Raw genomic sequence first — 56,899 nt, 5'->3', positions numbered from 1 at the left:
CGGGCGCGTCCACCGCGTACACGCCGGCCCCGCCCAGATAACGCCACTCGCCCCGCTCCAGGGCGTCCAACTGGGCGCCGGTGCCGGCGGCGGCCGCACCCGCGCCGTCCGCCCACCGCTGCCGCCAGGCCGCCAGCAGCGGCCGGCGCAGCGCCGCCGCCGCCGCGTAAAAGGCGGCCAGCGCCGTCGGCCCACCGGACCGCAGCGCCGCGAAGCCGGCCACCGCCAGATCCCGCCGACGGTACGCGCCCCGCACGTCCGCCTCCGGCGCTCCCCCGTCCGGCAGCGCCGCGGCCTCGGCGTACGCCTCGGGGTCGGCCAGCACCTCGGGCGGGAAGGTCAGGACCGCGTCGCCGGCCTCGGGCAGGCCGCTGTTCTGCATGAGCACCACGATGGACAGATCACCGCCGTTCACCAGGCGGTGCACGGTGCCCGGTTCGAACCACACCACCGTGCCCGCCCGCAGCGGGGTCTCCCGGAAGCCCTCGCCGCCGAGGGTCTGCACCGCGCCCTCGCCGCCGGTCACCACGTACCCCTCGGTGCAGCACAGGTGCACGTGCGGGGTGCCGCCGACCACGCCGTCCGGCGCCGCCGTGTCGTAGACGCGCAGCCGGGACACTCCGATGCCGCCGGGCAGTGCCGCGAAGCGTTCCGACATGGCCGGGCCTCCCTGCGGGAAAGGGCTTTCTCTGCGGTACGGTGACGCTAGCCGGCGCGGCGAAACGCCGTCAACAGACCGAGGGGGCGGGCCATGGCGACCTTGTCCGACGTGGCGCGGCGCGCGGGCGTCTCACCCGCCACGGCCTCGCGCGTCATCAACGGCAGCAGCAAACCGGTCACCGACGAGCTGCGCGAACGGGTGCTCGCGGCCGTCGCCGAGTTGCAGTACGTGCCGAACGCGCACGCCCAACTGCTGGCCCGCTCGCACCGCAGCGCGGTCGGCGTGATCGTGCACGACGTCTCCGACCCGTACTTCGCCGAGATCACCCGCGGCCTGCAACGCGTCGCCACCGACCAGGGCCGGCTGCTGATGATCTGCAACAGCTACCGCGACCCGGACCGCGAGCTGGAGTACGTGGAGCTGCTGCGCGGCCACCAGGTGGCTGCGCTGATCCTGGCCGGGTCCGGCTACCACGACGAGGCCTTCACCCGACAGCTCAACGAGAAGCTCGCCGCGTACGAGGCGACCGGCGGGCGGGTCGCGGTCATCGGCCGCCACGAGCACTCCGGCGACGCCGTCATGCCGGACAACCAGGCCGGCGGTCACCTCGCCGGCCGCGAACTCTGCGCGCTGGGCCACCGGGCGATCGGCGTGGTCGCCGGCCCGCGCATCCTCACCACCACCACCGACCGGCTGGCCGGGCTCCGGCAGGCCCTGGCCGAGCACGGCCTCGACCTGCCCGAGCGGCGCATCCGGTACGCCGAGTTTGACCGGGACGGCGGCGCGGAGGCCACCGCCCGGCTGCTCGACTCCGATCCGGAGCTGACCGCCATCGTGGCGCTCAACGACTCGATGGCCATCGGCGCCCTCGCCACCCTGCGGGCCCGCTCGCTCGCCGTACCGGGACGGATCTCCGTCGTCGGCTTCGACGACATGCCGATCGCCCGCGACGTCACACCCGCGTTGACCACGGTGCGGCTCCCCCTCGTCGACATGGGGGTCCGGGCCATGTCGCTGGTGCTCGGCGCGGCGGCGCCGACCCCCCGGGTCGAGGTGCTGCCCGCCGAACTGGTCCGCCGGGACACCGCCGGGCCGACGCCGGGTCGAGCACGCGCCACGACGATGCCGCGCGCCCGGCGCGCCGACGCCGCCTCCTGACGGGCCCGCAAAACCCGTTGTCCCCGCCGGCGCGTCCTGCGTAGCCTGCGCCCGTGTTGATCCGTACGTTCACCGACCAGGACTGGTCGCAGGTGTGGCCGATCATCGAGGACGTGATCCGGGCACAGGAGACCTTCGCCTACGACCCGGGGATGACCGCGCAGGAGGCGTACGCCCTCTGGGTGGAGGCCGCGCCCGGACGGACCGTCGTCGCGACCGACGGTGATCGGGTGCTGGGCAGCGCGAAGATGGGGGCCAACCGTCCCGGACCGGGCGCGCACGTCAGCACCGCCAGCTTCCTGGTGGCCGCCGACGCCCGGGGCCGGGGCGTCGGCACCGCGCTGTGCCGCGACGCTCTGACCTGGGCCCGCCTCGCGGGGTACGCCGGGATGCAGTTCAACGCCGTGGTGGAGACGAACCGGACGGCGGTCGAGCTGTACCTGCGGGAGGGCTTCGAGGTGGTCGGCACGGTGCCGGGCGCGTTCCGCCACCGAACCCTCGGGCGGGTCGGCCTGCACGTCATGTACCGGGAGTTCTGAGTCCCCCGCCGTGCGGTGCCTCAGCCGCCGGTCGTGCCGACGGCCGGCGCCGGCCCGAGTCCCGGTGCGGTGGACGCCGGTTCGGCGCCCGCGCGGCGGACCGGGGTGAACAGCCCGCCGACCGCCACCAGCAGGCAACCCGCTCCGGCGACGAGCGCCACCGCCGGTACGCCGTACCGGCTGGCCGTCCACGTCAGAATCACCGCGCCGGCCGGGCCGAGGGCGTAGTGCGTGCTCCAGAACGCCGAGGTGACCCGACCGAGCAGATGGTCGGGAGTGATCTCCTGGCGCAGTGACATCGAGCAGATTCCGCCGACGCTGAGACAGCACAGGTACACGGCGGTCAGGGCGGTGACCGTCGGCACGGTCGTCGCGACGCCGACGCCCGCCACCGCGAACCCGCAGATCGCGTGCGCGCCGATCCAGGTGGCGCCGAATCCGCGTCGCCGGCGCAGCGGAGCCACCAGCAGCGCCCCGGCGACCGTGCCCAGGGCCGCCAGGCCGAGTACGGTGCCGACCGTCCCCTCGGTGCCGCCGAGGTCGTGGGTCACGTGGTAGATCAGCACGTCGGTGAAGCCGTAGGTGAGGAAGATGAACACCGACAGCAGGACGGTCAGCGCGCGGAGCACGGGCTGGCGCCACAGGAACCGCGCGCCGGCCAGGAACTCGACCAGCGGGCGTTCCCGGGCCATCGGCGCGGTGTCGGCGGGCTGGGCGGTGCGCAACCGGATCAGCCGCAGGCCAACGGCCGAGAGGGCGAAGCTGGCGGCGTTGACGGCGATGGCGACCGCCGGGCCGAAGCGGGCCGACACCACACCGGCGAGCAGCGGCCCGAGGACGGCGGTCGCCGCGAACGTCGCCTGGAGCCGGCCGTTGGCCTCGGTGATCCGGTCGGCGTCGACGAGGTTGCGGACGGCGGTCACCGCGGCGACCTGGAACAGCATGCCGGCCGCCTCGCAGACCGGCAGCACGACGAAGAGCAGCCAGACGCGCGGGCCAGCGAGCCAGACCAGCGGCACGAGACCGTAGAGGACCAGCCGGACCAGGTCCGCGACGATCATCAGCCGACGCCTGTCGTACCTGTCGACCAGCACCCCGCCGAAGATGCCGGCGGCCACGGACGCCGCGCCCGCGACGGCGGTGAGCAGGCCCATCTGGGCCACCGATCCGGTCGCCTGCAACACCAGCAGCGGTACCGCGAGGTAGGCGAACGCGTCGCCGGCCGCGGAGAGCGACTGCGCGATCCAGTACGTGCCGAAGGCACGGTCCCGCCACAGCGGAGCCCGCGCGGGGCTGGCGGCTCGGCTCATCACGCCGAGGGTAGCGGCCCGCCTCGCGCCGCGCCGACCGTCACACCGGGCCGATGTTCACGAACCCGCCGGGACACCCATGCACCGAGACGGCCGTGGGAGGGACTCCCGCGGCCGTCTCGAGGCGTACCGATAAAGGTCAGCCCTGGCGCAGCGGCGCGAGCGCGGTGCTCCAGGCCACGACCTGGTCGAGGGTGGTGGTCAGCGCCGGCAGGTGCTGGTCGCCGGGCTTGAAGGTGCTGAAGTTCTCGAAGTCGGTGTAGAGCGAGAGCGCGACCTGCGAGCGCACGTCGGCCATCTGCAGCTCACCGGCGATCAGGCGCAGGTGCTCCACGGCCCGGGCGCCACCGAGGGAGCCGTAGCTGACGAACCCGACGGCCTTGTTGTTCCACTCGTTGTAGAGGAAGTCGATGGCGTTCTTCAGGGCGCCGGAGGTCGAGTGGTTGTACTCGGGCGTCACCATCACGAAGCCGTCGAACGACGCGATGGTCTCGGCCCAGCGCAGCGTGTGGGGCTGGCTGTACTGGCCCATCGCCGGCGGCATCGCCTCGTCGAGGTGCGGCAGCTTGTAGTCGAGCAGGTCGATCAGCTCGAACTGCGCGTCGGTGCGCTGCTGGGCGATCTCGTGGACCCAGCGGGCGACGGCTTCGCCGTTGCGCCCTGGGCGGGTGCTTCCGAGGATGATCCCGATCCTGGTCATGGCTGCGCCTTTCAGTAGTCCGAACCTGACCGCCGGAACGCTAGCCGCTCCTTGCTTCGTCAAGCAAATGACCGTGGTATGAGCACCCTCACACCCACAGTAAGCAATTGCTCAATCAAGCAACTATGCTTGCGGGATGGCCGATCCCCACCCCGAGGCGCCGCGACCCCTCGAACCCGACGAGGAGGCGCTGGTTCGCGCCCTGGGCCAGGTGATGTACGTGGTGCCACGCGCGATCGACGCCGACATGGTGGGCGACCGGCAGCTACCGCTGACCGAGTACACCGCCCTGATGAACCTCTCCGAGGCGCCGGAGCGGCGAATGCGGATGCACGAACTCGCTACGGCCTGTTACCTCTCGTTGAGCGGCATGACCCGGACGATCATCCGACTGGAGAGCCAGGGACTGGTCAAGCGGGAACGGTGCGAGGAGGACGCCCGCGGCTGGAACGCGGTGCTCACCGACGCGGGCTTCGCCCGCCTCCAGGAGTCCTGGCCCAGCCATCTCGCTGCCGTACGGCAGCGGTTCCTGCGCCACTTCGAAGGGCTCGACCTGGCCGAGCTGGCCCGCGCGTTCCGGCGCGCGGGAACGGCCGACTGAGGTTCAGGTCACCGGGTCACCGGTCGGCGGCGGCCCGGTCTGCTCAACCTGCTGGATGAGTTGCTTGAGGTGGGCGATCTCGTCGCGCAGGGCGGCCTGACCGGCAGCGGTGAGAGTCACCCAGGTACGCGGGCGCTTGCCCTCGTAGCCCTTCTCGATCTGGATCAGCTCGGCCTTCTCCAGGACGGTCAGGTGCTGCCCGAGATTGCCCGCGGTCAGCTGCAGGGTGGTGCGTAGGAAGCCGAACTCGACCTGGCGAGCCTGGTGCGCGATGGCCAGGATGCCCAGTCGGACGCGCTGGTGGACCACGTCGTCGAGGCCGTTGGTGGGATGGTCGGTCATCGCCTCGGAACCTCGGTGCTCGGCCGGAACAGGGCGAAGGCCGCGCTGCCGAGCAGCAGCAGCGCCGCAGCGAGGAGCAGGTGCGGCAGGAAGAACCACGGCGAGGTCGAGTGGATGACCTGGCCGCCCTGCACCATCACGATCACCAGGTAGACGAGGCTGTACGCAAGCAGCGCCCAGTTGCGTTCGACCCACGCGAGCACCATCAGCGCCAGCGCGATGACCGCGACGGGACTGGCCAGTCCGTTGACGAGCCACGTCGCCGGCCCGACCTCGATCTTGACCGGGTCGGTGGAGAAGGGGTCGGCGGGGACGGGGAGGAGCGGGTGGAACGTCAGCCAGATCGACACGGCGGCCATCAGCACGGCCAACGCGACGCCGACGACGACGTAGGGGCGGATCGGGGTGCCCACGCCACGGCGTCGGGACTGCCGTACGTAGAAGCCGGCGATCGCCACGTACGCGAGCACCAGCGCGACGGTCCAGTACCCGAGCTCCGCCGGATTGGGCGCCATGCAGACCGTGTGCCCCGGGCGGGATCGGCAGGTGTCGAACACATCGAGGTAGGGGGCGTACCGGTAGACGGGGATCGCGGCCAGGGTGACCACCGCGAGGACCAGCAGCGGAAACCAGGTGCCGCGCTGGGCGACCTGGACCTGGCGGGTCAGGTCGCGCACAGCGGCCAACAGCTCCCGAGGACCGTCCGCCTGCGGAGCGGATTCGTGTGTCATGAAGTTAGCTTTGCATTACAGACCTATCCGCGCAAGAGAGTTCGGCAAGATCTCGCGGGTCGGGCCGAGACAGCACGAGGGGCGTGTGTCGAAGCCCCCGATTCGGGGTTTCGACACACGCCCCGGCCAGGCCGAGCCTCGACGGTCTAGGCGTTGGCCACCAGCCGCCAGCGGTTGTCCGCGCTGCCGTTGTCCGAATCCTGCACCGCCTGCGCGCCCCGGGCGGTGGAGTTGTTCAGGATGCCGAGCAGCTTGCCGCTGTTGACGTTGCGGATCTTGTAGGTGCCGTCGCCGTTGTCGACGAGCGTCCACCGGTGGTCGGCGGTGCCGTTGTCCGACCACTGCAGGACGCGGGCGTTGTCGGCGGTGGACATGTTCTCCACACCGAGGACCTTGCCGCTGTTGACGTTGCGGAACCGGACGGCGTTGCCATCGGTGATCATGACCCAGTTGTGGTCGGCCGTGCCGCTGTCGTCCCACTGCAGGGCCAGCCCGCCGTCGGCGGTGGACATGTTCTGGATGCCGAGGACCATCCCGCTGCCCACGTTGACCAGCCGGTAACTGCCTCCGCCGCTGCTGCCGCTGGTGTTCCAGTACACCGTGTAGTTGAACCCGTGGGCGTCCTGGAACGGCCCGAGGTTGACGGTGGAGCCGTTCGCGGTGGCCGTGAACGCGAGCGAGCTGGTGCTGGTCCGGGCGACCGACGAGACCACGAGCGACGGCAGCGAGTTGAGCGTGGTGTTGCCGTAGTTGCCGCAGAGCACGCTCGGGCCGTACGTGACGGCGGCGACGCTGGGATTGTCGTTGGCCGCCCGCATGACGACCCGCATGGGCAGTCGTACGGTGATGGTGTCGCCGGCGGCCCAGGTGCGGGTGACGGTGGCGTAGCTGCCCGGCGTCGTGGTGACCGACTCGGCCACACCGTTGACGCTGATGGTCGCGCCGCTCGTCCACGCCGGGATGCGCACCCGGATGCTCCACGAGCCACTCATCGTGCCGGAGAGCGTGAGCGTGCTGGTGTCGCTCACCGGGTACGTGGTGCTCTGGGTGACCGTGATCCCCCGCTGCGACCAGTTCAGCTCGGACGGCACGAAGAGGTTCACCGTGAGCGTCGTGCCGCTGTAGAAGTAGACGGAGTCCATCAACTTCGTGTTGATCTCCAGGCCGGTGCCCTGGCAGCACCAGAACGAGTTGTAGTCGGTGCTCCAGGTGCCGCCACCCCACGCCGGGCCGACGCCCCGCCGCCCACCGGGCTTGAGCGGGGTGAAGTAGGTGATGTGGCCACGGCTGTCGGCCGGGTTCTGCGCGCCGAGCAGGTGGTTGATCATCGCGCGCTCGTAGAAGTCGAAGTAGTCGGTCCGGTTCGGATCGAGCAGCCACAGCTCCCGCGTCAGCTTGAGCATGTTGTAGGTGTTGCACTGCTCGCAGGTGTCGTTGCTCAGGTAACCGGCGATGGCGTTCGGCGCGCGGAAGTGCTCGGCCTGGCTGTTGCCGCCGATGACGTAGGAGTGCGCGCCCACGGTGATGTTCCACGCGTTGCTGGCGATGTCCCGGTAGCGGGTGGTCCCGGTGGCCTTGAACTCGCGGGCCGCGCCGATCCACTTGGGCACCTGCGTGTTGGCGTGCAGACCGTTGAGCTGGTCCTGGTTGCTGGCCAGGGGGTTGAACACCGAGGCGTGGTCGAACCGCTGGGCCGTGGTGAGCCACCGGCTGTCACCGGTCATCTGGTAGATGTCCGTCAGCACGTCGTTCATGCCGCCGAACTCGGTGCCGAGCATCGACTGCATCTGGCTGGAGCTGAGCCGGGACGTGCGGGTGTCGACCCAGCCGGCGAGGGCCAGCAGCACCGTACGGGCCTGGGTGTTGCCGGTGTAGCGCCAGACGTCGAGCAGGCCGGCGAGCGTCTTGTGGATGCAGTAGTACGGGACGTTTCCGTTGGACAGGGTCCGCGCCTCGAGCGCGGAGAAGTCCGACTCCGGGAAGCCGGAGAGGTAGCCCGCGCCGAACCCGGCCGCGCCGTTGTTCGCCTGGCACTTGGCCATCTCGGCGACCATGTAGTTCGCCTTGTCCCGGCAGGTGGTGTCGCCCAGCACCGCGTAGGCATAGGACCACGCGGTCAGGAAGTGCCCCTGCATGTGCGTACGGAACGGGAAGTTCGGCGCGTCCCACCCACCGTTGGTGGCGGCGCCGTTGGTGGACAGCCGGTGGTTGGCGCGGAAGTTGTAGAGCATCCGGTCAACGTCGACGAAGCGCAGGTAGTTCAGGGTGCGGTTCTGGTTGTCCAGCCAACGGCCGCTGGTCAGTCGCACCTGACCGGGGTCGAAGGCGTAGGCCGCGACGCCGATGTCCGCGCGCGCTGGCGGGACCACCGCGGCGGCGGCGGGGCCGGCGCCCAGCGTCGCGGCGCCGGTCGCGGAGACCACGGCGGTGGCGCCGGCGGCCTGCAGAACGCGGCGTCGGCTGAGGGGCAGGGACGACATGGGACCTCCAAATGAGCGCTACCGGCGATGGGACGGCAACCGGGCGGGACGGGCTCGGCGGGATGCAGGGGTCCGAACGTTAGCGTTCACATCCGTGTTCGGCATGTTACGGCCGGACTACGCACAAATTCAAGGTTCTAACTATTACGGCTCCCTGTGCACCACGCCTGAGCTGGCAGATCAGGAGCGGCGACACGGGTGCGGTAGGGGTCTTCACCTCGTGTTATCGATAACACCGGTGGATCTCTGCTCGGTGCGGCCACCGTCGGCGCGCACCGAAACGGGGTGCGCGGCGACCGGTGCCGCTGGTGGAATCTCGGAATGAAGCACGATCTTGTACGTCCACCGAAGGCACGCCCGGGTGACCGGATCGCGGTCCTGTCGCCGTCCTTCGCCGCCGCCGGCGCCTTTCCCGAGATCCACGAGCAGGCCATGCGCCGGCTCGCCGACGTGACCGGCCTCGTCCCGGTCGAGTACCCCACCACCCGCACGGTCGGCGCGAGCGCACAGGCCCGCGCGGCGGACGTCAACGCCGCCTTCGCCGATCCTCGGGTACGCGCGATCCTGGCCGTCGTCGGCGGCGACGACCAGATCACCGTCGTCCCCCACCTGGACGCCGACCTGGCCCGCGCCGACCCGAAGCCGTTCCTGGGCACCAGCGACAACACCAACCTGCACCAGTGGCTCTGGGGGCTCGGCATCGCGAGCTTCTACGGCGGGTCGTCCCAGGTGCACCTCGGCCCCGGTCCCGCCGTGGACGACATCCACGCCCGCTCGCTGCGCGCCGCGCTGCTCACCGGCGAGCGGTTGGAGATCACCGACCCGGGCGAGTCCGAGGATGTCGGGGTTCCCTGGGACGATCCGCGGGCGTTGCAGTCGTTCGGGGAACGCGAGCCGGCCGAGCCGTGGACCTGGCACGGGCCGCGCCGCACCGTCACCGGCCCCACCTGGGGTGGCTGCCTGGAGGTCCTGCAGTGGCTCCTCACGGCGGGGCGTTTCCCGTTCGGACCGGAGGTGCTGCGCGGCGGCGTGCTGATCATCGAGACGTCGGAGGAGCTGCTCCCCGCGCGCGAGGTCGGTTGGATCGTCCGCTCGCTGGGGGAACGCGGTCTCCTGGCCGCCGCCGACGCGGTCCTGGTCGCCCGTCCCCCGGTCTCCGACCTGGACCGCCGGCCCGACGCGCAGGAGCGGGCACGGCTACGCGAGCAGCAGCGCGACACGGTCGTGGACCAGATACACCGCTACAACCCCGAGGCGGTGGTCTGCGTCGGCGTGCCGTTCGGCCACACCAGACCGCAGTGGATCCTCCCGCACGGCGGCCCGGTGACCGTCGACGGTGCGCAACGCCGGATCTACGCCGACTACCGGTAGGCGAAGGGTCAGCCGATCCGGAGACCGTCACGTACGGGTACGACGCGTGGTTGCCGTGCCCGGCGGGGAATGATCACTTGATGCTGACCAGTTCCAGGAGGGGCCGGACAACTGGTCAGCATCAAGTGATCGCGATGAAGACGGAGTGGCGTCAGCGGGCCGGGGCGTGGGCGGCCAGTGGATTGGTGAGGGTGCCGACGAACTGCAGGGCGGCCGACGGATCGGCCAGGTCGATCATCTGCTGGTTGTCGCGCAGCTGAAGGCGGTTGAGGCAGGACAGCGCGAACTCGGGAGCGAACAGGTCGTAGTGGCGGACCCGCTCGGCCAGGTGCGGCACCCGCGCGAAGTAGTCGGCGGCGCAGGCCGCGACCGTGCCCCAGAAGGCGTCCTCGGTGAGCACCCCGGCCTCGACGAGGACGGCGTTTAGGTGGCGCAGGAAGCAGTCGACCACGTCGGTGAAGATGGTCAGCAACTTGGTGTCGTCGGGCACCTCGACCCGGATGCGCTCCACCTCGGCCGGCAGCTCGACGTCGGCGCTCAACACCGCGATCTCCTCGGCGATGTCCTTGAAGATCACCCGCTGGACGGTGTGCCGCTCGTCGAGGACCAGGATCACGTTCTCGCCGTGCGGCATGAAGGCCAGGTCGTGGGCGTAGAAGCTGTGCAGCAGCGGGGTCAGGTAGGCGTCCAGGTAGCGGCGTAGCCACACCTCGGGCGCGAGGCCGGACCGGTCGATCAGCGCCGCCGCCAGCGAGCCGCCGCCGTCGTCGACGTGCAGCAGCGCGGCCATCGTGGACAGTCGCTCCCCCGGGGCCAGACCCGGCACCGGGCTCTCCCGCCACAGGGCGGCGAGCATCTTGCGGTACGGGGAGGTCCGTTCGGTGGCCGCCTCGTACTGCCGGTGGCGGTAGCCGACCGCCGCCCGTTCCCGGATGACCGTCAGGCCCGTGCCGGCCAACACCTCGTCGGCGGCGATCAGATCGGCCAGCCAGTCGTTGATGGCCGGCGTGGCGGCCATGTACGCAGCCGACAGCCCGCGCATGAAGCCCATGTTCAGCACCGACAGCGCCGTCTTGACGTAGTGCCGGCCCGGATCGGTGACGTTGAAGAAGGTACGGATGGACTGCTGCGCGAGGTACGAGTCGGGGCCGGGGCCGAGGTGCACGAGCCGGCGTTCGGCCAACTCCCCCGCGAACGTCACCGCCAGCTTGTTCCACCACTGCCAGGGGTGCGCCGGAATGAGGTGGTAGTCGGCGAGGTCGAGCCCGAGGTCAGCCATCGTGGCGGCGAACCGCGCCCGGGTCGCAGCGTCCAACTCGCCGGAGATGAGCGCGTCGTAGTCGAGGTCGGCGGCGCTGCTGAACGTCGAGTGGTCCCGGTGCGCGGCCAGCCACTCCAGGCGTACCGGCGTGCCGGCTTCCGGGGCGTAGCGGTGGTACTCGTCGACGCCGAAGCCGAGCCGGCCGTTGTTGGCCACGAAGCAGGGGTGACCCTCGGTCATGGACGTCTCGATGGTCTGGAAGTCCGCGCCGGCCAGCTCGGCGGCGCCCGGCGCACCCTGGGCCAGCTTGTACGCCGTACCGGCCAGGGTGGAGGTGATCTCTTCCAGGTAGACGGGCAGCACCCGAGCGGAGAGCCCGAGAGTGCCGCGCAGCTCGACGATCAGGTCCACCGCGTCGGGTGGCAGCGACGTGCCGTCGCGGTGCCGGGTGATGCTGTCCGCGTCGATCTGCCAGTGGGCCAGGGCGAGCACCCGGGCGGCGAACCGGTAGGTGACGGACTCGTCGTCGCTGCGGACCTCGTACCACTGCCGGTCGTCGGGGCCCGGCACGGGCGTCGGGGTGAGCAGCCGCTCGTGGGTGAACTCGGCGAGCGCCTTGCGGACCAGCATCCGATTGGCCCGCGCCCAGCGCTGCGGGGTGAGGTGCGCGACCGGGTCGCCCGGGGTGGCCGGGCCGGTGACGGTCGGCGAGGTGGGGACGGCGGTGGTGGTCACGCCGGGGCTCCTTCTGCTGGGGTGGCGGTAGCCCGCTCGGTGGCGGCCTGGAACTGGGCGCGGGTGCAGACGCTGAGCAGCGCCTCTTTCTCCGGCTTGGTGATCGGGCCGACGACCTCGAACCCGACGGCGGCGTTCAGCGCGTGCACGGCCGTGTTGCGCACGTCCGGCTCGACCACCACGCGCACGGTCGCCGGGTCGGCGAAGAGCCAGGCCAGGACGGTACGGATCACCGCGCGGGTGAAGCCGTGCACCGGCGTGCCGGCGGGTGCGCACAGGAAGTGCATCCCCACGTCGCCGGGTTGGTGGTCGTACCGGCCGACCAGCTCCACGTGCGCCGGGTCGTAGCGTTCGGCCAGGAACGCCGGGCTCCCCCGCCACAGGCCCAGGTACGCGTCGTGGTGCGGGTGGGCGGCGATGCGCCGGTACTCCTCGACGACCTGGGCCTCGTCGGTGTCCTGCATCAACCAGAACGCCGACTTCGGGTGGGTCACCCAGCCGTGCAGGACCCCGGCGTCGCCCTCTGGGTCGAGGCGACGCAGGGCGAAGTTCCCGAGCCGCTCGTCGGCGCGGCTGAAGACCACGCTCACGACACCACCCCGAACTCCTGGAAGGTGATGCTCTTCTCGATCGGGTAGTGCTCGCGGCCGAGCAGCTCGCGGATGATCCAGGAGTTGCGGTACGCGCCCATGCCCAGGTCGGGTGAGGTGATGCTGTGCGTGTGGGTGCCCGCGTTCTGCAGGAAGATGCCCCGCCCGTCGTGGTCGATGCTGTAGTTGCGGGCCACGTCGAAGCGGCCGTGCGCGTCCCAGCGGATGCGCTCGCGCACCGGTTCGAGGAACGTCGGCACCCGGTAGTGGTAGCCGGTGGCCAGGACCAGACCCTCGGTCCGCAGGGTGAAGTCCCGCTCCTGCTCCACGTGCCGCAATCCGAGCGTGTACTCCCCGTCGTGGTGGGTGGCGTCGACCAGCTCGGTGTTGGTGATCAGCCGGGTGTTCACCGGACCGGCGACGCTGTGCGCGTAGAGCAGGTCGAAGATGTCGTTGATCAGGTCGGCGTTGATTCCCTTGAACAGCCCCTTCTGCGCCGATTCCAGCCGGTAGCGGGTCTCCTCGGGCAGCGCGTGGAAGTAGTCCACGTAGTCCGGTGAGGTCATCTCCAACGTCAGCTTGGTGTATTCGAGGGGGAAGAACCGCGGCGAGCGGGTGACCCAGTTGAGCTGGTAGCCGTACCGGCCGATGTCGCCGAGGAGGTCGTGGTAGATCTCGGCGGCGCTCTGCCCGCTGCCCACCACGGTGATGCTGCGCCTGGTCCGCAGCGCGTCCCGATGCTCCAGGTAGCGCGAGTTGTGCGCGGCGTCCCCGGGCAGCCCGGCGACGGCGGCCGGCAGGTGCGGCGGCGTGCCGGTGCCGAGCACCAGGTGCCGCGCCCGGTACTCGACGCTCTCGGACCCGCCGGTGGTGGCCCGCACCACGTACCGCCCGTCGGCGCTGTCGTACTCCACGGTGGTCACCGTCTGACCGAAGCGCAGGTTCGGCAGTTTCGCCGCCGCCCACCGGCAGTACGCGTCGTACTCGCTGCGCAGCGGGTAGAAGCTCTCCCGGATGTAGAACGGGTAGAGCCGGCCGATCTCCTTGAGGTAGTTGAGGAACGAGTACGGGGAGGTCGGATCGGCGAGGCTGACCAGGTCGGCGATGAACGGGGTCTGCAACCGGGCCGACTCCAGCAGCATGCCGGGGTGCCAGGCGAGGCTGGGTCGAGCCTCCAGGAACACCCCGTCCAGCTCGTCGATCGGCGCGGTGAGACAGGCCAGGCCCAGGTTGTACGGGCCCAGCCCGATGGCGACGAAGTCGTGGGTGGACATCTTCTTCTCCAGGCAGGGTTCGGGGTCAGCCGACGGGGCAGGTCAGGTCGGCGGCGACGGTGTCGCGCACGTACCGCCCGGCGTGGCCGGCGATCAGTTCGAGCACGTGGCCGACGTCGTCGACGGTCGTGGCCGGGTTCAGCAGCGTGAACTTGAGAAAGTGCCGGCCGTCCACCCGGGTGCCGGCGACCACGGCGAGGCCGGAGGCGGCCAGCGCCTCCCGGGCGTACAGGTTGGCGGCGTCGGCCAGCTCCCGGCCCGGACCGGTGGGCAGGTAACGGAAGACCACGGTGCTCAACTGCGAGCGGGTCACCACCTCGAAGCGGGGGTCCTCGCTGACGAGCTGCCAGGCGTCGGCCGCCGCGTCGACCACCTCGTCGAAGAGTTCGCCGAGCGCGTCCGGGCCCATCACCCGCAGGGTCAGCCACAGCTTCAGCGCGTCGAAGCGGCGGGTGGTCTGCAGGCTCTTGTCGACCTGGTTCGGAATCCGCTGCTCCACCATGCGCGCCGGGTTGAGGTAGTCGGCGTGGTAGGTGACGTGCCCCAGCGCCCGCCGGTCCCGGACCAGCAGCGCGCTGGAGCTGACCGGCTGGAAGAACGACTTGTGGTAGTCGACGGTCACCGAGTCGGCCCGTTCGATGCCGTCGAGCAGGTGCCGGCGCGTCGGCGAGACGAGCAGACCGCAGCCGTACGCGGCGTCGATGTGCAGCCAGACGCCGGTCTCCGCGCAGACCTCCGCCAGGTCCGCGAGCGGGTCGATGGAGCCGAAGTCGGTGGTGCCGGCGGTCCCGACGACGGCCATCGGGACCAGTCCGGCCGCCCGGCACCGGGCGATCTCCTCGCGGACGGCGGCGGGCCGGACGCGTCGCCGCGCGTCGGTGGGCACCGCGATCACCCCGTCCGGGGCGAGGCCGAGGAGCTTGGCGGACTTCTGGACGCTGAAGTGCCCGGCGACCGAGGTGAGCACGCGCAGGCGGGGCAGCAGGTCCAGGCGTGCCGCCGGGGTGGTCGCGGCGAGGCACGCCTCCTCCCGGGCCAGCAGCAGCGCCTGGAGGTTGGACTGGCTGCCTCCGCTGGTGAACACTCCGTCGGCGTCCGGACCGAGACCGATCCGGGCGGCGGTCCAGTCGATCAACCGTCGCTCGATGAGCGTCGCGCCGGCGCTCTGGTCCCAGGTGTCCAGGGAGGAGTTGACCGCGCTGAGCACCGCCTCGCCGAGCAGCGCCGGGATGACCACCGGGCAGTTGAGGTGGGCCAGGTAGCGCGGGTGGTGGAACCAGACGGCGTCGCGCAGGTAGACGTCCTCCAGCTCGTCCAGCGCCGCGCCGGCGTCGCCCAGGGGCCGGTCCAGGTCGACGCTGTCGACGAGGGGCGCCAGCTCGCCCGGAGCGATTCCGGTGGTGGGCCGGTCCACCGTGGCGACCCGCCGGGCGACCCGGTCGACGCCGTCGGCGATCGCGCGCCGGTACTGCTCGACCGACCCGTCGTGCAACAGGTGGGCGCGGGCCCCGGCGGGCGCTGTGGCCGGTGGTAGAGCGGCCGGTGCGCTGCGCGGGTCGGTCTCGCCGGGGTACGTCGGCACGGTCACGGGATGTCCTTCCACGTTCTGACGATGGGCAGCCGGAACCCTCCCCCGACGCGTGCGCGCGCCGGGGGCCGTGCTGCGTTCTGGTGGGACTGCTGGTCAGGCGGTGGCGCCGGCCAGCGCCTCGGCGCGCAGGTCCTCCTCGGAGAGCCCGCGCCGCCAGTAGCCGGCGAAGGTCACCCGTCGACGGTCGAAGCCGCGCTCGCCGACCAGGTGCCGCCGCAGCGCCCGTACCACGCCGGACTCGCCGGCGATCCAGGCGTACGGCGCGACGGCCGGAAGTCGGGTGGCGCGCAGCGCGCTGACCAGCAGATCGCTGCCGGGTGCGGTGCTGCCGCGCACGATCCAGCGGATCTCGGCGTCGGCGTCGGTGGGCAGCTCGGTGATGTCCGCCGCGTCCGGGACCTCGATCCAGGCGCGGACCCGGGTGCCGGCGGGCAGCCACGCCAGGATCCCGGCGGTGGCCGGCAGCGCGGTCTCGTCGGCGGCCAGCACCACGAGGTCGGTGTCGTCCGGTGGCCGGAAGCAGACGCTGCGGTTGTCGTACACCGCCGGGCCGAGCAGCAGCACCCGGTCACCGGCCACCGCCAGGCTGGCCCACCGCGAGGCGGGACCGGTGCCGCCGTGGCCGACGAAGTCGATGTCCACCTCGCCGACCGCCGGGCGGTGCTCCCGGATGGTGTACGAACGCATGACCGCGCGGACGTCCGGCGGGAGGGCCCGCCAGGCGCCGAACCAGTCCTCGCCGCGCTCGACCGGGACGACCGGGGCGTCCTGACCCGGGTGCGGCAGGAACAGCGAGACGCTCTGGTCCCGGCCGCCGCCGGCGAAGTCGACCAGCTCCGCGCCGCCGAAGGTGACCCGGATCAGCGAGGCCCCCACCTGACGGGCCCGCACGACGTGCGCGGCGAAGAAGCGGTACTGCAGGGCGACGGGTGCGACGGTGCTCGTACTCATGGCGTCAGCCGACCTTCTTCGCGTTCCGGATGGCGGTGGCGAGGTTCTCCAGCAGCGGCGCTGAGCCGGCGTACGAGAAGCGGGGGACCGCGTCCCACGGCGTCACCTGGTTGGCCCGCACGGCGGGCAGCTGTGTCCAGGTCGGCTTGGCGACGAGGTCCTTGGGCTGCAACGCGGTGCTGCGGTTGTCGAGCAGAATCAGGTCGGCGGGGAACTTGCCGGCGTTCTCCCAGCTCAGCGCCTCGAAGTAGTCGCCGGCTTCGAGCTTGGTCGGCACCACGATGTCGACGCCCAGCTCGGCGAAGTACATGAGGTCGGTGCTGACCTTGGGGTTGGAGACGTAGAACAGGTCGGGGCTGCCCGAGCAGGCCATCACCCGGATGCCCGGGTTGGCCTTGACCGCCTGGCGGACGGCGTCGGCGGCGGCGTCGAAGCGGGCCTTCGCGTCGGTGACCTTCTTGGCGGACAGGTCGGCGCCGAGCGACTCTGCCAACGCGGCGTACCGCTCCATCGGCTTGGTCATCGGCACCCGCGCGGTGGTGATCGCCACGCTCGGCGCGAGCGGGAGGATCTTGTCCTTGCTCTCGTCCGGCACGTACCAGAGGGCGTCGGGGTCGTACATGTGCGTGACCAGCAGCTCGGGGCGCAGGGCCGCGTACTTCTCCAGGCTGAACTCGCCCCAGGTGTTGCCCAGGATCTCCACGGCCTCGACGTTCAGGTCACCGGCCTGGGGGTCCTTCGTGCCGTCGGCGCGCTTGGTCTCGCCGAACACGCCGACGACCTGCTTGTCGAGACCGAAATCGACCAGGGCCGCCGCCACGCCGGTAAAGGCCACCACACGCGCCGGACGGGCCGCCACCTCGACCTTCTTGGCGCGGTCGTCGGTGAACGACCAGGGGCCGGCGGTGTTGTCGCTGCCCGCAGGCTTGGCGGAATCGTCCTTGCCGCAGCCGGCGAGCAGCGCGGCCAGCGTGGCGGCGCCGCCAGCGGCCAGCAGGCCACGACGGGAGAGGCGACGGGCGGACAGTGCATCGGGCATGGTGTCGTCTTTCGATCAAAGGATGGCCGGGGTCGACCGGGACAGCGGGGTTAGGTTAGCCTAACCTCGCTTGTTGTCAACAGCGGTTCGCCGTGTCGCCACACCCCGGAGCCCACACTGGACGCCACACCCACCGTCACCAGCCCGACACCATCAGTGCCGGACGTGTCGACGGCCCCCGCACCGAAGCGACGCCGGGCGACCCGCGCCGCCGGCCTGCTCGCCGCCGTGGCACTGCTCGGCGTGATCCTGGTGCTCAGCATCGCGGTCGGCGCGAAGTCGCTGCCGCTCGCCGACGTCTGGTCCGGGCTGCTGCACCGCGACGCCACCGAGTACGCCGTGGTGCACCGGATGCGCCTGCCCCGCACCCTGCTCGGACTGCTCGCCGGCACGGCGCTCGGCGTGGCCGGCGCCGTGATGCAGGCGCTCACCCGCAACCCCCTCGCCGACCCAGGGCTGCTCGGCATCAACGCCGGAGCGTCCGCCGCCGTGGCCACCGCCGCCGCTTTCCTGGGCGTCACGGCGATCGGCGGGTACGTCTGGTTCGCGCTGCTCGGCGCGGCCCTGGTCACCGCGCTGGTCTACGCCGTCGGCGGCGGGCGGGGCGCCACCCCGGCCCGGCTCGCGCTGGCCGGCGCGGCGCTCAACGCCACCCTCTACTCGTTCGTGAGCGCGGTCATGCTGCTGGACACCGCCTCGCTGGACCGGCTGCGGTTCTGGACGGTCGGCTCGCTGGCCAGCGCCGATGCCGCGACGGTGGCCCGGGTGACGCCGTTCATCCTGGTCGGCCTGCTGGTCGCCCTCGGGGCTGCCCGTCCGCTGAACGCCCTCGCGCTCGGCGACGACGCGGCCCGGGCGCTGGGCGCCCGACCGGCCGTGATCCGGGCCGCCGTGATCGTCGCGGTCACCCTGCTCTGCGGCGCGGCGACCGCCGCCTGCGGTCCCATCGTCTTCGTCGGCCTGCTCGTGCCGCACCTGGTACGCGCGCTGACCGGGCCCGACCTGCGCTGGCTGCTGCCGTACTGCGCGGTGCTCGCGCCGGTCCTGCTGCTCGGCGCCGACGTGCTGGGCCGGGTGCTCGGCCGCCCCGGTGAACTCCAGGTCGGCATGGTCACCGCCGTGCTGGGCGGCCCGCTGTTCCTCTGGCTGGTCAGCCGCTCACGGCTGGTAGCCCCGTGAGCGCGGTCATTCGTACCCCCGGTGGGTTGTCGGTGCGGTTCCGCCCCCGCGCCCTGGCGGTCGGTCTCGGCGCGACGCTGCTCGCCGCCGGGCTCTCGCTGGTCGCGATGGGCAGCGGCGACTACCCGATGGGCCCGACCGACGTGCTGCGCGCCCTGACCGGCGGCGGCAGCGTGGCGGAGCAGTTCATCGTGACCGAGCTGCGCCTGCCCCGGTTGGTCACGGCCCTGCTGGTCGGCGCCGCGCTGGCGCTGGGCGGCACGCTGTTCCAGTCGCTGGTCCGCAACCCGCTGGGCAGCCCGGACATCCTGGGCTTCACCCAGGGCGCGTCGACCGGCGCGCTGGTGGTGGTCGTCCTGGGCGGCGGCAGCCTGGCGCTGGCCGGGGCGGCGGTCGGCGGCGGGCTCGCCACCGGCCTGCTGATCTACGCGCTCGCGTGGCGGCGGGGCGTGCACGGCTACCGCCTCGTCCTGGTCGGCATCGGCGTCGCGGCGATCCTCACCGGCGTGAACGGCTACCTGCTGACCCGGGCCCCGCTGATGGACGCCGCCCGCGCGGTGCTGTGGCTCACCGGCAGCCTGGACGGGCGGGGTTGGGCCAACGCCGGGCCGCTGTTGGCCGTCACCGCCGTGCTCACGCCGCTGGTGCTCGTCGGTTGCGCGCCGGCGCTGCGGATGATGGAACTGGGCGACGACACGGCCAGCGCGCTCGGCGTGCCGGTACGCCGGACGCGCCTGATGCTGCTCACCGCGGCGGTGCTGCTCGTGTCGTTCGCGGCGGCGGCGGCCGGCCCGGTGTCGTTCGTGGCGCTCGTCGCGCCGCACGTCGCCAAGCGGCTGACCCGCGCGCCCGGGCCGAACCTGCTGCCCTCGATGGCGGTCGGCGCGGCCCTGCTGGTCGGCGCCGACCTGGTGGCCCAGCGGGCGTTCGCCGGGCATCAGCTTCCGGTCGGCGTGGTGACCGGCGTGCTCGGCGGCGGCTACCTGGTCTGGCTGCTGGCCGTCGAACGCCGGGCGGGCCGGCTGTGACCAACTGTGAACAAGGAGCACCCATGACCTCCCGTCTTGGCGGCAGCGCGCTGACCCTCGCCTACGACCGGCGCACCATCTCCGAGAACCTCACCGTGGCGGTGCCCGACGGGTCGTTCACGGTGATCATCGGGCCGAACGCGTGCGGCAAGTCGACGCTGCTGCGCGCGCTGTCGCGGATGCTGCGCCCGAGCGCGGGCACGGTGCTGCTGGACGGTCGGGACATCCACGACCAGCCCGCCCGCAAGGTCGCCCGGACCCTCGGCCTGCTGCCACAGACGTCGATCGCGCCGGACGGGATCGGCGTCGCCGAACTGGTCGCCCGGGGGCGCTACCCGCACCAGGGGCTGCTGCGGCAGTGGTCGCGTGAGGACGAGCGGATCGTCGACGAGTCGATGGCCGCGACCGGGGTCGCCGACCTCGCCGACCGGCCGGTGGACGAGCTGTCCGGCGGCCAACGGCAGCGCGTCTGGATCGCGATGGCGCTGGCGCAGCAGACGCCGCTGCTGCTGCTCGACGAGCCGACGACCTACCTCGACATCGCCCACCAGATCGACATCCTGGACCTGTGCGCCCGGCTGCATGAGGAGCAGGGCCGTACGCTGGTCGCGGTGCTACACGACCTCAACCACGCCGCCCGGTACGCCACCCACCTCATCGCCATGCGCGACGGTCGGGTGGTGGCCGCCGGAGACCCGCGCGAGGTGGTGACCGCCGACCTGGTGGCCGAGGTGTTCGGGCTGCCCTGCCGGGTGATCGACGACCCGGAGACCGGCACCCCGCTGGTCGTACCGGCCGCCCGCCGACGCACGGCCGAACCGGCATGACGGCACGACGGTTCCGCGACCCGTGGGGCGTGCCGCACGTCCGCGCCGACGACCCGCTCGCTCTCGCGGCGGCGCAGGGTCGGGTGACCGCGTACGACCGGGCGTGGCAGATCGAGGTCGAGCGGCACCGGTCGCAGGGCACCAGCGCCGCCTTCCTCGGCGTCGACGCGCTCGGCTGGGACCGGTTCGCCCGGCAGGTCCGGCTGGACGACACCGCCCGCCGTTGTCACGCCAACCTGGACGCGTCGACCGCCGAGTGGGTGGGCGCGTACGTGACCGGGGTGAACGTCGGCCTCGCCGCCGGGGCGGCCCGCGCGCCGGAGTTCGCCGCCGTCGGGCTCGCCCCGGGCCGGTGGGAGCCGTGGACGCCGCTCGCGGTGTGGCTGGGGCATCACATCCTGTTCGCCGGGTTCCCGGGCAAGCTCTGGCGCGAGCACGTCGCGCGGTGTCTCGGCCCGGCGGCGGCCGAGGCGTTCGCCACCGACGGGCCGGCCGTCGCCGGCAGCAACGGATGGTTGCTCGCCGGTTCCCGCACGGCCAGCGGCGCGCCGCTGCTGGCCGGCGACCCGCACCGGATCCTCGAGGACCCGGGCGTCTACCAGCAGATCCGGCTGGCCTGCCCGGAGTACGACGTGGTCGGCCTGGCCGTGCCCGGCGTGCCGGGCATCGCACACTTCGGCCACGCCGGCCCGGTGGCGTGGGCGATCACCAACGCGATGGCCGACTACCAGGACGTCTACGTCGAACGGCTGCGCCGGCACGACACTGGTGTACGGGCGCTCGGCCCGGACGGCTGGCGGGAGGCGTCCGTCCACGTGGAGACGATCGAGGTGGCCGGAGCGGACCCGGTCGAGGTGGAGCTGGTGGAGACCGACCGGGGCCCGGTGATCGCCGGCGGGCCGGACGACGACACGGCGCTGAGCCTGCGCTATCCGCCCCGGGTCACCGGCGAGCTGGGCTTCGCGGCGATACCGGAGCTGCTGCGGGCCCGTAGCGTGTCCGACGTGGACACCGCCCTGCGGCACTGGGTGGAGCCGGTCAACGTGGTGCAGGCGGCCGACACCGCCGGTGGCCTGCTGCACCGGGTCGCCGGTGCGGTACCCGTGCGGCACCCGGACAACGGCCGCCGGCCGGTCCCGGCGTGGGAGGCGGCGTACGCCTGGCAGGGCTGGTACGCGCCGATGCCTCGGGCCGAGGTGGCCGACCGGGCGGTGATGGCCAACGAACGCGGGCTGTCCGCGCCGCTCGGCGTCGAGTTCGCCGCACCGCACCGCGCGCGCCGGATCGCCGACCTGCTCGACGCCGGCCGAGACGTCACCGCCGCAGACATGACGGCGATCCACACCGACACGTACCTCGGTTCCGCCGGGGCGCTGCTGGGGGTGCTCGACGCTCTGACCGGGCTCGGTCCGGCCGCCGCCGCCCTGCGCGATCGGCTGCTGCGCTGGGACCGGCGGATGCACGCCGACAGCGTCGACGCGGCCGACTTCGCTCTCCTGCGCGCCGCCGTCGTACGCCGGATCGCCGACCACCCGGCGCTGGCCGCGCTGGCCGAGCCGCCCGCGTACCCCGAGGTGTTCGCGCCCTGGTTGACGCTGAGGGCGCGGGTCGGTTACGCGCTGGAGCATTTGCTCGACGCGGCCCCGCTGCCCGGCGTGGACGTCGCGGCGGTGGTGCGCGCGGCGGCTGAGGAGGTCGCGGCCGCGACGGACGGTACGGTGCGCTGGGGTGACCTGCACCGGCTGACGGCCTGGCGGGCGCTGCCCGACCCGGACGCCGCGCCCGGCCCCCGCCTCGACGGCGACCACGACTGCGTGCTGGCCACGTCGAGCGTGCCCGGGGTCACCCACGGATGCTTCCGGGGGCCGGCCGCGCGGTACGTCTGGGACCTGGCCCGGCGCCAGGACAGCCGGTGGGTGGTCCCGTCCGGCGTCAGCGGAGTGCCGGGCGACGAGCACCACCACGACCAGCGGTCCGCGTGGCTGGCCGGTGAGCTGCTGCCGGTGACGACCGACTGGGACCGCCTCACCGAGGAGCCGGATGAGCACTGACCGACAGCACCACCGACGCGACGTCCCCGGATTCGGTGTGGTCACCATCCGGCCGGTACGCCCCGACGACGACGCCGACCTGCTGCACGGTTGGGTCACGATGGACCGGGCCCGGTTCTGGGGGATGCGCGACGCCAGCCGCGAGCGGGTGCGGGAGATCTACGCGTACCTGGATTCGCTGACCACCCACCACGCGTACCTGGTGCACCGCGACGGCGTGCCGGCGGCGCTGGCGCAGACGTACGAGCCCGGGGCCGACCCGGTCGGCGACTGCTACGAGGTACGTCCCGGCGACGTGGGCGTCCACCTGCTCATCGGGCCCCCGGTGAGCGCCGAGCCCGGTTTCACCGGCGCGCTGTTCGGGACGATCCTGAACTTCGTTTTCGCCGACCCGGGGCGGCTGCGGGTCGTCATGGAGCCGGACGTGCGCAACGACCGGATGCTCCGGCGGCTGCGGCGCAGCGGGTTCCGCGTCGGCCCGGTGATCGAGCTGCCGGAGAAGCAGGCGCGGCTGCACTTCCTCGACCGACCCGAGCGCGTCGGCCTCGCCGACGGCCGAGCCCACGACGACGCCGGCTGAGCCCACCACGGCGACGGCCGCCGGTCGGGATGCGTGCCCACCCCGACCGGCGGCCGGTCCGGCACTACCGCAGGCCGAACGCCCGCGTGATGCTCTGGCTCACGGTGTTGCCGGCCGTGTCCCGTGCGGTCGTCCGCAGGCTCACGAAACTGGCCTTCGCCGGCGCGTCGAGCGCGGCGCTCCAGCCGTCACCGTGCCGGGTGAGACGCGGCTTCTGCCACGTCCTGCCGTCGTCGTAGGACACCTCGACGGTGACCGGACCCACCGTCGCCGAGACGCCGGCCAGGTGGGAAGCGACCACGGTGAGCGGCGCCCGCCGGGACGCCGTGCCGTCGCGGTCGATGGCCACCTGGTAGTCGAGCTGGATCATCGGCAGCACCTCGGCCGACTCCGCGCCGGTGGCCGCCGAGCTGAAGCCCCACTCGGTGCGGGTCTGCCGGGAGTACGGGTTGGTCCAGGCCGCCCGGTCGTTCTCCACCACCAGGCGGTACGGCAGCCGCTGCGCAGACAGGCCGCCCACCTGGAGGTACTCGGCGTTACCCCAGTTCAGCTCCTTGTCCCCCTGGTAGAGGGTGGTCCGGTTGACCATGTCGAAGTTGGCGTACGCCTCACCGACGTGCCCGCCGCCGTCGCCCCACCCGGGCGCGGGCAGGTAGACGGTGTCCAGGTAGCGCACGGGAACGTAGCTCCCACCCATGCGGGGGCGCTGGATGGGCCCGAACCAGGTGACCGTGCTCGGCTTGTTCGCCGCGTAGGTGGCCACCGCCATCGGGTGCTGCCCGGTCTCCCCGGGGATGAACGCGTCGTCGAGCCAGCGCTGGTCGGCGCTCACCCAGTCGGTGCGTCGGCCCTGCGCCGGTGCGATCTCCTGGTTGCCGGACGCGAAGCCCTTCCAGATGTCGTTGCGGAACTCCAGCGCCCGGCCCTGCCGGTAGTTGCGGAACTCCACGTCCACCCGGGCCAGTTGCCGCTTCGTGAACCGGTAGGTCGGGTCGACCGGCACCGCGCCGCTCCAGTGGTGGACCACGTCGTACAGGTAGGTCGTCTCCGGGTGCGACTCGACGGTCAGCCGCACCGGGCCGCGCTCCAACGCCGCGACGAGTTGGTCACCCTCGTCGGCGGTGAGGGTCGCCACGGTCAGCGGGGCCGGGATCTCCGGGCTCCACAACGACTCGTCCCACGGCTGGAGCCGGCCGACGCCGTCGTTGACCACCAGCAGCAACTTCGCCCCGGCCGCCGCGGCGGCCTGCGCCTGGGTGGCGACGTCCACGGTGTCACTGCGCCGGACCACCACCGCCCGGTCCCGGACCGGCCGCTTCGCCAGCCCGGCCGCCGACGCGTCGGCGACGTAGACCGCGTCGAGCTGGCGCCGACCCGCCGGCAACGCCGGGGTCGAGCGCTTCACCAGCAGATCGTCGTACGACCGGCCGCCGGCCGCCACGGTCAGCGCCGGCTGTTCCAGCCGCCACCGCGCGCCGAACTCGAACTCGCCGTCGGTGACCGCCCGGCCCGTCGGCAACGCCCACATGCTGTCGTACGAGTCGTCGGGCAGCACCTGACTCTCGGTGAGGCTGTTGCCGGTGGACCGGTGGATGTCCATCCGCAGCGAGGTGGCGGTGGCCTCCTGCGGCACCTCGGCCCGCACCTGCCGGGCCTTGCGCGCGTCGAGGACGACGGTGCGGTCGGCGCTCAGGTCGACGTCGACGAAGCTGAGCATCGCCATGCCCTTGGAGCGCGGCCCGTGCACACCGCGCACGTCGGCGGTGATCCAACCGGACCAGCTCGCCACCGGCAGCCGCAGCGTCGCGGTGCCGCTCTCGGGCAGGTCGACGGCGGTGAACAGGCCATCGGTGGTGAGCAGGACCTTGCCGGCGAGCGGCTTGCCGTCCCGGCCCTTCGCGACCAGCGTCAGGTTCTGCCGCTGACCCTCCCGGCTCGCCCCGATCAGGGTGCGACCGCGGACCGTACCGGCGGCGTCGGTGGCGATGATCATGCCGCTGACCTGCTTCTCGACCGGAAGCTTGTCGTACGCGGCGGTGAGGGTGACGGTGGCGGTGCCGTTCGCGGGCACGGTCACCGTGTCGGCGGCGAGGGCGAAGAGACCGGCCGGGGCGCTCGGCGCGTCGAGGGCGAGCTTCAGGGTGACCGGCGCGGCGCCGACGTTGGTGTAGGTGACCGTCCGGTCGACCGTCGCACCCGGCTGCTGCGGCCAGGCCTGGAAGCCGGAGTAGGCGCTCGGGGTGGCGAAGACGGTGGCGTGTACGGCGGCGACCGCGTCCACCCGCCCGGCACCGGCCTGGTACGGGGTGTAGTCCGGGGTGGCCTTGACGGTGCTGACCAGCGCCTCCTTGATGCGCTGCCCGGTCCAGTCGGGGTGCGCGGCGGCGACCAGCGCGGCCGTGCCGGCCACGTGCGGAGTCGCCATCGAGGTGCCGCTCATCAGCGTGTAGTCCCCGGAGCCGCCGCGCACCAGGTGCGAGCGCGCGGCCAGGATGTCCACGCCGGGTGCGGTGATCTCGGGTTTGAGGCCACCGTCGCCGGCGCGCGGGCCCTGGCTGGAGAAGTCGGCGAGGTGGTCGGTCGAGTCGACGGCGCCCACGGTGAGCGCGGAGTTCGCCGCGCCGGGGCTGCCGATGCTCGCCGGGCCGCTGTTGCCGGCGGCGACCACGAAGAGCGCGCCGGTCTCGGCGCTGAGCCGGTCGACGGCCTGGCTCAGCGGGTCGCTGCCGTCGGTGGACTCACCACCCAGGCTCATGCTGATGATCCGGGCCTTCTGCTCCCGGGCCGCCCACTCCATGCCGGCGATGATCCACGAGTCCTGCCCGCCGCCCTCGCTGTTGAGCACCTTGCCGACGTGCAGCCGCGCGCCGGGGGCGACACCCCGCTCGACGCCCCCGGACGCGGCGCCGGTGCCGGCGATCGTCGAGGCGGTGTGCGTGCCGTGTCCCTGGTAGTCGAGGATGTCGGGCTCGTCCGGCACGAAACTGCTGGACGCGGCGATCTGGCCGGCGAGGTCCGGGTGCTCGGCGTCCGCCCCCGTGTCGAGGACGGCGACGTCCACACCGGCGGCGGTGTTGCCCTCGGCCCACAGCTTCGGCGCGCCGATCTGCGCGGTCGACTCGGCGAGGTCTCCCCGGACCCGGCCGTCCAGCCAGACCTTGGCGATGCCGCTCGCGAGCGTCGGGGTTCCGCCGGTCCGGCGGGCCGGGTCGGCGGTCAGCGCGCCCCAGAACTTCTCGGCGCTCTCGCGCGGGCGGGTCAGCGCCGCGCCCCGCACGCTGTCCAGGGGCCGCACCAGCTCGGAGCCGTCCACAGTGGGGCGGGTACGGGCGCGGGCCGCGGCGTCGGTCAGGGTGACGATCAGCGGCAGCGCGTTCGTGTGCGCGTCGTCGTACCCGTCGGCGATCAGATCCGTGACGTTGAACAGCCGCTTGTCGACCAGGCCGCTCGTGACGTACGGCAGCGCGGCGTCCGGGTAGACGTAGGTGTCGCCGTCCAGCACGGTGCGGTGGAAGGTCGGCGTGCTGCCGTCGGGCCGGCGAACGGCCGTGACGGTGCTGCCGTCGGCCGCCGTGGTGACCGTGACGAGGTCCCCGGTGATCAGGGTGACGGTGGACGCCCGACCCGGGGCCGCGGGCGGTTGGCCGGTCGGGCGGGTGGGATTGCCGGGCGGGGCGGCGGACGCCCCCGTGCCGGGTGGGGTGAACCCGGCGGTCAGAGCGAGGGCGGTACCGAGGGCGATCAGCCCGGATCGGCGACGCCTGGGAGACAGAGCCACGATGACCTCTTTGTGTCGAGGAGCGGTACGCAGCACAGCATCAAGGCAACGCCCCGCTGTCCCACCCCGCCGACCCCCGGCGCGTTCACGCCATGGCACAAACCCGCCACCCCCCCACCCCACCCGCCCCCCGCCCCCGCTCCCGCCCCGCTCCCGCCCCGCTCCCGCCCCCGCTCCCGTCGATCAAGGAGTTGTGGTGCCCGATGTCGAGTGAAAGGCGGCTTTCGCGCCCCCACCACAAGTCCATGATCGACGGCGCAGACCGGCGGGCGGGGCGGGGGCGGGGCGGGTCAGGCTTGGGTGGTTAGTTTGGCTAGGTGGTCTAGCTGGGTGGGGTCGGTTAGGGCTGAGCCGACTGCTACCACGCGTACGCCGGCGTCCAGGAACGCGGCGGCGTTTGTGGCGTCCAGGCCGCCTGTCGCGACGAAGCGGAGCTGCGGGAAGGGGCCGGCGATGGCCTTGAACCAGGCTGGGCCGAGGGAGATGGCGGGGAACGCCTTGAGCCAGGTGAGGCCGTGCCGCAGCGCCGCCTGCGCCTCGGTGGGGGTGGCCACGCCGGGCAGGTGCGGCAGACCGCGCGCGGCGGCGGCGTCGGCCACCGCGAGGTCCAGGCCGGGCGCGACGGTGAACGCGGCGCCCGCGTCGGCGGCGGCCGCGACCGTCTCGTCGTCGAGCACCGTGCCGGCCCCGACGATCCGGCCCCGCGCCGCGCCCGCCTTGATGGCGGCGCGCAGGGCGGGCACCGCGTCGGCGGTGGCGACCGGCACCTCCACCACCTCGATGCCGAGGTCCCAGGCGCGCTCGGCGAGCCGGACCGTCTCGGCGACCGGCAGGCCGCGCAGGATCGCCATCACCCGGGCGCCGCCGAAGAGGTGCGCGAAGTCCGTTGTGGTCATGGTCCACTCCATCCGAGGTCGCGGGAGATCTGCTGGGTGGTGGCCAGCAGTCGGGGTAGTAGGGCGCGCAGGTCGGCGAGGGTGGCCACCACCGTCGGCGCGGTCACCGACACCGCGGCCGTGACCGCGCCGTCGGCCTGTCGGACCGGTGCCGCCACACAGTTGATCAGCGGCTCGAACTCGCCGTCGTCGGCGGCCCAGCCCTGCGCGGCGACGGCCGCCAGCTCCGTGCGCAGCTCCGCCGGGTCGCAGATGGTGCCCGGGGTGTACGCCGGCAGCGTGCCGCCGTCGACCAGCTGGGACACCCGGGACGTCGGACCGTACGCGAGCACCACCTTGCCCACCCCGCTGGCGTGCAGCGGCGCGGTGCGGCCGATCCGGGAGTACATGCGGACCTGACCCCGGGCCTCGATCTTGTCGACGTAGACGAGGTCGTCGTCGACCACCTGCGCGAGGTGGATGGTGTGCCCGCAGTCGCGGCCCAGCGCCGCCAGGTGGGGGCGGGCCACCGCGCGGACGTCCAGCGAGTCCAGGGCCTGCTGGGCGAGGTCGATCAGCCGCAGACCCACCGTCCAGCCGCCGTCGGCGCGGCGCGCGAAGCCACCCGCCTCGAGCGACTGCAGCAGGCGCAGCGCGGTGGACTTGTGCACGCCCAGGTGGGTGGCCACGCCGCCGAGCTGCGCCGGCTCGCGGGCCAGGAGTTCGAGCGCGCGCATCGCCCGGTCGACGCCCTCGGACACCCCTCAGCCCTCTGCTCGGGCGGCGGTCAGGTCGGGTGGCGACCAGGGACCGTCGATCAGCCGTTCGAACCACGACCAGGGCGGCAGCGGCGCGTCGTCACCGGTGCTGCCCAGCGCCTGCGCGGCGACGAGGTGACCGAGGCGCAGCCGTCGCGTCGGGTCGAGGTCGCGCAGCAGTCCGGCCAGGTAGCCGGCGGCGAAGGCGTCACCCGCGCCCACCGGTTCCACCACCGACACGCGGGGGGCCGGGACGACGACCGGCTCGGCGTCGCGGAACAGGACGGTGGCACAGACCGCACCGTCCTTGACGACCACCGCCTGGGGGCCGGGCAGCAGTCGGCGTACGGCGGCCGGATCGCTCGTGCCCCAGAGGGCGTACGCCTCGTCCTGCCCGACGAAGACCAGGTCGCTGCGGTCGGCGAGGTCGCGCAGCACGGGCGCGGCCCGTTCGGCGGGCCAGAGCCGGGCCCGGTGGTTGACGTCGAAGCTGACCAGCGCGCCCGGTAGTGGCCGGTCGGTCACCGCGCGCTCGACCAGCGCCCGGCAGGAGGCCGAGAGCGCCGGGGTGATCCCGGACAGGTGCAGCACCCGTGCGCCGGCCAGCCGTGGGTCGGCCAGCGCGTCGCCGTCCATTCGGGACGCGGCCGAGCCGGCCCGGTAGTAGTGCACGGCGGTGGCCGTGGGGCCGGGGTCCTTGGCGTAGAGGCCGGTGGGTGCGGCCGGGTCCACCGCCACCAGGTCGACGTCGACACCGGTGTCGGCGACGTGCCGCACGACGAGCCGGCCGAAGGGGTCGTCGCCGACCCGGCCCACCCAGGTCGCCCGGTGGCCGAGCCGGGCCAGGTAGCCGGCCACGTTGGACTCCGCGCCGCCGACCGAGACGGTGACGCGTTCGGCGCGCTCCAGCGGCTCGCCCGCGGGCGGGCACAGCATCACCATGGTCTCGCCCACCGTGACCACCTCGGCCGGCGGCGGGCCGGTCGAGGTGGCCGTGCGGTCGGGTCGGGGCTCGCTCGGCATCGCGGCGCACGTCCTCGGGGAGGGGTCCGGGGTCCCGCCGAGCCTAGGCGCATTGTGCCACGTGAGCAACCCGTTGCGCTGAGCGCAACAGCGATCAGGGCAGGGTCAGTCCGTACGCCGCCAGCACCTCCGCGATGGGCTGGTAGTAGGTCGTTCCACCGGACGTGCAGTTGCCGCTGCCCCCGGACAGGATGCCGATGATGGTGCCGGTGGACGCCACGTACAGCGGCCCGCCGCTGTCCCCCGGCTCGGCGCAGATGTTGGTGCGGATCAGGCCGTAGACCACGCCGGTGGCGTAGTTGACGGTCTGGTTGAGCCCGGTGACCGTGCCGCAGCGCACGCCGGTGGTAACGCCGCTGCGGCACACCGCCTGACCCACGTACGCGGTGCCGGGTCCGTTGATGGTCAGCAGCCCGGGATAGGTGTAGACGGCGCTCGGATGCGCGATCCGGCCCGTGTAGCGGATCAGCCCGTAGTCGTTGCCCGGGTAGCTGGTGCCGGTGCGGGTGCCCAGGACGGTGGTCTGCGCGCTGTCGGCGTACCAGGTGCTGACGGTCCCGGTGCAGTGCCCGGCGGTAACCACGTAGTAGGTACTGCCACTGCGCACGTTCGCGCCCAGCGAGCAACGACTACCGCCACCGTAGATGCCCTGGCCGGCGGCGATCAGGGTGCGCAGCGTGCCGGGCTCCCGGCGCAGCAGCGCGCCGGCGCGATCGGCCACCGCCCGCAGCCTCGCCAGGTCGGCGGGCGTCACCGTGTCGTCGACGGTGACGGTCATCCGGCCGGTGGCCGGGTCGGCGCCCCAGGCGACGCCCGGCGTGCGTACCCCGGACAGGGCGCCGGCCGCGTCGGGCGCGGCATGAGCGGGGAGGGCGGCCTGTGCCGCGCCCGGCGCGACGAGCAGCAGGGCGGTCAGGACGAGGGCGACGAGCGGCGAACGACGCATCCGAACCTCCGACGGAGATCGAGATCTATGGATGCCGACAAGCGTCACCCGGGGGGCCCGCCGTGGCAACCTCCGGTCGCCCTCTTCCCCGCTCAGCGGGAATCGCCGAACCGGGGACGCGCCGCGCCCCCGCCGCCGATAATCCTCGAAGACACGGCGGGAGGCCGGGCATGACCACCGGAGGCACCGCGGCGCTGGTACGCCGGCCGGACGGGTCGACCCGGGCGACGCTGCTCGAACTGCTCTTCGACGTGGTCTTCGTGGCCGCGCTCGCGCAGACCTCGACGCTGCTCGCCGACGAGCATTCCTGGCGCCGCAGCACGGCGGTGGCGCTGATGCTGACCGCGATCTGGTGGACGTGGTCGGTCACCACGACCACCACCGAGTTCTACGATCCGCAGCAGCGCCCGATCCAGCTCATCCTCATGGTGGCCATGGTCGGGTCGGTCGGGATGGCGGCGGCGCTGCCGATGATCACCAGAGGGCAGGCCACGGTATTCGCGCTCGCCTACGTCGGCACCCACGTGGTGCGCGGCATTGTCCTGGTCAGCACGTTGTACCGGCAGCGGCACCGAGCGGCCATGGCGCGAGCCACCCGGTTCCTGTTCTGGTTCCTGGTCTCCGGTGTCCTCTGGATCATCGGCGTGCTGGTCGACTCGGGGCGGTTGTGGATCTGGACCACCGCGATCGCGATCGACGTGCTCGCCGCGGCGGCGCGCTACCCCACCCCGTGGCTCGGCCGGGTGCCTCTCGACCAGTACGACCGGACCACCGCGCACCTGGGCGAGCGGTACCAGCAGTTCGTCATCCTGGCCCTCGGCGACATCATCCTGATACCCACCCTGGAGCTCAGCCGCAGCGAATTCGACCGCCTCCGGATCGCTGCCCTGCTCTGCGCGTTCGCCATCATGCTGCTGCTCTGGCAGATCTACGTGTTTCGCGCCGGCGAGTTGCTCGAGACCGCGGCGGCCTCCGCGCCCGGCCGGTCCACCCGGATCGCCCCGTACACCCACCTGGTGCTGCTGGGCGGCGTGACCATCACGGCGGCCTCCGTCGACCTGGTCGTCAACCGTCCGAGCGGCACGACCCCGGCCTGGTGGCTGATGCTGATCATCGGCGGGCCGCTGGTGTTCGTGCTCGGCCGGGCGCTGTTCACCTACCTGCTGTCCACCCGCGTGCCGTGGCGGCGGGTGGCGACGCAACTGCTCCCGTTACTGGTGCTGCCCTGGGCCGGCGGTTGGCCACCGGTGCTGGTCACCGCGATCGTGGCGCTCGCACTGGCCGGGCACGTCCTGATCCCCGGCTCCGGCGACCGGGAGACCACGCGCGGACTCCGACCGCGCGGGCCCGCCGGGTGACCCAGCGCGGTCAGCCGAGGTGGCGCCCGACCCACTCGGCGAGATCGCGGGCGCAGGCGTCCACCGACTCCCGCCAGGTCCGGGCCGCGCCCTCCCCCGCCTCGTCACTGACCTGCTTGACCAGCCGACACGGCACCCCGGCCTGCGCGGCGGCCCAGGCCACCGCGTACCCCTCCATGTCCACCAGGTCGGCGCGCTGCGCCAGCCGGTCCCGCGCGTCGTCGTCGGCCACGAAGGTGTCACCGGTGGCCAGCACCGCGCCCTCGGCGGCCAGCGCGAGCGGCGCGCCGTAGGTCTGACCGGTGAGGGTACGCAGCAGAGCCGTGTCCAGGTCGTGCTGGAGCACGGTGGCGACCTCGTGGATACCCGTCCACCCGGGGCGCAGCGCGCCGGCCGTACCCAGGTTGAGCAGCAGGCTGGGACGCGGGCCGGCCGCCAGCACCGCCGCGACCGCGCTGGCGGCGTTGACCTTGCCCATGCCGGTGAGCAGCACCGGCAGCTCGGCCGGCAGGTAGCGGGCCTCCTCCCCCACGGCGAGCACCACCAGCGGACGATCGGCGCGGACCGTACCCCGAAGATTCACCGGAGCATCCTACGGGCCGCCCGCCACGGATCCGTCGCGCACTCCACCGGCATCTGTCCGGCCGGCGGTCAGTCTTCGGCGAACCGGTACAGCACGAAGTCCTTGTCTGCGCCGCACGCGATCGCCCGCGTGTTCCACGAGCAGGACGCGCTGCGCACGTCGACGAGCTGGCCCAACTCGTCGACGTCGCCCGACTCGGCCCACACGCCGGCCACGCTCCGGTTGTCCGCCACCGTGCTGGTCGGCTCGGCGAAGACGAGCAGGTTGCCGGCGTCCAGTCGGGCCGCCACGCCGGGGCGGTCGGCCAGCAACGCCTTGCCGGCCGTGTCGAAGAGGGTGACCGTCGCCTTCGGGTACTCCCGTTGGGTGAGCACCTGCTCGCCGACCGGCACCAGGCCGGTCGCGCCCGGCGCCGACCAGGAGATCGCCGACTTCCCCTCGGTCGCCGCCACCACCTCGGTGTGCTCGACGTCGCTGTTGCGTACCTGCACCAGACAGGCCCGCCGCTCGCCGCAGGCCACCAGCGCCTTCGGCCGGTACTCCGCGTTCTCGGCCCGGTAGACGACCACCGGCGCCGCGTCGGAACCCAGGTCGTACGCCAGCACCTGGTACCCGCCGTCGGTGGGGGCCACGAAGAGGCGGTCCTCGTGCGCCACCACCAGGTCGTCGAGGTCGGCCACGTTGCCCCACTCGCGCAGCACCGAGCCGGAGGACATGTCGACTAGCCGCGCCGAGCGGTCCGCCCCGATCTGCACGAGTCGTCGCCCCTTGCCGGTCCACGGGTCGCGGGCAGCGCCGCCGAGGAAGGCCGGCCCGCCCGCCGCCGCGTCGGTGCCCACCGGCTCGACGACGGTACGCGCCCCGCCGTACTGGTCACGCGGGTTGGGCCTGCTCCACTTGTCGGTGCCGTCGCCCAGCTTCAGGCCGACCAGCCGCCCGGCGGCCCGGTCCACCAGCACGGCGGTGTCGTCGGAGAAGTAGACGTCGTCGTCGCCGCGGACCGCCCGGTGCCAGCGCTGGGCGCCGGACCGGGCGTCCAGGACGGCCAGTTCGCGCGGAGTGCTGTCGCCCGGCGCGTCCGCGAGGACGGCAACCGCCCCCGGCACGGCGACGAGGCCGGTCCAGTCGTCGGCGGTGACGCCGGTCTGCCTGCGCCACAGCTCGTCGCCGGTGCCGGTGTCGACGGCGACCACCTCCAGCCGGTCGTCCGGCAGCGGGTACCCGAGATAGGCCCGGTCGCCGAGCACCGCGGTCCACATGCCGCTGGGCCGCTCGGCGCCGGCCGATGGCCTCGACAGCTCGCGCAGCGGCCCGAACTCCAGGTCCGGATAGCGGTCCCGCAGCAGGTAGAGCGTCGCCGCGGTGGCCACCCCGGCCAGGGCGAGCACGGCCCCGAGCACCACCCACCGGGCCCGCCGCCAAGTCGTACCGCCGCTCGGGATGGGCGGGGTGGGCGTCGGGGTGGCTCCCGCCCCGCCGACCAGGGTGCCCGCGACGCCCGGCGGCGCCGGCTGCCAACCCGAGCCGCCCGCCCCGGCTGATCCGCTCGGCCTGGCCGACGCCGGCCCGGGTTGCGACGGCACGGTCGGCGCGTTCTCCGCCGCAGCCGGCACGCCCGGCGGACCGGCCGGGGCCGGCACGGTCGACGCCGCAGCCGGCGCGGGCGGCCCGGCCGGCGAAGCCTGCGGGACGGCCTGCGGTCCCGCGTGCGCCGGCAGGGCTCGGCGCAGCGGAAGGTCCGTCAGCGCGCCCTCGGCCACCGGCAGCTCCGGCTGGTCCAGCACCGTCGGGGCCACGCCCAGCTCGGCGTGCAGCATTCGTGCCACCAGCGGAATCCGCGAGGAGCCGCCCACCAGGAACAGCCCGGCGAGCTGGTCGGGGCGCAGGCCGGCCGCGGCGATCACCTCCCGGGCGCGCTCCACGGCACGACGCAACAGCGGCGCCGCCACCCGCTCGACGTCGTCGCGCGTCAACCGCACCGCCTCGGCCACCCCGGGCACCGCGACCGGCGCCACAGCGGAACGGGACAGCGTCTCCTTCGCGCCGCGTACCTCGTCCCACAGTCGGACCTGGTCGCGGCGCTGCGCCGGGTCTGACGGGCGGACCAGGCGCGCCCACCGTCGGGCGTGCCGCTCGCCCAGCAGCTCGCCGACCCGCTGCACCAGCGCCGCGTCCAGGTCGAGGCCGCCCAGGTCGGGCAGACCGCCGTCGGCGACCACCAGGAACCCGGAGTCACCCCACGGGTCGGCGCCCTCGTTGCGCAACACCGCGACGTCGAGCGTCCCGCCACCGAAGTCGAACACCGCGATCGCGCCACCGACCGGCACCGGCCGGTGCAGGACCTGGGTGTAGTAGCGGGCAGCGGCCACCGGCTCACGCAGCAGACGTGTGCCCGGTGGCGTCGGCCCGGCGAGCGTGTGCTCGGCGGCCTGCGGCCATCCGGCCCGCAACAGCGCGTCGGCGAGCACCTGCCGCCGTGACTCGTCCCAGGCCGCCGGGCAGGTGAGCACGGCCGGAGGCAGGAAGCCGACCGCACCCACCGCGGCCCGCGCGACCGCCGCCAGCACCGCGGCGAGCAACTCCGCCGGCGGGTACGACCGGTCACCGAGCAGCACGGTCGGCTCGTCCACCCGACGCTTCGGGTTCGCCTCGAACCGGGCCGGATCGGCCTGCGCCAGCCGCCGGGCGTCCCAGCCGACGTGCAACGTGCCGTCCGGGTCGGCGTACACGGCCGACGGGCTGACCGGCTGACCGTCCATCAGCACCGGCCGGGTCCGACCGTCCGGCCAGCGCAGCACGGCCACCGTGTTGGACGTACCGAGGTCGACGCCGAGGGCGAAACCCTCGTGCTGGCCTGCCATCTGCCCGATACCTCCGCCGCGACGAGGGAACTCAGCCCCGCATCGTACGCAGCCCACTGCGCACCCCAGGCCTCGCCGTCACCAGGCGGACCGGCCAGTCGGTGCGTCGGGACGATTGGGGTACGGAACGTAAGGAGACCACAAGGTCTGCGAAATCGCCGGCCGCATCGGTGCTGGCTAGGCTGGCCGCGGGGAGGTGACCGGTGGCGCAGCGGGTGCTCGTGGTCGACGACGACCGGACGGTCAGCGACGTGGTCTGCCGCTACCTGGAACACGCCGGGTACGAGGTGAGTCACGTCGCGGACGGGCTGGCCGCCCTGGAGGCCGTCCAGGACCGGCCGCCGCACCTGGTCGTGCTGGACCTGATGCTTCCCGGGCTGGACGGGTTGCAGGTGTGCCGGCGCCTACGGGAGCGGCCGGACGGCGTACCCATCATCATGCTGACGGCGCGCGGCGACGAGGCGGACCGGGTGCTCGGGCTGCAACTCGGCGCCGACGACTACCTGAGTAAGCCCTTCTCGCCGCGGGAGCTGGTGCTGCGGGTCGGTTCGGTGCTGCGCCGGGCCGGTGAGCCGGCCGCGCCGGCGGCCGAACTGCTGGCCGACGCGGGGCTGGAGGTGGCCACTGGGCCACGGATCGCCCGCCTGCACGGCCGCGAGCTGGCCCTGACGCTGCGCGAGTTCGATCTGCTGGCGCACCTGATGCGACACCCGACACGGGCGTTCAAGCGCACCGAGCTGCTGGAACGCGTGTGGGGGTGGAACTTCGGCGACCAGTCCACGGTGACGGTGCACGTCCGCCGGTTGCGGGAGAAGATCGAGGACGACCCGGCCGAGCCACGACGCATCGTCACGGTCTGGGGCGTCGGCTACCGCTACGAGCCGGCCGATGCGTGACCTGGCGCTGATCTTCGGGGCGGCGCTCGCGGCCGCGCTCGGCGTGGGTCTGCTGGGCGCGCTGACCCTGCGACTGCTGCGGCACCGGTCGATCACCGTGCACGTGTGCGTCCTGCTCACCATCGCCGTGGTCGCCGTGGTGGCCGGCGTGGTGGTGGTCGCCCAGGCGATGTTCCTGTCCCCGCACGACCTCCAGGTCGTCCTGCTCACGGTCGCCGCGGCGGCGGTGGTGAGCCTCGGCGTGGGCTGGTACTTCGGGCGTCGACTGGCCGTGGCGGCGGTCTGGGCGGCCCAGGCCCGGGAGCGGGAACGGCGGGTCGAGAAGGGCCGCCGGGACCTGGTCGCCTGGGTGTCGCACGACCTGCGGACGCCGCTGGCCGGCCTGCGGGCGATGGCCGAGGCGCTGGAGGACCGGGTGGTCGACGACCCGGCGACGGTCGCCGAGTATCACCGGCGGATCCGTGTGCAGACCGATCGGATGACCCGACTCGTCGACGACCTGTTCGAGCTGTCCCGGATCAACGCCGGCGCGCTGCGACTGACCCTGTCGGCGGTGCCGCTGGGTGAGGTCGTCTCCGACGCCCTCGCCGGCACCGCGCCCCTGGCGAAGGCCCGGCGCATCCGACTGGAGGCCGCCGAGTCGGGCTGGCCCACCGTGCTGGCCAGTGAACCCGAGCTGGCCCGGGTGGTGGGCAACCTGCTGCTCAACGCGGTGCACTACACGCCGAGCGACGGCACGGTGCGGGTGGACGCCGGATCTGAACGCGACGCCGCCTGGCTGGCGATCGCCGACACCTGCGGCGGCATCCCCGAGGACGACCTGCCCCGACTGTTCGACGTCGCGTTCCGGGGCGAGCCGGCCCGTACGCCCCGCCCCGGTGGCGAGGGTTCCGGCGGGCTGGGGCTGGCGATCGTACGCGGACTGGTCGAGGCGCACGGCGGTCGGGTGGACGTGCAGAACGTCGGCGGTGGGTGCCGGTTCGTGGTGCGCCTGCCGGCGGCCTGACGCCCGCCCTCTCAGCGGTTCGCCCGCAGCTCACCGAACCAGCGCCGCCCCTGCCGGAACACGTCCTGGACCGCCAGGCCGGCGGCGTCGGCGACCGCGGGCACCGCACGCGCGTCAACCCGGGCCCAGCGGAACACCGGGCCCAGCAGCACCCGTCCGGTCCGCTGCTCGGCGGCCACCCGGGCCTGGCCCTGCCACGACCCCGCGCCGGGCCGCTCCAGCTCGACCAGGACCGTGCCACCCGGCGCGAGCAGGTCCCGGCAACGGCGCAGCAGCGCCACCGGCTCGCCGCCGATGCCGATGTTCCCGTCGATCAGCACCGCGTGCGCCCACCGACCCTCGGCGGGTAGCGGCCCGAACAGGTCGCCGTGCACCGCGACCGCGCCACGGGCGCGGGTGAGCCGCACCGCCGTCGGCGAGACGTCCACGCCGACCGCGGTCCGGCCGGCCCGGGTCAGCGCCACGGTGAGCCGGCCCGGCCCGCACCCGAGGTCGAGCGTCGGGCCACCACAGCGGGCGACGAGGCCGGTGACCGCCGACTCGGCCGTGCCGTGCCAGCGGTCCACCGGGAGCCGGCTACGGACCCCGTCGCCGTGCACCAGCCACCGCCGCAGGGCCACCCGGTCGGCGGCGAGCGCGGCGGCGAAGGGGTCGCCGGATCCGTCGTACCCCCGGCGCGGCGTCGGCCCGGACGGCGACCGTACCGGCGGCGCGGCCTCGACCGGGGCGGTGTCGACGGGGTTCACCGCCGGCCCTCCGGCAGCAGGGTGAGGCGGACCGCCGCGACCTGGCGGGCGAAGCGTCCGCCGGGAACCTCGACGGCCACCGCGAGGGCGTCGGACCACTTGTCGACGTCCCGCAGGACCGGCAGCGGCGCGGTCCGCAGGCCACGCCCGGTCAGGGCCGCCCACGTGTCGCGACCGGTGTCGGGCGTCGACATGGGAACGTCCCGCAACACCCGGGCGTGCCGGGGGTCGCGCAGCCCCAACGACCACCAGCCGCCGTCGTGCGCCCGACCGAGCACCGCGTCGGAGGCGCGCAGCCCCGCCACCGCCGCGGCCAGCCGGCCCGGCGTCACCTGCGGCGTGTCCATCCCGATCTGCACCACCGGCCGCCCGGGGTACGCGGCAGCGACCTCGGCGTACGCGTTGGCGAGCCGCTCGCCGAGCCCGGTGCCGCGCTGCTCCAGCACCGACCAGCCGTCCAGCGCGGCGGTCAACGCGTCGGCGTCCTCCGCCTCGGCCAGCCGACCCGACCAGGCCAGCACGGGCGTGACACCGGGGGTGGCGCGGACGGCGTCGAGGGTGTCGCGCAGCGCGGCGGCGGCGATCCGGGCCGCCTGGGCCGGCGTGACCGGTGGGCAGAGCCGCGTCTTCACCGCCCCGGCGACCGGCGCCTTGGCGACCACCAGCAGGACGGTCACCGAGGGCCGTCCACGGTCCGCAGCACACCGGCGAAGTCGCGGGTGGCACGCAGGGTGCCCCGCACCGAACCGGAAACCTTGGACCGCGTGCCGGCGGCCCGCGGCGCGTAGGTGACGTCCGTCTCGTGGATGCGCCAGCCGGCGGCGGCGGCCCGGATCAGCAGTTCGAGGGGGTAGCCGAAGGCCCGGTCGGTGACACCGAGGTCGAGCAGCGCCTGGCGGCGGGCCACCCGGATCGGGCTGAGGTCCCGCAGCGGTACGCCCCGACGGCGCAGCAACGCGGCGACCAGCGCCGTGCCGGCACGGGCGTGCCACGGCCACACTCCCGCCCCGACCGGCCGACGCCGACCCACGCTGAGGTCGGCCGTACCGGCGGACACGGGTGCCACCAGGGCCGGCAGCTCGGCGGGGTCGAACGACCCGTCGGCGTCGAGGACGCACACCAGCTCGGCGTCGGCGGCCTCCAGGCCGGCGTGCACCGCCGCGCCGTACCCGCGTCGGGGTTCGTGCACCACCCGGGCGCCGTGCCGGACGGCCACCTCGGGCGAGCCGTCCCGGGAGCCGTTGTCCACCACGATGGCCCGGTAGCCGGGCGGCAGCGCGGTGAGCACACCCGGCAGGGCGGCTGCCTCGTCCAGGCAGGGCAGCACCACGTCGATCTCAGTCGCCATACCGCCGACGCTAGGGCGACGCGCGCGCGGCGGAGGCCGAAATGTGCTTACCGAACCCTTACCGCCCGGGCATTTCTTACCGTCCGGTGACGGGCCGCCGATTGGCGAGCGCGAGGGTGGGCTGTCGCCGTACCGTCCGGTGGTCATGGCCTCGACCACCGCTTACGCCACCGCCCCCGGGCGGACCCCGCCTCGCCGCCCCGGCGGAGACCTCCTCGTGCTGGGGCTGGAAGCGGCGCTGCTCGGCGTCGCCGTGCTGGTCGGGGCCCTGCTCAACGCGCGCGGCGGCGGCCTGCACGCGGACGCCGCTCCGCTGTACGCGACGTGGCGGCCACACGTCGGCTGGGGCAGCCCGGCCGCGCTGGTGGTGGCGGTCGCGGTGGTGGGCTGGGGCGCCCGGTGGGCCCGCACCGCCCGGTGGGGCCGCCTGTTGGCTGCCGCGTGGCTGACGGCGGTGGCCTGGACCATGTCGTTGGCCCTGGTCGACGGCGCGTCGGCGGGGCTGACCCGACGGCTCACCCCGCAGGCCGAGTACCTGCACGAGGTTCCCGGCGTGACCGACATCCCGACGATGCTGGCCGGATTCACCAGCCGGATCGTGGACTTCCAACCCGACTCCTGGTCCACCCACACCGCCGGCCATCCGCCGGGCGCGCTGCTCATCTTCGTCTGGCTGGACCGCGTCGGCCTCGGCGGAGGCACCGCAGCCGCGCTGGCCTGCGTCCTGCTCGGCGCCACGATCGCGGTGTCGGTGCCGGTGACGCTGCGCGCGCTCGGCGCGCCCGACGCGGCCCGCGCGGTCGTGCCCTTCCTGGTGCTGCTGCCCGGGGCCGTCTGGGTGGGCGCCTCGGCCGACGGCATCTTCGCCGCCGTGGTCGCGGCCGGTCTGGCGCTGCTGGCGGTCCGGGGCCGCGTGGCCGCCCTGGCCGGTGGGGCGGTGCTCGGCTTCGCGCTGCACCTGTCGTACGGGTTCCTGCTGGTGGGTGTGCTCGCGCTGGCCGTGGTCGCGCTGCGCCGTACCCACCGACTGGGCGCGCTGCTCGCCGCCGCCGTCGGCGTCGCCGCCGTGACGGCGGTGTTCGTCGCGGCGGGGTTTCACTGGTGGGACGGCTACCACCTCGTCGTCCAGCGGTACTACCAGGGCTGGGCCGCCGACCGCCCGTACGCCTACTGGGTGTGGGCCAACCTGGCCGCGCTGCTGCTCAGCGCCGGTCCGGTCCTGGGGCCGGCCCTGCGCCGCGCGCTGGCGGCCGCGCCCGGCTGGCGGGCCGCCGGGCGGTTGGCCCTGCCTACGGCAGCAGGAGTACGCGCAGCCGGCCCCACGGTGCTGCTACCGCTGGCGGCCCTGGTGGCGGTCCTCGGCGCGGACCTGTCCGGGCTGAGCAAGGCCGAGGTAGAGCGGATCTGGCTGCCGTTCGTCGGCTGGCTGCTGGTCGCCACCGCCCATCTCCCGGCGACCTCGCGACGCTGGTGGCTGGCCGCGCAGGCGCTCACCGCGCTGGCCGTCAACCACCTGCTCTGGACGGTCTCCTGACCACCCCCGCCGCACGCCACACCGGGCCCGCGGCTTGCCCGGCGCATGCGCACGCCAGCCGTAGGCGGGCGGTCATCCGGCGCGCCGGGCCACGGCCAACGCGGGACCGGCCACTCCGGTGGGCGTGATGACTGTGAGGCATCAAGATGCCCCACAGTCATCACGCCCATAGGAGTGACAACGCGCTCCCCGCCCCCTTGACGCGTCGATCTTGCGGTTTCGGTTGTCGATATGGACTATGTGCCCACATCTGTCGCAGCAGAAAGTGCAAGATCGGCGCACGCCGGGCGGGGCGGGGGTGGGGGTTAGGGGCGGGGTCAGCCTGCTATGGCGGCTGGTTCGCGGAGCGGGTCGGTGGCGAAGCCGGCCACGCCGTCGGCGAAGCCGACCCGGGCGGTGTAGCCGAGCAGTTCCGCGGCACGGCGCGGGTCGGCGACCACGTGCCGCGCGTCGGCCGCGCGTGCCCCGCCCACGACCTGCGGGGCCGGTCCGCCCATCGCCTCGGCCAGGGCGACCGCCAGCTCCCCAACGGTGTGCGGCTCGCCCGAGCACACGTTCACCGGTACGAGGGTGGCCGGTGGCAGGTCGCGGGTGAGCGCCAGCAGGTTGGCCCGCGCCACGTCGGTGACGTGCACGAAGTCCCGCCGTTGCCGGCCGTCCTCCAGCACGCGCGGGGCCATGCCGGCCGCCAGCGCCGACCGGAAGATGGACGCTACTCCGGCGTACGGGGTGTCGCGGGGCATCCGAGGGCCGTAGACGTTGTGGTAGCGCAGCGCCCACACCGTCCCACCGGTCTGTCGGGCCCAGGCGGCGGCCAGGTGTTCCTGCGCGAGCTTGCTGGCGGCGTACGTGCTGCGCGGCTCCAGCGGCGCGTCCTCGGGCACGAGCACCGGGTCGAGGCCCCGACCACAGCGGGGGCAGGTCGGGTCGTACCGGCCGGCCGCCACGTCCTCGGGTCGCCGTGGCGCGGGGCGCACCGTGGCGTGCTCGGGGCAGGCGTAGCGCCCCTCGCCGTACACCACCATCGAGCTGGCCAGCACCAGCCGGCCGATTCCCGCCCGGTGCAGGGCGGCCAGCAGCACGGCCGTGCCGTAGTCGTTGTGCGTGACGTAGTCGGGGCCGTCCGACGGGTCCAGGCCGTGGCCGACCATCGCCGCCTGGTGACAGACCACGTCCACACCGGGCAGCAGGCGATCCAGCAGGGCGCCATCCCGGACGTCGCCGCGCACCACCTGGTGCTCACGTGACCAGGCAGGCAGCTCCCCGCCGTGCGCCTGGGGCAGCAGCGCGTCCAGCGCCACCACCTCGTGGCCCTGCTCGACGAGCAGGTCGACGACCTGCGACCCGATGAACCCGGCCGCGCCGGTGACCAGTACGCGCATGTCGGACACGGTAGGGCCGGTCGGGCGTCCGACGGGCCGGTTCGGCGCAGCCGTAAGGAGTTCGCAACAGCTCGGCCGGCCACGATGGCCCGGTAAGCGTTCGGTAATGCGGTAAACCCCGCTGCGTCGTACCCCTGCGGTCTAACCTGCCGGCAGTGCCCGCCACCGGCGCTCGCGCCCGGCGGGCCGACGACGGCGGGATGTGAGGACCAGGAGGGAACAGCGAGTGCCAGGAGCAAGGCCCGGCCCGGGCGACAGCGGGGCCCCGGTGTCGGACGCGGACGGCTACGGCGCGCCGCGCGGGCTCTGGCGGGGACTGGCCCGGCATCGTCCGCCGGGTGTGGACGCGGCCGAACGCGCCTGGCGCAGTCCGTTGCGCGGTCCCTGGCTCACCGCCGTCTACGGTTCGGCGCTGCTGGTGGCGCTACCACTGGTGATCATCACGGGGCTGCTCGACTACGCCGCCTACGGCCCCCGCTTCGACCAGGCGTTCCCGCAGGACGTCGGCTGGCTGCGGCTGCCGGTCTTCGACTGGCCCACGCGGCCGTCCTGGCTGTTCCGGGTCACCCAGGGCCTGCACGTGACGCTCGGGATCGTGCTCGTCCCGGTGGTGCTGGGCAAGCTGTGGTCGGTGCTGCCGAAGCTGTTCGCCTGGCCGCCGGCCCGCTCGGTGGCGCAGGTGCTGGAACGGCTCACCCTGCTGCTGCTGGTCGGCGGGATCCTGTTCCAGATCGCCACCGGCCTGCTCAACATCCAGTACTCGTACGTGTTCGGCTTCGACTTCTACACCGCCCACTACTTCGGCGCGTGGATCTTCACGGCGGCCTTCGTGGCGCACGTGATCATCAAGTTCCCCCGGTTGGTGACCGCGCTGCGATCCCGCCCGCCGGGCACCGAGCTGCGGACCACGCGCGCCGACACGCGACCCGAACCACCCGACCCGGACGGCCTGGTCGCGACCGAACCGGGCCCGGCCACGGTCAGCCGACGTGGGGCGGTGGCCCTGGTGGGCGGCGGCGCGCTGCTGCTGGCCGTACTGACCATCGGGGAGAGCCTGGACGGTCCACTGCGGCGTACCGCGCTGCTGCTGCCTCGCGGGCGACAACCCGGCACCGGGCCGAACGGCTTCCCGGTCAACCGCACCGTCGCCGCCGCCGGCGTACGTCCCGAGCAGACCGACGCGAGCTGGCGACTGACGCTGCGCGGCGGTGGGCGAACGGTGACCCTGGACCGGCCCGGCCTGCTGGCCCTGACCCAGCACACGGCCGCGCTGCCCATCGCCTGCGTGGAGGGCTGGTCGACCCGGCAGAGGTGGACCGGCGTACGTCTTCGTGACCTGGCCGCGCTCGCCGGCGTTCCCGACCCGGTCTCGGCGCGGGTGTCGTCGCTGGAGCAGGCCGGGCTGTTCCGCACGGCGGTACTCGCGGCCAACCAGGTCCTCGATCCCGACTCGCTGCTGGCGTTGCGGGTCAACGACGTCGACCTCTCCCCCGACCACGGCTATCCGGCCCGGGTCATCGTGCCCGCCCTGCCCGGCGTGCACTGCACCAAGTGGGTCGCCGAGATCGACTTCCGGGAGCGGACCGATGACTGAGCGCACCGCTCGGCCGCGGGCGGCCTACGGCGCGGCGCCCTGGCATCTCGCCCTGGTGACGGCGGTGATCGTGCTCGCCGGCTGGGTGGCGCTACGCCTCGCCGACGAGGCGACGTTCGGCCGGATGCTGCTCTGGTTCGTCGGCGCGGTCGTCGCGCACGACCTGGTGCTGTTCCCGGTGTACGCGAGCGTCGACCGCGTGCTGCGCGCGGCGGCACGCGGTCGCGTCGTGCTGCTCAACCACCTGCGGGTGCCGGCGCTCGGCACGGCGCTGCTGTTCCTGGTCTACGCACCCGGCATCCTGCGCTGGGGCGAGACGACCCACGAGGCGGCCACCGGCCAGACGCAGCGGCCGTACCTGCTGCGCTGGCTGGCGCTCAGCGGGGCGCTCTTCCTGCTCAGCGCGCTCGCGTACGCGCTGCGGCGTCGCCGTCAGTCGTCGGGGCAGCGCTCGGAGAGCGCGTAGCGCAGCAACACCACGTCGCCGATCTGGCGCGTCTCGGCCAGTCGGGCCCGGCGGCCCGGATGCCAGGGGAAGCGGCCCTCGTCGACGAAGCGTGGCGCCCGACGGTCGCCGACGAAGAACGGGGCGACGACCAGGTGCAGCTCGTCGGCGAGGCCGGCGGTGAGGAACTGGGCGTGGACCGTCCCGCCACCCTCGACCATCAGGCGGCGCACCCCCCGCGCCGCCAGGTCGGCCAGGACCCAGCCGAGGTCGACCGGCTCTCCCCCGTCGATGACGGTGGCCAGCTCGCCGACCCGCTCCCGGGTCTTGTCCAGGGCGCCGCTGGCGCAGTAGACCAGCCGGGTGGAGTCGCCCGCGGTGAAGAACCGCGCGGTCGGGTCGAGGTCCCCGCGCGCCGTCAGCGTCACCTTGACCGGCGAGGCGGGCTGGCCGCACGCCACCCGTTCGGTCCGCCGCGCCGCCGATCGCACCAGCAGGCGGGGGTCGTCACGGCGGACGGTGGCGGCACCGACCAGGATCGCGTCACAGCCGGCCCGGACCGCGTCGACGCGGTCGAGGTCGTCCTCGTTGGACAGCAACAGACGCTGGTCGGAGGTGTCGTCGATGTACCCGTCGATGGAGGTGGCGCAGCTCAGCAGCACGTAGGGCCGTGGCGACGCCGGCCGGCAGCTCACCGGGAGACGGGCCGGTCAGGGGTGCGGCCCGCCCGCTCCTCGGCCGCTGCGGCCTCGGCCGCTGCCTCGGCCGCCTCTGCCTCGGCCGCCTTGGCGGCCTTCGCCGCCAGGTAGTCGGCGTTGGCCGGGGAGAGGAAGACGCTGGTGGGGACGCGTTCCACGACGTCGACACCCAGCCGGGTCAACTGTTCGGCCTTGTCGGGGTTGCTGCTGAGCAGGCGTACGCGCGGCACGTCGAGCGTGGCCAGCATCTGCGCGGCGGCGGTGTAGTCGCGCTCGTCCTCGCCTCGGCCCAGCGCCACGTTGGCCTGGTAGGTGTCCAGGCCGGCATCCTGAAGGGCGTACGCGTCGAGCTTCGCGTACAGGCCGATGCCCCGGCCCTCCTGACGCAGGTAGAGCAGGAACCCGCCGGTCTCGGCGATCCGCTGCACCGCCTCCCGCAGTTGCGGCCCGCAGTCGCAGCGCTGGCTGCCGAACACGTCCCCGGTCAGGCACTCGCTGTGCGGGCGGACCAGCGGCGGCTCCCCACCGGCGGTGAGCCGGTCCAGCGCGCCGGCCCAGTCGCCCAGGCCGAGGGCGAGGTGTTCGCGACCGTCGACCAGACCTTTGAACGTGAACACCCGGACGGTGGTGGTGTAGCCGTCGGGGAACGCCAACGGCACCGTGACCTGCGTACGGACCGTGGCGACGGGCAGTGCTTCGGGCATGGGACTCCTTCGTCCGGCGCCGCGGGACGGCGGCGACGCGTACCGTTTCACCACTGAATCAACAGCCGCCGGGCGAGGCGGCTTCCCGAGCGGCGGTGGGTTCACGGGCCCGTCGGGCGAGCAGCACGGCCGCGCCGGGCAGGCTGGCCACCAGCACGAGCGCGCCGTAGACGGTGGCGGTGGCGACACCCTCGGAGGCGCTGAGACCGGCCGCGCCGAACACCCAGGCGGCCACCCCCTCGCGGGGGCCGAAGCCCGCGACGTTCAGGGGCAGGCCCATGGCCAGCAGGGCGAGCAGGGTCAGGGGCAGCAACCTCGTCAGCGGCGCGTCGGATCCGGCGGTCCGGGCCGCCACCAGGAAGGTGGCCAGGTGACCGGCGACCATCACGGCGGAGGCGACCAGCACGCCGAGCCAGGTCCGCCGGCCCAGCAGTCCGGTCCGCACGTCGGCGACGGCGGTTCGCACGCCACGCGCCCACCGGGACCGGCCGGTACCGGGCAACAACCGAGCCAGGAGTACGGCGGCCAGTCCGACCGCCACGAGCAGCGCGGCGGTGGCCGGCAGGTACGGACGCACCGGGGACGGGAACGCCGCGAGCACGACCAGGGCGACGCCCACCAGCACCACCTGACCGGCGGCACGTTCCCAGACCACCGCGCGGATACCCCGGCTGACGTCGCCGGCGTCGCGGCCGTGGCGCACCGCCCGGTGCACGTCCCCGAGCATCCCGCCGGGCAGGGTGGCGTTGAGGAACACGGCCCGGTAGCAGTGCGCCACCGCGGTCGCCAGCGGCAGCCGCACGCCCAGGCCACCGGCGACGAGACTCCACCGCCACGCGGCGCAGACCGTGGTGAGCGCGCCGATGAGCAGGGCCGCGGCCAGCGCCGGGGCGTCGATCAGCCGTACGCCGGCGAGGAACGCGCCGCCGCCCACCTGCCACAGCAGGACGGCGAGCAGGCCCACCCCGCCGACCACTCGTGCCCAGGCCCACACCATCGACGCCGGTCCTCCCTGAAGATCGTCCACTCTCTTAGTGCACGTACCCAGGGTGTGGATGGTTCATCCACCGGCCAGCAGGTCCCGGTGCTCGACCACCACGCCCAGCCGGCCGGCCGCCGCCTCGGCCAGCCGACGTCGGGCGTACGCGTCGGCCGGGCCGGCCAGGTCGGGCCGCTGCTCGCAGGCCGCGCCCAGCCAGCCCCGGAACCACTCGGCGGCCAGGTCGGCCTGCTGGGGGCCGAGTCGCCACGGGCTGGGCCGCTCGACCACGGGCACGCCCCGCCGGGCGAATGCGGCGGCGGTGACGGCGGCGGCGTCCGGGCCGAGCAACCGACGGCCGTCGACGGTACGCCGCTGGTGCGCGTTGAACGCCTCCTCGACCGCGGCGTCGAGCGGGTCCTCGGGAGTGAGCCGGACCCGTCCGGTCACCGAGACCGCGAACAGGGCGGGGCGGCCGGCGTCCACACAGGCCGTGACCACCCGCTCGACCTCCTCGGCGGTCAACATGTCCAGCAGCGCGGACGCGGTGACCAGCGCGCCGTCGGACAGGTCGGCGGCGGTGAGCCGGGTCAGGTCGCCGCAGCGGGTGTGCACGGTGACCGGCGCTCCGTCGGCGGCGGTCACCCCGGCCATGCTGTCGGCGGCGCGGGCCAGCAGGTCGGCGTCCCGGTCGTGCAGCACCCACCGCTGCGGTCCGCTGAGCCGGGCGGCGAGCCAGCGGCTCATCGAACCGGTGCCGCTGCCCAGGTCGTGGATCACGACCGGGTCGTGGCCGGCCAGTCGGGGTCGGACGGCGTCCAGCAGGTCGTCGGCGCGGGCCGCCGCGTCGGCCGGCTCCCGCAGACGCAGCCAGTCGGCGAAGGGCAGGGTCTCCTCGACGGTCACCCCGTCACCTCCTCCAGCACGGTGGCCAGGCGCGCGGTCGTCACCGGCCAGTCGGACAGGGTGTCGCGGCGGGCGAGCGCGGCGCGCCGCAGCCGGGACCGCAGTTCGTCGTCGCCCAGCCACCGGCTCAGCGCGCCGGCCAGGGCGGCCGGATCGTCCGGCGGGACCAGCAGACCGGGCACGACGCCGTCGGGGGCGCGACCCAGCGCCTCGGGCAGGCCCCCCACGTCGGTGCCCAGCACCGGTACGCCACGCGCGAGGGCCTCGGTGACGACCATCCCGTACGTCTCGCCCCGCGAGGGCAGGACCAGCAGGTCGGCGGCGGCGTACGCGGCGTCGAGCGCCGGGCCGGTCAGCGGGCCGGCCAGTCGGACCCGTTCCGCCAGGCCGGCGCCGGCGAGCCGGTCGCGCAGCTGGCACACCAGCTCGGGTTCCCGGGTCAGGGTGCCGGCGCAGACCAGCGTCCACGGCGTCTCGGCCAGCACGCACAGGGCGTCGACCAGCAGGTCGTGACCCTTGTGACGGGTGACCGCGGCGACGCAGAGCAACCGGTCACCGGTTGCGCTGCCGGGATTCGTCACCGGAGCGGGCGTCACCCCGGGCGGCGCGACGTGGACGCGCTCGGCGGGCAACGCATGGCGGGCCAGCAGCCGGCGGCGGGTCCACCCGCTGGTGGTGACGACGGCGCTGGCGGTGGCCAGCGCACGACCCTCGGCCTCGTCGTCGAGCGGCATGTGCACCAGCGGGACGAGGCGCAGCCGGGTCGCGTGCGGGGCGAGCAGCTCCGGCACCGTCGAGGCGATCAGGCCGTCGACGAGCACCACGGCGTCGTCCGCCGTGGTGGCGAGCAGCCGGGCCAGCGCTGCCCGGTCGGCCGGGTCGGGGTGCGGCCACGCGCCGGGTACCGGGTGCTCGTGCACCGTCCACCCACGCTCGGCGAGCCCGGCGCAGACCCGCCGGTCGTACGTGTTGCCACCGCTGGGCGTGCCCGGGTCGTCGATGTCCCCCGGCAGGACGACGTGCACCGTACGTCGGCGCGCGGCGTCGGGGGCGTGGGCCGGCGGCGGCCGGCCCGCGTCGGTCACAGCGACCGCTCGTAGCTGGCCCAGGCGACGTGTGACTCGTGCAGGGTGACGGTGATACCGGCCAGCTCCCGGGCACCGGCCCCCAGGTCGCCGGCGTGTACCCGCTCGGCCAGTCGGTCGGCGACGGTACGGGCGAGCACCTCCGTGGTGGTGTTCATGCCGGCGAAGGCGGGCTCGTCGTCGAGGTTGCGGTAGGACAGCTCCCCCACCACGGCCCGGAGCTGCTCGGTGGCGAGGCCGATGTCCACGACGATGCCGTCGGCGTCCAGGTCGGGCCGGCGGAACGTCGCGTCCACCACGAACGTCGCCCCGTGCAGGCGCTGAGCCGGGCCGAACACCTCGCCCCGGAAACTGTGGGCGATCATCATATGATCCCGAACGGTCACGCTGAACATGGTCACTCCCCGTCGTCGTAGGTGATGAGGTGGCAGAGCGCGGGCAGGTCACCCGAACTCAGTCGGGCGAGTACGTCGGGTAGCTCCGTGAACCGGGACGCGCCGGTGATCAGCGCGTCGAACGCCGGGTCGTCGAGCAGATCCAGGGCCAGCGCCAACCGGTCGGTGTAACTGCGACGACCGCGCCGCGCGGGCGCGACCATGCCGACCTGGCTGCTGCGCACGGTGAGCCGTCCGGAGTGGAACGCCCCACCGAGGGACACCTGCACCTGGCGGTCGCCGTACCAGCTCAGCTCGACCACCGTGCCCTCGGGCGCGAGCAGGTCCAGCGCCTGTTGCAGGCCGGCGGACGTGGCGCTGGCGTGCACCACCAGGTCCCGGTCGCCGGTCGCGTCGGCGGGTCGGGCGAACCGGACGCCGAGCGCCCCGGCCACCCCGGCCCGGCGGGCGTCGGTGTCGACCAGCTCGACGTCCACACCGGGGAACCGCGCCACCAGCGCCGCGACGCAGCAGCCCACCATGCCCGCGCCGATCACGCTGACCCGGTCGCCGAGCAGGGGCGCGGCGTCCCACAGGGCGTTCACGGCGGTCTCCACCGTGCCGGCGAGCACGGCGCGGGCGGGCGGCACGTCGTCGGGCACCGGCACCACGGCGGTCGCCGGAACGACGTACGCGCTCTGGTGCGGGTGCAGGCAGAACACCGTACGCCCGAGCAGTTCCGGCGGGCCCTGTTCGACCACGCCGACGCTGAGGTAGCCGTACTTGACCGGGCCGGGGAAGTCGCCCTCCTGGAACGGGGCGCGCATCGCCGCGTACTGGTCGGCGGGCACCCGACCGGCGAACACCAGCGTCTCGGTGCCCCGGCTGACCCCGGAGTAGCGCGCGCGGACCAGCACGTCGTCGGGGCCCGGGGCGGGCAGTGGCACCGGCCGGATCTCCGCCGCGCCGGGCTCGCGCACCCAGCAGGCGTACGCCTCGCGGTTCACCCTCGTACACCTCACCTTTTGTCCCGGTCGAACCGAACGGCCCTGATTTCCGTGTTCCCTGTCGGGGTCGTCGATCATAAACACGGAGGTACGGTGCCCACAGTTCGAAGCGGTCCGGTGATCGGGCTCACCGCACAACTGGTCGTGCTGGCGACGCTGGCCGCCACCGTGGGTCTGGACACGGCGGGTTGGCTGGCCGGCGTCGGCTACGCGGCGGTCACCTGTCTCGCGTTGAGCCGGGGCCTGCACCTGTCCGGCGCGTCCCGCCTCGGCCCCGCCGACCGGGTGACGTTGGCCCGGGGCGTCCTGGTCGGCGCGGTCACCGCGCTGGTCGTGGACTCGTTCGACCGCCCGACGCCGGTGGGGCTGCTGGTCGCGTTGAGCGCGGTGGCCCTGCTGCTGGACGCCGTGGACGGCCAGGTCGCCCGGCGCACCGGCACCGCCAGCGCCCTGGGGGCGCGCTTCGACATGGAGGTCGACGCGTTCCTCATCCTGGTCCTCAGCGTCTACGTCGCCCCGGCGGCCGGAAGTTGGGTGCTGGCCATCGGCGCGATGCGGTACGCCTTCGTCGCGGCGAGCGCGGTCCTGCCCTGGCTGCGGGGCACGTTGCCGCCGCGCTTCTGGCGCAAGGTGGTGGCCGCCGCCCAGGGAGTGCTGTTGACGGTGGCGGCCGCGCGGGCGCTGCCGGAGCCGTGGACCACGCTGGTCCTGGTGGCGGCGTTGGCGCTGCTGGTCGAGTCGTTCGGCCGGGACGTGGCCTGGCTGTGGCGTCGCCGCCCGGCGCCCCGGCCGGCTCGCCCGCTGCTGCCGGTGCCCACGCCGACGCTCCCGGTGCCCCGGCCCGCGCTGGCGGCGCGCTCCGGCGGTACGGTCCACTCCGACTGGAGGCCCCGATGACCCTCGCACCTCGGCGACGCCGGCTCGCCGACCGGTTGCGCGGGCGCTCCGCGTCGACCGGCGACGCCGCTGGTCGTACTCCCGTGGTGTCGCCCGCGTCGCGCGGCCCGGCGCGGCGGGCGCTGCGGGGGGCGGGCACGGTGCTGGCGGTCCTGCTGGTGTACGTGGTCCTGGTCGGACCGGACCGCCTCGGTGAGCTGACCCCCGGCGCGCTCGTGCGGATCCCGTTGGAGGGTCTGCTGGTGGCCGCGCTGCTGCTGGCGCTGCCGGCGCGACCACGACGGATGGTGGTGGCCGTGCTCGGGCCGCTGCTCGGCCTGCTGGCCATCGTGAAACTCGCCGACCTGGGGTTCCGCACGGCCCTCGACCGCCCGTTCGACCTGGTGCTGGACTGGCTGTTGCTGGACGACGCGTTCGGCTTCGTCCGGGACTCGGCGGGGCGGGTCGGCGCGCTCGGCGCGCTGGTCGGCGTCGTGCTGCTGATCGGAGCGCTGCTGGTCGTGGTGACCGTGGCACTGCGGCGGCTGGCGTCGCTGCTGGTGGACCACGAGCGGACGGCGACGCGGGCGGTGGCCGCGCTGACGGTCGTCTGGGTGGTCTGCGCCGTCGCCGGGGCGCGGATCGTCCCGGGTGTGCCGGTGGCCGACGCCGGGACCACCGCGCTGGTGGGCGCGCACGCCGAGCAGGTGGACGCGCGGCTGCACGACGGGAGCCGGTTCACCGCCCAGATCGACGCCGACCCGTTCCAGGACGCCCCGGGCGAGCAGTTGCTGACCGGGTTGCGCGGCAAGGACGTCGTCCTGGCCTTCGTGGAGAGCTATGGGCGCGACGCCGTCGAGGACCCGGAGTTGGCGCCGCAGGTCAACGAGGTGCTGGACGCCGGGACCGCGAGCCTGCGCGCTGCCGGGTACGGCTCACGCAGCGGCTTTCTCACCTCCCCCACGTTCGGCGGCGGTAGTTGGTTGGCGCACGACACCCTGCTGTCGGGTCTGTGGACGGACAACGAGCAGCGGCACCGCAGTCTGCTGGCCAGCGACCGGCTCACCCTCAACGGCGCGTTCCGCCGGGCCGGCTGGCAGACCGTCGGGGTGCTGCCGGCGGCGACCCAACCCTGGCCGGAGAAGGACTTCTTCTCGTACGACCGCTACTACGACACCGAGGCGCTCGGCTACCGGGGCCCGAAGTTCGCCTACGCGCCGATGCCCGACCAGTACACGCTGTCCTTCTTCCAGCGGCACGTGCGCGCCGACGCGGACCGTCCGATCATGGCGGAGATCCCGCTGATCTCCAGCCACTCGCCGTGGACGGCGGTGCCCCGCATGATCGGCTGGGACGCGGTCGGCGACGGCTCGGTCTACCACGGCGACGCCGGGGCGAAGGACGGCGGTAAGGACGACCGGGACACCGGCCGGGTACGGGCCGGCTACCGGCAGGCGATCGCCTACTCGCTCCAGTCGCTGATCTCCTACGTGCAGACCTACGGCGACGACGATCTGGTGCTGGTCTTCCTGGGCGACCACCAGCCCGCTCCGGTGGTGACCGGCGAGGGCGCGAGCCGGGACGTGCCGATCACGATCGTCGCCCGGGACCCGAAGGTCCTCGAACAGATCACCGGGTGGGGCTGGCAGGACGGCCTGCGGCCGGGTCCACAGGCGCCGGTGTGGCCGATGGACTCCTTCCGCGACCGGTTCCTGACCGCCTTCGGGTCGTCGACGCCGCCGTTGGCCGCACCTCGCTGAGCTGTTCGGACCTACGCATGATCGACCCGAGGTCGCCGATGTCGGGGTGTTCAGCTGGCAGGGAAACCGCGACATCGCCGATGTCGTGATGATCATCGTTCGTCGGACGCGGCGGGGCGGGCGCGGACGTGCAGCCGCTCCCCCTGCGGCCCGAAGAGGCTGAGCGCCTCGGCGGTGCCCGGCCCGGGGTTCATGATCAGGTGCGGGATGCGGGTGTCGAACTCGGCGACCTCCCCGTGCGTCAGGATCAGGTCGCGGTCACCGAGCACCAGGCGCAGTCGACCCGAGAGCACGTACAGCCACTCGTACCCCTCGTGAACCTGCGGGGTTCGTCCCCCGGCGGTCGGATCCGGCGGGAAGATCTGCTTGAACGCCTGCAGGCCGCCGGGGCGGCGGGTCAGCGGCAGATGCGTCACGCCGTGGATCACGATCGGCTTGGGGCGTACGCGGGGGTCGCCGGTGGCCGGGGCATCCACCAGCTCGTCCAGGGCCACCTGGTAGGCGCGGGCCAGCGGAAGCAGCAGCTCCAGGGTGGGCCGGCGGCTGCCGGACTCGAGCCGGGACAGGGTGCTCACCGAGATGCCGGTCAGGTCGGCGAGCTGGGTCAGCGTGGTGCCGCGCTGGTGGCGCAGAGCCCGCAACCGGGGGCCGACGGCGGCCAGCGCGGCGTTGTCGTCGTTTGCCATAACGGCAACGATACTTGCCATCCTGGTGGCGGCGACGGATGGTGGGCTCAACCGACGAAGAGGGAGACATTCCGGTGGACGAGACGTACGACGTGGTGGTGGTGGGCGGTGGCGCGGCCGGGCTCAGCGGCGCTCTGGCGCTGAGCCGCGCGCGGCGGTCGGTGCTGGTGATCGACTCGGGCGAGCCGCGCAACGCGCCCGCCGACCGCGTGCACAACTACCTGGGCCGGGAGGGGACGCCGCCGGCCGAGCTGATCGCCGCCGGACGCGACGAGGTGGCCGGGTACGGCGGGCAGTTCCGCAACGGCCGGGTCCGTACCGTGACAAGGGAGGACGACAGCTTCCGGATCGCCCTCGACGACGGCGACGCGGTGCGGGCCCGCCGGCTCCTGGTGGCCACCGGGCTCACCGACGAGCTGCCCGACGTGCCCGGGGTGGCCGAGCGGTGGGGTCGCGACGTGCTGCACTGCCCGTACTGCCACGGCTGGGAGGTTCGGGACCGGCGGATCGGCATCCTGGCGACCGGGCCGATGGCCGTGCACCAGGCCGAGATGTGGCGGCAGTGGTCCTCCGACGTGCTGCTCCTGCTGCACGACGCGCCAACCCCGGACGAGGAGACGGCCGAACGGCTCGCCGCCCGGAGCATCCCGGTGGTACCCGGTCCGATCGCCGCGCTCGAGGTGACCGGGGACGCGCTCAGTGGTGTCCGGCTCGCCGACGGCCGCGTCGTGGCGCTCGACGCCGTCGTGGTCGCCACCCGCACGTCGCCCCGCGCCGACCTGCTCGTGGGGCTGGGTCTCGCCCCGGAGGAGGTGACGATGGGCGGGCACGTGGTGGGCACCCAGATCCCCGCCGACGCCACCGGCGCGACGACCGTTCCGGGCGTCTGGGTCGCCGGCAACGTGGCCGACCTGCGTGGTCAGGTCATCACGTCCGCCGCCGCCGGGCTCATGGCCGGGGCGGCGATCAACGCCGACCTCATCGCCGAGGAGACCCGGGACGCGGTGACCGCGTACCGGCAGTTGGTCGCCACGACCTTCGAGGAGCCGGCCTGGGAGGAGCGGTACCTGTCGAAGCCGGCGGTGTGGAGTGGCCGCCCGAACCCGCAAGTGGTCGCCGAGACCGCCGATCTCAGCCCCGGGCGGGCGCTGGACGTGGGCAGCGGTGAGGGCGCCGACGCGGTGTGGCTGGCCGAGCGGGGTTGGCAGGTGACGGCCGTGGACATCTCGACCACCGCCCTGGGTCGGGCCGCCGAGCACGCCGAGGCCGCCGGAGTCGGTGACCGGATCGAGTTCCTCCACGCCGACCTGCGCGACAAGCCGCCCGCTGAGGAGGCCTACGACCTGGTGACCGCGCAGTACATGCACCTGCCGCCGACGCAGCGGCGGGAGTTGTTCGCCCACCTGGCCGCCGCGGTGGCCCCGGGCGGCGCGCTGCTGATCGTGGGCCACCACCCGATGGACCTGTGGACGTCGAGCCACCGGATGCACATGCCGGACATGATGTACACCGCCGAGGACGTCGCCGCCGACCTGGACCCAACCCACTGGCAAGTCCAAACCACCGCAACCCGCTCCCGCCCCGGCCCGCACGACATGGTCCACCACGACGCGGTCCTGCTGGCCCGCCGCCGCTAACCCACCCCCCAACCCGTCACCGTCGATCATGGAGTCGTGGTGAATGACAAGAGCCGCCAATCAGGGCCTTCCGGGCACCACGACTCCATGATCGGCGAATGAGGGGTGCGTGCCTTCGCACGGGGGTGGGCTCGGCGGTAGCGTTGCGCCACACTCACGGCCCGCAGGGCGGTTGACCTTGCGCCCGACCGTACGGAGGATGGTGCATGTCCATCGGCGCTGAGCCGCTCGCAACACGCGACGATGCGGCCTCGCGGCCGAGCTTCGAGCTCGCCCTGCGCGGCTACGACAAACGCCAGGTGGACCGGCACCTGGAGCAGCTCGACGGGCAGATCGCCATGCTCAGCGGCGAGCACGGGCGGTCGGCGGTACGGGTGCGTGAGCTGACCGCCGAGGTGCAGCGGCTGCGGGCCGAGCTGGCCGAGATGCACGAGCAGCCGGTTCAGGTGGACCGCGCCTCGTTCCAGGATCTGGGCCCGATGGTGGGCGAGATACTGACCCTCGCCGAGAAGCAGGCCGCCCTCATCACCGAGTCGGCCGCCGACCGCGCCAACGAGCTGCGCACCGAGGCGGAGCGAATCCTCGCCGACACCCGTGAGCGGGCCGCGCAGGCACGACAGGATCTGTCCGAGGAGGTGGCCGCGCGGCGCAGCGAGCAGGAGCAGGCGTACGAGGAGCGCCGCGCCGTGGCCGAGGCCGAGTTGACGGCGATCCGGGAACGCGCCGAGCAGTTACGCGCCGACGGTGAGGCCGCGCACGAACGCGCCCAGCACGAGGCGAAGCGCATCACCGAGCAGAGCGCGCAGCAGCTCAACCAGACCCGGGTGGCTGCCGACGCGCTGATGAAGTCGGCGCGTACGCAGATCCAGCAGGAGGTCCAGGCGGCCCGCGCCAAGAACCAGCAGGAGATGGCGCAGTGGCAGGCCGGCGTGGAGCGCGAGGTCGCCGAGTGGCGCAGCGCCGCCGAGCAGGAGATCGCCGAGTTGCAGGCGGCCTCGCAGGAGGAGCTGGCCGAGCAGCGCAGCTCCACCGAGCAGCAGATCGCCGCGCTGCTCGCCGAGGCGCAGCAGCACGTGACCGAGCTGCGGAACCGGGCCGATGAGCAGGCCGCCAGCCACCAGGAGCAGTTGACCGCGCTCCAGCAGGAGATCGAGGAGCGCCGGGAGGAGTCGGCCCAACTGCACGCCGAGTTGGAGACCGCCCAGCAGCAGCTCGCCGAGGTCCGCCAGGAGGGTGAGACCCTGGAGAACGAGCTGTCCCGGATGCAGCAACGGCTGAGCGAGGTGCGTCGCGACCTGACCGCCGAGGCGACCCGGCTCGACGAGGCCCGGCGGGCCGGCGACTCCGCCGAGCGGCACGCCAAGGAGGTCCGTGCCCGGGTGCAGCGGGAGGCGAAGCGGGTGGCCGACCTGGCCGCCGCCGCCGTGATGGCCGCCGCTGCCGGTGGTACGGAGACGGCCGAGTATCCGATGGTCGGTCCACGGTCGAGTCGCGCCGCCGCCGACCCGATCCCGGTCGACCGGGGCGCGGGCGACGGCGCCGAGACCGGGCGGGCCGACGTCGAGGGCGCCGGTGACGACGAGGCCGAGGCCGAGCAGGCGCGCGTCGAGGCGGACCGGGCCGGTACCGACGAGACCGGCGACGAGGCGGTCCACGCCGATGCCGCGCACGCCGACGACGACCGGGCCGACGACGACCGCGCCGATGGCGAGCGTCCGGCAGGCACGCCGCTGCGATACCCGGTGGGGCCGGCCGACCGCACGCCCACCCACGAGCCCATCTTCACCCGGCCCGACGCTCCGACGCCCGTACCGTTCCTGGCCTTCGGGCAGCCGGTCAGCGACAACGGCACCGCCCGGCACTGACCGGTCGTCCGGGCCCGGGGCGCGTACGTTCTCCGGGCCCGGTACGACCAGGGTTCGACGATCTTCACCGAACCCACACACCGGCTGCGCCGCACGCCCACGAGTCGATGGTGGGATGGGCGGATGAGCCAGCTCACGAGTGCGGACCGGATCGCGTACCTGGACACGGCCGCGGCCACCCCGATCGGTC

50 protein-coding genes and 1 pseudogene (2 of these 51 cut by a window edge) are annotated in these 56,899 nt (G+C 73.7%); 20 read left to right on the top strand and 31 right to left on the bottom strand.

Going from position 1 to position 56,899, the window contains the following annotated elements; genetic code table 11:
- Positions 1-658: the 5' portion of a cupin domain-containing protein gene (locus AB0B55_RS02405; RefSeq protein ID WP_357169660.1), read on the bottom strand. 59 nt of this gene lie to the left of the window's left edge; 658 of the gene's 717 nt are visible here — the first part of the coding sequence; its start codon is at positions 656-658; its stop codon lies beyond the left edge, outside the window.
- Positions 659-751: 93 nt separating this feature from the next.
- On the opposite strand from AB0B55_RS02405, the gene AB0B55_RS02400 reads away from it, so the two are divergent.
- Together AB0B55_RS02400 and AB0B55_RS02395 are read left to right on the top strand one after the other, a co-directional pair.
- The gene (locus AB0B55_RS02400) at positions 752-1,819 is read left to right on the top strand and encodes a LacI family DNA-binding transcriptional regulator (protein WP_357169657.1); all 1,068 of its coding nucleotides are present in this window, start codon (positions 752-754) and stop codon (positions 1,817-1,819) included.
- Positions 1,820-1,872: 53 nt separating this feature from the next.
- On the top strand, positions 1,873-2,358 hold the full coding sequence (locus AB0B55_RS02395) for a GNAT family N-acetyltransferase (RefSeq protein ID WP_357169654.1): 486 nt from the start codon (positions 1,873-1,875) through the stop codon (positions 2,356-2,358).
- Between the two features lie 20 nt (positions 2,359-2,378).
- Here the strand turns inward: AB0B55_RS02395 and AB0B55_RS02390 are convergent, their stop codons facing one another.
- On the bottom strand, positions 2,379-3,668 hold the full coding sequence (locus tag AB0B55_RS02390; protein WP_357117892.1) for an MFS transporter: 1,290 nt from the start codon (positions 3,666-3,668) through the stop codon (positions 2,379-2,381).
- A gap of 139 nt (positions 3,669-3,807) precedes the next feature.
- A complete protein-coding gene (locus tag AB0B55_RS02385; protein ID WP_357117888.1) occupies positions 3,808-4,368 on the bottom strand; it encodes an NAD(P)H-dependent oxidoreductase in 561 nt (186 codons plus the stop codon).
- 136 nt (positions 4,369-4,504) lie between these two features.
- On the opposite strand from AB0B55_RS02385, the gene AB0B55_RS02380 reads away from it, so the two are divergent.
- The gene (locus AB0B55_RS02380; RefSeq protein WP_357117885.1) at positions 4,505-4,969 is read left to right on the top strand and encodes a MarR family transcriptional regulator; all 465 of its coding nucleotides are present in this window, start codon (positions 4,505-4,507) and stop codon (positions 4,967-4,969) included.
- Between the two features lie 3 nt (positions 4,970-4,972).
- On the opposite strand, the gene AB0B55_RS02375 is transcribed toward AB0B55_RS02380, so the two are convergent.
- From AB0B55_RS02375 to AB0B55_RS02365, 3 genes are all read right to left on the bottom strand, one after another.
- Complete coding sequence (locus tag AB0B55_RS02375; protein ID WP_357117882.1) at positions 4,973-5,311, bottom strand: transcriptional regulator; 339 nt, start codon at positions 5,309-5,311, stop codon at positions 4,973-4,975.
- Positions 5,308-6,042, bottom strand: coding sequence for a hypothetical protein (locus AB0B55_RS02370; RefSeq protein WP_357169651.1), 735 nt, complete (start codon positions 6,040-6,042; stop codon positions 5,308-5,310). Before AB0B55_RS02370 ends, AB0B55_RS02375 begins: the two co-directional genes overlap by 4 nt.
- 146 nt (positions 6,043-6,188) lie before the next feature.
- Entirely contained in the window at positions 6,189-8,522 is a 2,334-nt protein-coding gene (locus tag AB0B55_RS02365; RefSeq protein ID WP_357169648.1) for a beta-L-arabinofuranosidase domain-containing protein, read from the bottom strand.
- Between the two features lie 321 nt (positions 8,523-8,843).
- Between AB0B55_RS02365 and AB0B55_RS02360 the strand changes: the two genes are divergently transcribed.
- Complete coding sequence (locus AB0B55_RS02360; RefSeq protein WP_357169645.1) at positions 8,844-9,893, top strand: LD-carboxypeptidase; 1,050 nt, start codon at positions 8,844-8,846, stop codon at positions 9,891-9,893.
- Positions 9,894-10,044: 151 nt separating this feature from the next.
- On the opposite strand, the gene AB0B55_RS02355 is transcribed toward AB0B55_RS02360, so the two are convergent.
- The 6 genes from AB0B55_RS02355 to AB0B55_RS02330 all read right to left on the bottom strand — a co-directional run bounded on the left by AB0B55_RS02355 (position 10,045) and on the right by AB0B55_RS02330 (position 17,334).
- A complete protein-coding gene (locus AB0B55_RS02355) occupies positions 10,045-11,784 on the bottom strand; it encodes an IucA/IucC family siderophore biosynthesis protein (RefSeq protein ID WP_357170557.1) in 1,740 nt (579 codons plus the stop codon).
- A 101-nt stretch (positions 11,785-11,885) separates the two neighbouring features.
- The gene (locus tag AB0B55_RS02350) at positions 11,886-12,479 is read right to left on the bottom strand and encodes a GNAT family N-acetyltransferase (protein ID WP_357117871.1); all 594 of its coding nucleotides are present in this window, start codon (positions 12,477-12,479) and stop codon (positions 11,886-11,888) included.
- Complete coding sequence (locus tag AB0B55_RS02345) at positions 12,476-13,753, bottom strand: SidA/IucD/PvdA family monooxygenase (RefSeq protein ID WP_357169641.1); 1,278 nt, start codon at positions 13,751-13,753, stop codon at positions 12,476-12,478. Before AB0B55_RS02345 ends, AB0B55_RS02350 begins: the two co-directional genes overlap by 4 nt.
- A 25-nt stretch (positions 13,754-13,778) precedes the next feature.
- On the bottom strand, positions 13,779-15,248 hold the full coding sequence (locus tag AB0B55_RS02340; RefSeq protein ID WP_357170555.1) for an aspartate aminotransferase family protein: 1,470 nt from the start codon (positions 15,246-15,248) through the stop codon (positions 13,779-13,781).
- A 189-nt stretch (positions 15,249-15,437) separates the two neighbouring features.
- The gene (locus AB0B55_RS02335) at positions 15,438-16,295 is read right to left on the bottom strand and encodes a siderophore-interacting protein (protein WP_357169638.1); all 858 of its coding nucleotides are present in this window, start codon (positions 16,293-16,295) and stop codon (positions 15,438-15,440) included.
- 4 nt (positions 16,296-16,299) lie between these two features.
- On the bottom strand, positions 16,300-17,334 hold the full coding sequence (locus AB0B55_RS02330) for an ABC transporter substrate-binding protein (RefSeq protein ID WP_357169635.1): 1,035 nt from the start codon (positions 17,332-17,334) through the stop codon (positions 16,300-16,302).
- A gap of 228 nt (positions 17,335-17,562) precedes the next feature.
- Between AB0B55_RS02330 and AB0B55_RS02325 the strand changes: the two genes are divergently transcribed.
- From AB0B55_RS02325 to AB0B55_RS02305, 5 genes are read left to right on the top strand one after another with little or no spacing between them, the layout of a single operon-like run.
- Positions 17,563-18,513 carry an iron chelate uptake ABC transporter family permease subunit gene (locus AB0B55_RS02325; RefSeq protein WP_357170553.1) on the top strand — a complete coding sequence of 317 codons (951 nt, stop codon included), beginning with the start codon at positions 17,563-17,565 and terminating at the stop codon, positions 18,511-18,513.
- Positions 18,510-19,541 carry an iron chelate uptake ABC transporter family permease subunit gene (locus AB0B55_RS02320; RefSeq protein WP_357169632.1) on the top strand — a complete coding sequence of 344 codons (1,032 nt, stop codon included), beginning with the start codon at positions 18,510-18,512 and terminating at the stop codon, positions 19,539-19,541. The genes AB0B55_RS02325 and AB0B55_RS02320 overlap by 4 nt, the downstream gene beginning before the upstream one ends.
- Before the next feature lie 23 nt (positions 19,542-19,564).
- Positions 19,565-20,368: an ABC transporter ATP-binding protein gene (locus AB0B55_RS02315; RefSeq protein ID WP_357117854.1), complete on the top strand. Its 804-nt coding sequence runs from the start codon at positions 19,565-19,567 to the stop codon at positions 20,366-20,368.
- Positions 20,365-22,419 (top strand): penicillin acylase family protein, encoded by a 2,055-nt coding sequence (locus tag AB0B55_RS02310; RefSeq protein ID WP_357169629.1) that lies wholly within the window; start codon positions 20,365-20,367, stop codon positions 22,417-22,419. The genes AB0B55_RS02315 and AB0B55_RS02310 overlap by 4 nt, the downstream gene beginning before the upstream one ends.
- Positions 22,409-22,999: a GNAT family N-acetyltransferase gene (locus tag AB0B55_RS02305; protein ID WP_357169626.1), complete on the top strand. Its 591-nt coding sequence runs from the start codon at positions 22,409-22,411 to the stop codon at positions 22,997-22,999. Before AB0B55_RS02310 ends, AB0B55_RS02305 begins: the two co-directional genes overlap by 11 nt.
- A gap of 64 nt (positions 23,000-23,063) precedes the next feature.
- Here the strand turns inward: AB0B55_RS02305 and AB0B55_RS02300 are convergent, their stop codons facing one another.
- The 5 genes from AB0B55_RS02300 to AB0B55_RS02280 form a co-directional block, all read right to left on the bottom strand.
- Positions 23,064-26,777, bottom strand: a complete 3,714-nt coding sequence (locus AB0B55_RS02300; RefSeq protein WP_357169623.1) for a S8 family serine peptidase — start codon at positions 26,775-26,777, stop codon at positions 23,064-23,066.
- 290 nt (positions 26,778-27,067) lie between these two features.
- A complete protein-coding gene (locus AB0B55_RS02295) occupies positions 27,068-27,673 on the bottom strand; it encodes a bifunctional 4-hydroxy-2-oxoglutarate aldolase/2-dehydro-3-deoxy-phosphogluconate aldolase (RefSeq protein WP_357117841.1) in 606 nt (201 codons plus the stop codon).
- Complete coding sequence (locus AB0B55_RS02290) at positions 27,670-28,413, bottom strand: IclR family transcriptional regulator (protein WP_357117838.1); 744 nt, start codon at positions 28,411-28,413, stop codon at positions 27,670-27,672. The genes AB0B55_RS02295 and AB0B55_RS02290 overlap by 4 nt, the downstream gene beginning before the upstream one ends.
- A gap of 3 nt (positions 28,414-28,416) precedes the next feature.
- The gene (locus AB0B55_RS02285; RefSeq protein WP_357169619.1) at positions 28,417-29,433 is read right to left on the bottom strand and encodes a sugar kinase; all 1,017 of its coding nucleotides are present in this window, start codon (positions 29,431-29,433) and stop codon (positions 28,417-28,419) included.
- Between the two features lie 94 nt (positions 29,434-29,527).
- Complete coding sequence (locus AB0B55_RS02280; protein ID WP_357169616.1) at positions 29,528-30,379, bottom strand: S1 family peptidase; 852 nt, start codon at positions 30,377-30,379, stop codon at positions 29,528-29,530.
- 170 nt (positions 30,380-30,549) lie between these two features.
- Between AB0B55_RS02280 and AB0B55_RS02275 the strand changes: the two genes are divergently transcribed.
- A complete protein-coding gene (locus tag AB0B55_RS02275) occupies positions 30,550-31,737 on the top strand; it encodes a low temperature requirement protein A (RefSeq protein ID WP_357117828.1) in 1,188 nt (395 codons plus the stop codon).
- A 10-nt stretch (positions 31,738-31,747) separates the two neighbouring features.
- On the opposite strand, the gene AB0B55_RS02270 is transcribed toward AB0B55_RS02275, so the two are convergent.
- Positions 31,748-32,320 carry a nucleosidase gene (locus AB0B55_RS02270; protein WP_357117825.1) on the bottom strand — a complete coding sequence of 191 codons (573 nt, stop codon included), beginning with the start codon at positions 32,318-32,320 and terminating at the stop codon, positions 31,748-31,750.
- 68 nt (positions 32,321-32,388) lie between these two features.
- Entirely contained in the window at positions 32,389-35,181 is a 2,793-nt protein-coding gene (locus AB0B55_RS02265; RefSeq protein ID WP_357169613.1) for an Hsp70 family protein, read from the bottom strand.
- A 203-nt stretch (positions 35,182-35,384) separates the two neighbouring features.
- On the opposite strand from AB0B55_RS02265, the gene AB0B55_RS02260 reads away from it, so the two are divergent.
- Positions 35,385-36,077 (top strand): response regulator transcription factor, encoded by a 693-nt coding sequence (locus tag AB0B55_RS02260; RefSeq protein WP_357117819.1) that lies wholly within the window; start codon positions 35,385-35,387, stop codon positions 36,075-36,077.
- The gene (locus tag AB0B55_RS02255; RefSeq protein WP_357117816.1) at positions 36,070-37,083 is read left to right on the top strand and encodes a HAMP domain-containing sensor histidine kinase; all 1,014 of its coding nucleotides are present in this window, start codon (positions 36,070-36,072) and stop codon (positions 37,081-37,083) included. Before AB0B55_RS02260 ends, AB0B55_RS02255 begins: the two co-directional genes overlap by 8 nt.
- Positions 37,084-37,094: 11 nt before the next feature.
- Here AB0B55_RS02255 and AB0B55_RS02250 read toward each other — a convergent pair whose 3' ends face one another.
- From AB0B55_RS02250 to AB0B55_RS02240, 3 genes are all read right to left on the bottom strand, one after another.
- On the bottom strand, positions 37,095-37,703 hold the full coding sequence (locus AB0B55_RS02250) for a class I SAM-dependent methyltransferase (RefSeq protein ID WP_357119387.1): 609 nt from the start codon (positions 37,701-37,703) through the stop codon (positions 37,095-37,097).
- A 122-nt stretch (positions 37,704-37,825) separates the two neighbouring features.
- A complete protein-coding gene (locus AB0B55_RS02245) occupies positions 37,826-38,506 on the bottom strand; it encodes a DUF2064 domain-containing protein (RefSeq protein WP_357169610.1) in 681 nt (226 codons plus the stop codon).
- On the bottom strand, positions 38,503-39,177 hold the full coding sequence (locus AB0B55_RS02240; protein WP_357117810.1) for a glycosyltransferase family 2 protein: 675 nt from the start codon (positions 39,175-39,177) through the stop codon (positions 38,503-38,505). Before AB0B55_RS02240 ends, AB0B55_RS02245 begins: the two co-directional genes overlap by 4 nt.
- A 217-nt stretch (positions 39,178-39,394) precedes the next feature.
- Here AB0B55_RS02240 and AB0B55_RS02235 point away from each other — a divergent pair, with 217 nt between their 5' ends.
- Positions 39,395-40,711, top strand: coding sequence for a hypothetical protein (locus AB0B55_RS02235; protein ID WP_357119384.1), 1,317 nt, complete (start codon positions 39,395-39,397; stop codon positions 40,709-40,711).
- A gap of 317 nt (positions 40,712-41,028) precedes the next feature.
- Here the strand turns inward: AB0B55_RS02235 and AB0B55_RS02230 are convergent, their stop codons facing one another.
- Positions 41,029-42,093 carry an NAD-dependent epimerase/dehydratase family protein gene (locus AB0B55_RS02230; protein WP_357169607.1) on the bottom strand — a complete coding sequence of 355 codons (1,065 nt, stop codon included), beginning with the start codon at positions 42,091-42,093 and terminating at the stop codon, positions 41,029-41,031.
- A gap of 268 nt (positions 42,094-42,361) precedes the next feature.
- Between AB0B55_RS02230 and AB0B55_RS02225 the strand changes: the two genes are divergently transcribed.
- Both AB0B55_RS02225 and AB0B55_RS02220 read left to right on the top strand, forming a co-directional pair.
- Positions 42,362-43,687: a molybdopterin-dependent oxidoreductase gene (locus AB0B55_RS02225; RefSeq protein ID WP_357117803.1), complete on the top strand. Its 1,326-nt coding sequence runs from the start codon at positions 42,362-42,364 to the stop codon at positions 43,685-43,687.
- Complete coding sequence (locus AB0B55_RS02220; RefSeq protein WP_357169604.1) at positions 43,680-44,153, top strand: hypothetical protein; 474 nt, start codon at positions 43,680-43,682, stop codon at positions 44,151-44,153. The genes AB0B55_RS02225 and AB0B55_RS02220 overlap by 8 nt, the downstream gene beginning before the upstream one ends.
- On the opposite strand, the gene AB0B55_RS02215 is transcribed toward AB0B55_RS02220, so the two are convergent.
- From AB0B55_RS02215 to AB0B55_RS02185, 7 genes are all read right to left on the bottom strand, one after another.
- Positions 44,120-44,827, bottom strand: a complete 708-nt coding sequence (locus tag AB0B55_RS02215) for a dihydrofolate reductase family protein (protein WP_357169601.1) — start codon at positions 44,825-44,827, stop codon at positions 44,120-44,122. The genes AB0B55_RS02220 and AB0B55_RS02215 overlap by 34 nt on opposite strands.
- On the bottom strand, positions 44,824-45,534 hold the full coding sequence (gene ribA, locus AB0B55_RS02210) for a GTP cyclohydrolase II (RefSeq protein WP_357117794.1): 711 nt from the start codon (positions 45,532-45,534) through the stop codon (positions 44,824-44,826). Before ribA ends, AB0B55_RS02215 begins: the two co-directional genes overlap by 4 nt.
- 58 nt (positions 45,535-45,592) lie before the next feature.
- Positions 45,593-46,531, bottom strand: a complete 939-nt coding sequence (locus AB0B55_RS02205; protein ID WP_357119382.1) for a lysylphosphatidylglycerol synthase transmembrane domain-containing protein — start codon at positions 46,529-46,531, stop codon at positions 45,593-45,595.
- Between the two features lie 63 nt (positions 46,532-46,594).
- Entirely contained in the window at positions 46,595-47,419 is an 825-nt protein-coding gene (locus AB0B55_RS02200; RefSeq protein WP_357169598.1) for a class I SAM-dependent methyltransferase, read from the bottom strand.
- A complete protein-coding gene (locus tag AB0B55_RS02195; RefSeq protein ID WP_357169595.1) occupies positions 47,416-48,504 on the bottom strand; it encodes a glycosyltransferase family 4 protein in 1,089 nt (362 codons plus the stop codon). Before AB0B55_RS02195 ends, AB0B55_RS02200 begins: the two co-directional genes overlap by 4 nt.
- Positions 48,501-48,899, bottom strand: a complete 399-nt coding sequence (locus tag AB0B55_RS02190) for a 6-carboxytetrahydropterin synthase (protein ID WP_357169592.1) — start codon at positions 48,897-48,899, stop codon at positions 48,501-48,503. The genes AB0B55_RS02195 and AB0B55_RS02190 overlap by 4 nt, the downstream gene beginning before the upstream one ends.
- A 2-nt stretch (positions 48,900-48,901) precedes the next feature.
- Positions 48,902-49,885, bottom strand: coding sequence for a dehydrogenase (locus AB0B55_RS02185; protein ID WP_357169589.1), 984 nt, complete (start codon positions 49,883-49,885; stop codon positions 48,902-48,904).
- Between the two features lie 93 nt (positions 49,886-49,978).
- On the opposite strand from AB0B55_RS02185, the pseudogene AB0B55_RS02180 reads away from it, so the two are divergent.
- Positions 49,979-50,689: pseudogene (locus tag AB0B55_RS02180) on the top strand (CDP-alcohol phosphatidyltransferase family protein); the annotation flags it as partial.
- Positions 50,690-50,778: 89 nt separating this feature from the next.
- Positions 50,779-52,521, top strand: coding sequence for a sulfatase-like hydrolase/transferase (locus AB0B55_RS02175; RefSeq protein ID WP_357169587.1), 1,743 nt, complete (start codon positions 50,779-50,781; stop codon positions 52,519-52,521).
- A 92-nt stretch (positions 52,522-52,613) separates the two neighbouring features.
- On the opposite strand, the gene AB0B55_RS02170 is transcribed toward AB0B55_RS02175, so the two are convergent.
- Positions 52,614-53,207, bottom strand: a complete 594-nt coding sequence (locus AB0B55_RS02170) for an XRE family transcriptional regulator (protein ID WP_357117773.1) — start codon at positions 53,205-53,207, stop codon at positions 52,614-52,616.
- Positions 53,208-53,281: 74 nt separating this feature from the next.
- Between AB0B55_RS02170 and AB0B55_RS02165 the strand changes: the two genes are divergently transcribed.
- The 3 genes from AB0B55_RS02165 to AB0B55_RS02155 form a co-directional block, all read left to right on the top strand.
- The gene (locus AB0B55_RS02165) at positions 53,282-54,844 is read left to right on the top strand and encodes a bifunctional NAD(P)/FAD-dependent oxidoreductase/class I SAM-dependent methyltransferase (RefSeq protein ID WP_357169584.1); all 1,563 of its coding nucleotides are present in this window, start codon (positions 53,282-53,284) and stop codon (positions 54,842-54,844) included.
- Positions 54,845-55,050: 206 nt separating this feature from the next.
- Positions 55,051-56,709, top strand: coding sequence for a hypothetical protein (locus AB0B55_RS02160; protein WP_357169581.1), 1,659 nt, complete (start codon positions 55,051-55,053; stop codon positions 56,707-56,709).
- 123 nt (positions 56,710-56,832) lie between these two features.
- Positions 56,833-56,899 carry the 5' portion of a methyltransferase domain-containing protein gene (locus tag AB0B55_RS02155; protein WP_357117764.1) on the top strand. Its footprint extends 695 nt past the window's final position, so the window shows 67 of its 762 coding nt (coding positions 1-67); it begins with the start codon at positions 56,833-56,835; the stop codon falls past the right edge of the window.

The organism is Micromonospora sp. NPDC049107 (assembly GCF_040648595.1).
Classification (GTDB): domain Bacteria; phylum Actinomycetota; class Actinomycetes; order Mycobacteriales; family Micromonosporaceae; genus Micromonospora.
The sequence above is the reverse complement of the archived record's forward strand: the minus strand, read 5'-3'. Positions and strand labels throughout refer to the sequence as shown.

Coding starts and splice junctions, on each gene's coding strand:
- AB0B55_RS02400 (WP_357169657.1), top strand. CDS start 752: ATGGCGACCTTGTCCGACGTGGCGCGGCGCGCGGGCGTCTCACCCGCC.
- AB0B55_RS02390 (WP_357117892.1), bottom strand. CDS start 3,668: ATGAGCCGAGCCGCCAGCCCCGCGCGGGCTCCGCTGTGGCGGGACCGT.
- AB0B55_RS02385 (WP_357117888.1), bottom strand. CDS start 4,368: ATGACCAGGATCGGGATCATCCTCGGAAGCACCCGCCCAGGGCGCAAC.
- AB0B55_RS02380 (WP_357117885.1), top strand. CDS start 4,505: ATGGCCGATCCCCACCCCGAGGCGCCGCGACCCCTCGAACCCGACGAG.
- AB0B55_RS02375 (WP_357117882.1), bottom strand. CDS start 5,311: ATGACCGACCATCCCACCAACGGCCTCGACGACGTGGTCCACCAGCGC.
- AB0B55_RS02370 (WP_357169651.1), bottom strand. CDS start 6,042: ATGACACACGAATCCGCTCCGCAGGCGGACGGTCCTCGGGAGCTGTTG.
- AB0B55_RS02365 (WP_357169648.1), bottom strand. CDS start 8,522: ATGTCGTCCCTGCCCCTCAGCCGACGCCGCGTTCTGCAGGCCGCCGGC.
- AB0B55_RS02360 (WP_357169645.1), top strand. CDS start 8,844: ATGAAGCACGATCTTGTACGTCCACCGAAGGCACGCCCGGGTGACCGG.
- AB0B55_RS02355 (WP_357170557.1), bottom strand. CDS start 11,784: ATGCTGGTCCGCAAGGCGCTCGCCGAGTTCACCCACGAGCGGCTGCTC.
- AB0B55_RS02345 (WP_357169641.1), bottom strand. CDS start 13,753: ATGTCCACCCACGACTTCGTCGCCATCGGGCTGGGCCCGTACAACCTG.
- AB0B55_RS02335 (WP_357169638.1), bottom strand. CDS start 16,295: ATGAGTACGAGCACCGTCGCACCCGTCGCCCTGCAGTACCGCTTCTTC.
- AB0B55_RS02330 (WP_357169635.1), bottom strand. CDS start 17,334: ATGCCCGATGCACTGTCCGCCCGTCGCCTCTCCCGTCGTGGCCTGCTG.
- AB0B55_RS02315 (WP_357117854.1), top strand. CDS start 19,565: ATGACCTCCCGTCTTGGCGGCAGCGCGCTGACCCTCGCCTACGACCGG.
- AB0B55_RS02310 (WP_357169629.1), top strand. CDS start 20,365: ATGACGGCACGACGGTTCCGCGACCCGTGGGGCGTGCCGCACGTCCGC.
- AB0B55_RS02305 (WP_357169626.1), top strand. CDS start 22,409: ATGAGCACTGACCGACAGCACCACCGACGCGACGTCCCCGGATTCGGT.
- AB0B55_RS02295 (WP_357117841.1), bottom strand. CDS start 27,673: ATGACCACAACGGACTTCGCGCACCTCTTCGGCGGCGCCCGGGTGATG.
- AB0B55_RS02285 (WP_357169619.1), bottom strand. CDS start 29,433: ATGCCGAGCGAGCCCCGACCCGACCGCACGGCCACCTCGACCGGCCCG.
- AB0B55_RS02280 (WP_357169616.1), bottom strand. CDS start 30,379: ATGCGTCGTTCGCCGCTCGTCGCCCTCGTCCTGACCGCCCTGCTGCTC.
- AB0B55_RS02275 (WP_357117828.1), top strand. CDS start 30,550: ATGACCACCGGAGGCACCGCGGCGCTGGTACGCCGGCCGGACGGGTCG.
- AB0B55_RS02265 (WP_357169613.1), bottom strand. CDS start 35,181: ATGGCAGGCCAGCACGAGGGTTTCGCCCTCGGCGTCGACCTCGGTACG.
- AB0B55_RS02255 (WP_357117816.1), top strand. CDS start 36,070: ATGCGTGACCTGGCGCTGATCTTCGGGGCGGCGCTCGCGGCCGCGCTC.
- AB0B55_RS02240 (WP_357117810.1), bottom strand. CDS start 39,177: ATGGCGACTGAGATCGACGTGGTGCTGCCCTGCCTGGACGAGGCAGCC.
- AB0B55_RS02230 (WP_357169607.1), bottom strand. CDS start 42,093: ATGCGCGTACTGGTCACCGGCGCGGCCGGGTTCATCGGGTCGCAGGTC.
- AB0B55_RS02220 (WP_357169604.1), top strand. CDS start 43,680: ATGACTGAGCGCACCGCTCGGCCGCGGGCGGCCTACGGCGCGGCGCCC.
- ribA (WP_357117794.1), bottom strand. CDS start 45,534: ATGCCCGAAGCACTGCCCGTCGCCACGGTCCGTACGCAGGTCACGGTG.
- AB0B55_RS02205 (WP_357119382.1), bottom strand. CDS start 46,531: ATGGTGTGGGCCTGGGCACGAGTGGTCGGCGGGGTGGGCCTGCTCGCC.
- AB0B55_RS02190 (WP_357169592.1), bottom strand. CDS start 48,899: ATGTTCAGCGTGACCGTTCGGGATCATATGATGATCGCCCACAGTTTC.
- AB0B55_RS02175 (WP_357169587.1), top strand. CDS start 50,779: ATGACCCTCGCACCTCGGCGACGCCGGCTCGCCGACCGGTTGCGCGGG.
- AB0B55_RS02170 (WP_357117773.1), bottom strand. CDS start 53,207: ATGGCAAACGACGACAACGCCGCGCTGGCCGCCGTCGGCCCCCGGTTG.
- AB0B55_RS02160 (WP_357169581.1), top strand. CDS start 55,051: ATGTCCATCGGCGCTGAGCCGCTCGCAACACGCGACGATGCGGCCTCG.